Origin of the sequence: Bartonella sp. MM97QHHN (assembly GCF_042194285.1) — a bacterium.
Taxonomy (GTDB): Bacteria; Pseudomonadota; Alphaproteobacteria; order Rhizobiales; family Rhizobiaceae; genus Bartonella.
Genome location: NZ_JBHIMS010000074.1, coordinates 46,311 through 103,981 on the forward strand (window position 1 = coordinate 46,311; position 57,671 = coordinate 103,981).

The window sequence follows — 57,671 nt, forward strand, 5'->3', positions numbered from 1 at the left end:
AGCCTTATTAACAGCGTCAGTGGCTTTTTCCGCTGCATCAGATGCTGCTTTATCGGCTGCTTCAGGTGCTTTCTTCATAGCATCGACAGCCTTATTAACAGCGTCAGTGGCTTTTTTCGCCGCGCTAGATGCTGCTTTATCAGCTGCTTCAGGTGCTTCTTTCACTGCATCGACAGCCTTATTAACAGCGTCAGTGGCTTTTTCCACCGCACTAGATGCTGCTTTATCAGCTGCTTCAGGTGCCTCCTTCACAGCATCGACAGCCTTATTAACAGCGTCAGTGGCTTTTTCCGCTGCATCAGATGCTGCTTTATCGGCTGCTTCAGGTGCTTTCTTCATAGCATCGACAGCCTTATTAACAGCGTCAGTGGCTTTTTCCGCTGCATCAGATGCTGCTTTATCGGCTGCATCAGGTACTTTCTTCACGTCATCAGTTGCCTTATCAACTGCATCAACTTTATCCGTATCATGTGCAGGATATTCGGAAGCCTTTCGTGCCGCACTTTGAACAAGTGAAGTAGAACAAGCTATGAAAACCCCCATATAAAAGAGTGTTTTCCAATTGATTTTACGATACATTCTTTTTTCCCCTTAAGAGCTTATTGAATAGTTGAAACAAACAATCTTCTTTTTAATGACTATTCATGTCACTCAACGTTGTCACAGCACGTCGATTTTGATTCCAACAGGAAATATCATCACATACTGCTACAGGTCTTTCTTTTCCGTAAGAAATTGTTTGAATCCGTTGTGCGGACACACCAAGAGACACCAAATAGTTTCGCACAGCAACAGCACGGCGCTGTCCAAGTGCCAAGTTATATTCACGTGTTCCCCTCTCATCAGCATGACCTTCGATCATAATAGAATAATAAGGATAATGAAGCAACCATTCTGCTTGGCGCATTAAAATACGTTCAGCATCAGCATCAAGTGAAGAAGAATCGAGACTAAAAAACACGCGATCACCCACATTAACCGTAAATTCTTGTCCTGAGCCTGGTGACACCTGATTCAAACCAGCATCATTCATATAAGCGCCATTCATACCGTTAAGTGCACCAACATTTTTTTTGCCACACCCACCCAGGCATAGTGAGAAAAGAAAGAGGATAGCTAAGGAATGAGAGATGGTTTTTTTGGTAGAGCGCATAATCTGTTTCTCCTTGAATTTCGTAAAGAAGGGTCAATTCTTAAAAATATTTTTAAGAATAACCGTTAATTCCTAATGAAGACAAAATTTTTTCTGTTTTTTTCGTCCTTATTTTTACTTTTAAGTCTCTGCCAATTTTTCTTCTCTTCAGCCATTCCTCTAACATTTCCATAAGAAATGTTTCCCTTATGCGTCATGGCTTTTTATGCATCATCTTGATTTTGACTATTTTTTTTCAGCGCGTTCAGCTTTGCAAAAACTTTATCAGCGTCAAAAGTCTTATGCAGATTGTCTTCACTCTCATTTTCCTCTAGAGCAGCGTTTTCCGTCACAGAAGCGGGAAGCAACGACCTATCTTCTTCTGCTGCAACAGGACGATTTTTCGCCGCACGCTGGAGCTCAAAATCTAAATCGATTTGCGAACACAAACCAAGTCCTACAGGATCAAGAGGAACCAAATTTGCACTATTCCAATGGGTTCTAAGGCGGATTTGTTCAATTGTCGCTTTTGTTGTCCCAATCAACCGTGCAATTTGTGCATCTTTCAACTCGGGATGGTTTGTAACCAACCATAGGATACCATTGGGACGATCTTGGCGTCGAGAAAGAGGGATATAGCGCGCCCCTTTACGTTTTTTTTCAGGAATATGCACCCTAGATTGAGAAATTTTCAATCGTGCGTTTTGATCAGCCTCCACCCGTGCAATTTCACTGCGCGTCAATTGCCCAGAACTAATCGGATCTAAACCTTTAATACCATAAGCCGCATCACCATCGGCAATAGCTTTTACTTCCAAGACATGCAATTTACAAAATTCTGCAATCTGATCAAAAGAAAGAGCTGTATTATCAACCAACCAAACAGCTGTTGCTTTGGGCATCAAAAGTTGCGTTGCCATTTTTATAAATCCTCTTCTGCGCCTCTTCTATGAGGCAGGTTACCGCCCACTCAAGAGCACTGGAACTTTTTTATATGTTTAGGTCTCTCCAACCACTCCTAAAACAAAGCGCGGCATGGAATAAACCATTTTGCTATGAGATTACATTCTGTTATAGCGTTATTTTTGCTTAACGACAAGAGATCTCTCTTGTAATGATCCTCAACTAAGGTGTCTTTACCTTTAAGATGAATTTTCTTATAAAGGGTTTATTCGATTATTTCACCTCATGCTGTGGCACATTTATTCTGGTGGGATGCATGCTTTATCGCCTTAAATTCTAAAGAGTATCCAACTGGCAAAAAAGCCCTCAAATAGGAAGGAAAACTATGGCAGGCCATTCACAATTTAAAAATATTATGCACCGTAAAGGGCGTCAAGATGCAATGCGCTCGAAAATATTTTCTAAGCTTGCGCGCGAAATTACCGTAGCAGCAAAACAAGGTGCTCCTGATCCAGCCATGAATCCACGTTTAAGGCTGGCTGTTCAAAATGCCAAAGCACAATCGATGCCGAAAGATAATATTGAACGCGCGATTAAAAAAGCGTCAGGCGCCGATGTAGAAAATTATGATGAAGTACGCTATGAGGGCTATGGACCAGGCGGCGTTGCCGTCATTGTTGAAGCGTTAACTGATAACCGCAACCGCACCGCTTCAAATGTGCGCGCCGCCTTCACAAAATCAGGAGGAGCCTTAGGGGAAACAGGATCGGTCAGTTTCATGTTTAATCGGATTGGTGAAATAATCTATAAGCCAGAAGCAGGAACAGCCGATAACATCATGGATGCAGCAATTGAAGCCGGTGCCGAAGATGTGCAATCAGAAGAAACCGGACATCATATTACCTGCGCATTTGAAGATATTGGTGAAGTTTCCAAAACACTTGAAGCAAAACTTGGTGAAGCAGAATCGATTAAAACGATTTGGAAAGCCACCACCCTTGCACCAATAGATGAAGAAAAAGCTTTGTCCGTTTTACGACTAATTTCAACATTAGAAGAAGATGATGATGTGCAAAATGTTTATGCAAATTTTGATGTCAGTGATGAGATTTTGGCAAAATTGTCTGTATAATTCCCATCATTTGCATAAGCCCTCTCTTCATTCATGAGGGCTTCAAAAGCATCTGTCACCCCTCCTCTTTATCCGCACATATAAAAGCCCCGCATCAATAGCGGGGTAAGCCATTGATGCAACAAAAAACCACAATCAATCGCAGAAAACATAATCCCAAAAAGAAAGCATACAAAACTCTGTAGCCTTACGCCTTTCTTACATGCCCCAAAGATTATCCCTATATTCCTCTCTATTTGATCTTTTTGTTCTTTAAGATTAACCTCCTCTCCCCACCCTCAAGTAATGAAATGATCTAGCCTCTAAACAATTGGGGTTTTCTTGACGTATTCCTATGACGAATCACTCATGAAATTCACTTGAAACTTAAGGCTCAACAAACATGCATTCCCCTAAATATTCGCTACGCACTTAAAAAACACTTAGAATATATCAAGGAGGTTTATACGCCCTATATCCCCACACCTCAAAGGGCAGTGTTTTTACAACATCACAGAATAAAAATAAGCAAATGGAAAGCCAGAGCTGATTTTTTAGCAAAGTATTGTACAAAAAGCCGGTACATCTCTCTAATCCGTTGCAGATAAATTTTTGACTTTATGGCATTAACTTTATGGCATCGTATATTTCTAAAATAACGTCATTTATCTTAAAAATCTGTCCTTTTGCTCTTACCGATCAATCAATATTCAGACCTAAAACAACCGCGTACTTGAATAAAACACATCAGAGAGCAACAGCCCCCCTGACAAGAGTCCGGACTCTTCACAAACAAAATCGAAGAGGAAGTTTAAAAAAATATAGCGACACTTTGAATAAAAAGTTGAACTCTAGAGACCTCAGAATTTTCGACTCTATTTTTCAAGGTCTTGTTTTGAATTTTTTTAAGCATTTTCCCCCAAGGAAATTCCATTATCGATCAACAACCATAGATGATAGATGAAATCTACATAACTCCCCATGCCCATTATAATCAATTCCTTCTTTTAAATAATTTAAAAACTATTGAGATTGTGTAAACTTGAGACTGTATTCCTTCTATATTCTGTTTTTAAGCATTTTGTTTTACTGTACATTGAGCAAAGGCGACCATGCTGGATCTGAAGCATCATTGGGGGTAGGGAGTTGTCGTTCATTGCGTCCCGTAATATCAATCGTATAAATTTTTGGTCCCATACCGGGATTTTTGCGAAAGAACATCAGTACACGACCATTGGGGGCCCACGTTGGTCCTTCATTGTGAAACCCTGTGGTTAAAATTCGTTCTCCTTGTCCATCAGGGCGCATAACACCGATAGAAAATTGTCCGCTTAATTGTTTTGTAAAGGCGATATAGTCACCCCGTGGAGACCAAATAGGTGTTGAATAACTCCCATCGTTTGAAGAAATACGTTGAATATCACTCCCATCCGCATTCATTTTATAGATTTGCGGCTTTCCACTACGATCTGAAGAAAAGACAATTTGTTTTCCATCCGGTGAATAAGAAGCAGAAGTATCAATAGCAGAAGTTGTTGTAAGTCGCGTCATCGTACGGGTTCGTAAATCCATAGTGTAAAGATTGGCACTCCCATCATTTTGTAACAAACTCATGATAACTTTTTGTCCATCAGAAGAAAAACGTGGAGCAATTGTCATGTTATTAAACGTTCCGATCAACTCTCTTTGCCCCATTTCAATTTGTTGGAGATAAACATGAGGTACTTGATTGTCCTCATAAGCCATATAGGTCATTTCTTGTCTTTTTGGGGAAAAACGCGGTGTAAGCACCAATTCACTTCCATCAGACATATAAATCAAATTTGCGCCATCTTGATCCATCATTGCTAAGCGTTTAATGCGTGCATTTTGGGGGCCTGTTTCATCGATAAAAACAATTCGTGTATCAAAATAACCACTTTCTCCTGTCATTTCACTATAGATCTCATCTGCGATCATATGTGCCACACGCCGCCAACGTTCTGTCGCGGTATAAAAACGCCGTCCTTTCAATTGTCTTTGTCCAAACACATCCCATAAACGAAAATCGACCCTCAAACGTCCATCGATTTCTCTCATGACTTGCCCAGTAACTAAACCTTGCGCTTTTATTTTCTGCCAAGAAGTAAAATGCGGTTGTTTATTAGGATTAGAAATGTTTTCAAAAAAATTTGCTTTATCAAGCGGTAAAAAAAGCCCCGACCGTTCAAGATCGGCTGTCACCACAGCAGATATTTTTAACCCAATCGAATCATTGGAAATAAAGTCTGTAATTGCAATGGGAATGGGATTAAAATCAGCGCTCGAAATAGTTCCTTTCAATTGCGCATAACCCGATGAAATATTTGAAAGCCACAACCCACAAGTGACAATAAACCAAGCAAAAACTTTATGTCTCGTTATAGTCATCATGGAATGTGTCCTTTCGTTAAGCGCTTTTTTCTCGTTTATCATCTTATTTCTTGGAGGGGATCAACATTAAAGTCAAAACCTTGCCCCCATAGATCATATTGATCACGTGGGAGATCTGCATAAGGTTGGCATGAAAAGACAGCAGCATACACCTGCCTTATCATAATAGCTTGTTGACTCTCAAGGCCGCTTACGGGATCAATGATAGGGTCGCCCACAACCATCCCTTCACGGTCTAAGTAAAATCGCAACCGCACGACCGGACGATTTTTTAAATCGCCGCCAAGCGCCACAAGTTTAAGCTTCTGTTGAATACATCCCCCCGCAATATTGACCAATGTTTGTGCCATTTTTGTGGTATCATTAATATTTTTTCTTGCACCCAAAGCTTCTGGTATATGAGAACGTTTTGCTCCCCCTCCTTGCGACCGCGCACGATTGAGCAAATTATTTTCCTCCAGAGCTAAAATATCTTCAATGGTCTGTTTCTCTTGGTTTTTCTTATTAAGCTTTGGCGTCTTTTGATTCAATGCAGCCTCATTCTTCTTTGGAAATTCTCCGTCAAACTTTGGTTTAAACTGTGGAAGAAGAGATTTTTCTGGAAGTACAATTTTGGGCGCTTGATGAACAATCTGCTCTGCTGATACTTTTGGGACCGTTGGAGCCAATTCTTTTGGCGATATCATTTCTTCATTTTTGTGCGCAGGCTTGAGCGCAACCTTAGAGGCATCCTCCGGTGCCTCTAAAGGCATCTCAGGCGCAACCTTGGGTGCATCCTCCGGTGCCTCCAAAGGCATCTCAGGCGCAACCTTGGGTGCATCCTCCGGTGGTGCCTCCAAAGGCATCTCAGGTGCAACCTTGGGCGCATCCTCTGGTGCCTCCAAAGGCGTCTCAGGCGCAACCTTGGGTGCATCCTCCGGTGCCTCCAAAGGCATCTCAGGCGCAACCTTGGGTGCATCCTCTGTTTTTGCTTCTAATAATTCTGGTTTTGTAAGTTCGGGTGCAAATGTTTCTGATGTGTTCTCGCTTGATGGTGGCGATGCTGTTTCAACGGGACGCAGCTTTTCCTTTGGTTGAAACGGTGCCAGACTATCTATTTGTCCCTCTCCAATATGGCGTGCATCTTCTTTCTCTTGTGGTTGCATAGTTGGTTTTATGGCAGGGATTGCACGGATAGGAGCCTTCACGGCTCCTTGTTGAGAAGAAAACTCGTCCACTAAAGGAGCAAGAGTGATGGGAATTGCTTCCAATGGTTGTGGTAAAGAGACAGAGCTTGTAAACTGAATAGCTCCCCAACTGAGAAAAATGACATGGACCACAAGGGATAAAGCCAAGCCTCGTTTCATACTATGATAAGAGTCTTTGTTCATTCTTTATGCCTTACTTATGCCTTACATTTTTTCATTTTTAATCACTCTATGCTCTTTTAAAAACATCTTAAAAACAACCGGTTATGCACAATTTTATTACTTATTATTTATTGTGCTAAACTTGCTAACGCAACTTGAGAAAACCCCGCTTTTTGAATATCCGCCAGCAGTTTTAATACTTGTTGATATTCAACAGTTTTGGCAACCCGCACAAAAACCCGTTGATCTTTTTGTGTAGCATCTGCTTCCAGAAGAGTTTTCAGGTGTGCAATCAGTGCCTGTGACGTTTCATAATAATCTTGATTAATGGCAAAGCGCCCTTGCGCGTCAAGTGAAACCGTAAGGGGTGTTTTTTGAGCTCGTATGGGACCCGCTTGACTACGAGGCAAATCTAGAGGAACACCGTTCACTAAAAGGGGAGCAGAGACCATAAAAATAATCAACAAGACCAGCATGACATCCACAAAAGGAGTGACATTGATCTCACTCATCAGTTGGCTTCGTGAATGATGCCGCCTACGTGTATTTTTGCGAGAAGAAGAAGCAACAGAAACGCCCATGGGATAAGATCCTTTTTATAAAGAGGAAGGTGCTGTGCGTGTTTCATCAATACGCCGCGATACAATTGTTGAAAATTCATCGGCAAAATTTTCTATTTGTGCAATGATGCGCGCACTTTCATGAGTCAACTTGTTATAAGCAATAACAGCTGGAATTGCTGCAAACAAACCAATAGCGGTTGCCAAAAGCGCTTCTGCAATCCCTGGCGCAACAATGGCAAGTGATGTATTTTGAGAAGCTGAAATAGAAAGAAAAGACTCCATAATACCAATAACTGTTCCAAAAAGTCCGATAAAAGGTCCCGCAGATCCCAGTGTCGCAAGAAAACTTAATTTTGATTCTATTTTTTCACTTTCACGTCCCAGCGTCAAATCCATAGCCTTATCAATTCTGCTCTGCAAACTTTTCGATGTATGGGTCCCTTTTTCAAGAGATTTTTTCCATTCAACCATTGCTGCTATAAAAACTGCGGATATACTATTGGTACGTTGACTTTTGCATGATGCATAAAGATCTTCTAGCGCTTTGCCAGACCAAAATGTGCGTTCAAACTGCTTTATTTCACGCCGTATTCTCCGATACGTAAAAATTTTATCAAAAATAATTGCCCAACTCCAGATAGAAGCGAGCAGCAACCCAATCATAACACCTTTCACGATCCAACTCGCTTGCATAAACAAATGCAACATTCCAATTGTTTCTGGATTCGTTAGTTCTACATGCGGCATAATTTTTGTCCCTCTAAATGAAAGATGCATTTTTTTTAATTTTATAAAACAGATTATTTTATAGTTTCTAAATTTAAGTAAAGACTCTAGTTTCACATAAATCCATGCGCTAAAACAAGACTTGTTTCTTAAATTTCCTTAAAAAGTGATGACGAGAGACATCCCTCAATGCACGCCCCCCTCATTTCACAACAGCATTTATGAAAAATATAACGATAAGGACTTATCCATAAATACTATAAAAATAAAAGATATAAAAATGCATAATATTAAATCTATTATGCACCACCATCTTTACGTTTATAAAAAGAACGCTAAATCATCATACGCGTTTCTAGCTTAAAATGCTGCAATAAGTCTTAGCACTTGAAAAGATTCGTAAGAGGTATTTTATTCCTTTCTTAAGTGTTTTTGTATCCACTCACCAACTCCGCTTGTGACATGTAAGAAAATGTTTTTGATTAATTCGCGGCAATAGAGCTTGAAAAGAAAAAGTTTTACAAGTTTCAGAATTATCTGAAAGTGACAACGCAATGAATTATCATTGTAAATAAATATGTTATCATCATAAAAGATGACGCTTTGCCTCAGGCTATTATTTCTCTCATTTTCCATCGAATTGAATACGGGGTACACCATCGGGCACAAAAAACGACAATAAACCACCATAAAATGCCTCACAACAATGTGCCTCACCCATACACCCCTATTATAAGTCCTATATAATCTAGTGTAAGTCTCATGTAATCTCATTGTGTTGTGAATTTACCCCTTTCAATCCCTATCATCTCTCTGGCATCATGGTGTAACGTACAAGCTTCTGTGATATGAAAAAAGCCTTTTCACATCTTTACTTTATGAAAACCGGCTTCTTCGCTCTCTTTGCTCACTTGCGATATTTGATCGTTATTGCATTGAGAATGATCCATAAGGAACATTTTTACAATTTTTTTCAATAATTTATATTGCTCTCTTATGATGTGTAAGCAAATGATTTTAATTGTTTCAACATGAACAGATTTGAAATGAAAGTATTTTATTCTATTCCTCTATTAGGGTTTGTGCCCGTAAGAAGTGATAATTTATCTTTCTAAGTCAATATATTATATAGAATAATATGCTTTTGAAACTTTAAATGCAAGAATGCATTTCTGCTTTGCATACATTGATCTCTCACTCATTCACTACGTTTAGAAGCGCACATAAATCGCGCATTATAGCACATAAAGTCATGCATGATGGATAGAAATGGATGAAACACGCGCTTTTGTGATGCCAAATGATAATCCAGTAAAAAAACAAATCAAATTGCTTAAAAACACCCTTTAGGTGTTTTGAGACAATTTTCGACCTAATAGCTTATTATCACTTTATTGCAATATTGTGCTGGGTATGTGCATTTTTATAAAAATAAATCTTAATCCATTTTTATTTTTTTATATTTTGTACTTTTTCGCTGCTTTCTGATACCAAAAAACCTTTCTTCAAAAGAAAGAAAAATATCTTGAGTTTATAGCAGAAAATGGATGAGGCGACATTGATTTTGAATCATAACATGGATAAGGCGTGTTTAATTTTGTGAGATATCATCTTCAATTTATTGTAGTTATTGTAGCAGAGGTGCTTTCTTTTGCTGTATCGTGTAACCTTATTGGAAAACATTTAGGCTATGATAAATGTATAATCTTAGATTGTAGATTACTTTATATCTGCTGATCTTTCCTGAAACTGCTAATTCAATGAATAACACTTTTAACCAAGCATTTTTGCAAAAAGTTCTTTGGGTAAACGTCGCGGTTTTGCCTCCTCATTAATCAGAGCAATTTCAACTTTGGCTGTTACCAACGTGGTCATCTCATGCAAAATAGATTGCTCCATAAAAAAGCGGGCCCCTTGGATATGAGTAACACGTGTTTTAACGACTAAAAGATGATCAATTTTAGCTGGTCTTGAAAAATTAATTTCCATATGACGAACAACAAAAAACAGTTTTTCCCCCTCACCCCCTGCTGCTAACATCTTATTATTAAAACCGGTATCCCGTAAAAACTCTGAACGTCCTCGTTCAAAAAACTCAAGATAACGCGCATGATAAACTACACCGGAAAAATCTGTATCCGCAACATAAACGCGGACCTGAAAATTATGAAAAGCGTTTGTATGATTGCTCTTAAAAGGTGTTATTTCTGTCATCGACTTCATATCCCATAAAATCATCTAATATAGCAAATTATCTATCAATCAAAAGATTGAACACATTTTTGTGTTGAAGTTGTGAAAAGCAAAAAATTTTTAATAGTGCCAAACCTTTTTAGCCAGAATATGCTAAAAGAAGGCACGTCTCTTGTATTTTATGACCTTGCTATAAAATATTCACATAGTTTCTTTTAATAAAGAGAATGTCTTAATCATCTTCCCCATCCCATAAAGATGTCTGAAATGATGAATTCTCTTGAGCCTCAGAAAGTTGAGAACGCCTTTGTATAGACGTTGTAGAGGCTGGAGCAGAAAGCCCTAAATGGCTCCAAGCCTTTTCAGTTAGAATGCGTCCACGAGCGGTTCTATGAATAAACCCTTGTTGGAGCAAATACGGTTCAACAATATCTTCAATGGCATCGCGTGGTTCTGATAAAGCAGCAGCAATTGTTTCAATCCCCACCGGTCCCCCTAAAAAAGTTTCCGCAATCAGGAGCAAGTAGCGACGATCAAGCGGATCAAGACCAAGATGATCAACCTCAAGGCGCGAAAGCGCTTCATCGGCGATTTTTTGGTCAATTTGTTTTGCTTGTTTAACCAAAGCAAAATCACAAACACGCCGTAAAAGCCGTCCGGCAATACGAGGGGTCCCCCGTGCTCGGCGTGCAATTTCATGAGCACCATCATCACTGATCTTGACGGCAAAAAGTCGTGCATTACGCTGCACAATATATTCCAATTCTTCTATAGTATAAAAATTGAGACGAATTGGGATGCCAAAACGGTCTCTCAGCGGCGTGGTCAAAAGCCCCAAACGTGTGGTTGCCGCTACCAAAGTAAATTTAGCCAGATCAATTTTCACCGAGCGTGCGGCCGGCCCCTCCCCAATGATCAAATCAAGTTGATAATCTTCCATGGCTGGATAAAGAATTTCCTCAATCGCCGGATTTAAGCGATGAATTTCATCAATAAACAAGACATCACGTTCTTCAAGATTGGTCAAGAGAGCGGCTAAATCCCCTGCTTTAGCGATGACCGGCCCTGAAGTAGAGCGAAAATTAACGCCTAATTCTTTTGCCATAATCTGTGAAAGCGTTGTTTTTCCTAACCCCGGTGGTCCTACAAACAAAACGTGATCCAGCGCTTCTTGCCGTGTTTTTGCTGCTTCAATAAATATTTTTAAATTAGCCCGTGCCGCTTCTTGACCAATAAAGTCATCGAGAACTTGTGGCCTCAAGGAACGATCTGGATCGTTAGGAAGGGGGGCGGAACCCAGAAGGCGTTTATCTTCATCTTTATGCATTGTTACCTTGATTTTAAGTAGGAGAAGAAAGCAATTTGAGACTATGGCGGATCAGCAGGGCAGAAGAAACAGTTTCCCCCTCAAGAGCATTCATCGCAAGAGCAAGAGCACGGGATGCATGTTCTCGTTCAAACCCTAGCTTCATCAACGCGGAAAGCGCATCATGCGCAGGTTGATTGATCATATCACGCTGAGGCACCGAAACAGTCTTGACCACTTGTTCAAAGGGGAGTGTTTTACTTTTCAGTTCACCCACAATTCTTTCACTGACTTTTTTACCAACGCCTGGCGCTCGACTAATCATCGCAACATCATTTAAAGCAATAGCCTGTGCAAGTTCATCTGGCGATAAAGTACCCAAGATTGCCAAAGCAACCTTTGCCCCTACTCCAGGAACATTTTGTAGAAGACAAAACCACTCCTGTTCAGCTCTTGTAGCAAAACCAAAAAGGCGGATTGCATCTTCCCGAACATGCGTTTCAATAAAAAGGCTTAACGCCTCCCCAACCGAGGGTAAAGAAGGACGCAGACGATTTGACACAAAAACAACATACCCCACACCGTGAACATCAAGAAGGATATGATCATCAAAGATATGTTCAAGGGTGCCCTTTAATTTGCCAATCATGCTTTCACCCCAATCATATCGCCATCCTTGCCTGATAAGATCGGTCAACACTCTTACGATGCATACTATGACAAAGAGCAAGAGCAAGAGCATCAGCTGCATCACTGCTATCAAATTCAGCCCGTGGGAGGAGAACTTTGACCATCATATGGATTTGTTCTTTAGCCCCATGTCCAACACCAATAACCGATTTTTTCACTTTGTTGGGCGCATATTCAAAAACAGGAAGAGTTGCTTGCGCAGGAACCAGCAATGCAATTGCACGCGCTTGCCCAAGTTTTAAAGTTGCTGTAGCATCTTTGTTGACAAACACATGTTCTACAGCAGCTTCATGGGGCATAAATTGATGCACAACCTCTGAAAGACCTTTGTGGATCTGACATAGCCTGGAAGCCAGCTCACACTGTACATCAGAAGAAACCGTCCCTGCTGCAATAAACTGAAGACGATTACCCACAACATCGATAACGCCCCACCCTGTACGCCGTAATCCGGGATCAATGCCTATAATACGAATCGTCTCTGCCATAAACTACAGTCTATACACTTTTCCCCCCTGTGAATAAAGACAAGACCACAAAGAAAACAACAACCCAAGACAAAACCAGTAAAAAGATAATCATCCCCCCAAATTTATACAATTATAACACACAACGAACAGCATCTTTATGGAACACACTTTATGAAGCATAACTGAAATCAATCAAAACCATTCACACATTACAAGCAAACACCCTCTAAAGCATAAAAATTCCCTTTCTATATCATACTAATGCCATAACGGTTAAACATCGCAAGCGAGCAAATAGAGAGTGCTGGATTGTACATTCATTAAGTGTAAAGAGGCTATGCAATGGATGGTACACACTTTGCGAAAACTTTTTACATTATAGCATGACGCTATCATTATAAATCAACGCATTGATTTATAATGATAATTAATTATTTTGTATGTTGCATAAGAATCCCGAATATCCTAAGATTTTCTCATTACAAATCTGTTTATCTTGAAGCAATCAAAACCATTCTCTTACATATGAAACGTGGGATTGCCGTATAGAGTGAAACTGTACAAGAAAGGACTAAAAATGCCTCTAATGAATTGACTCAAGTGCCAAAGGCTGTTGCAACATTGGGGACTGGCAAAGATGATGATAGTGCCGGCTTTCTCCTTTGCAAGCGTAAAAATGAGAGAGGCTCAACGGATGTGAATAAGAACTGAGAGGTGTTTTTGAATATACTCATCACACCACAATGACATTACGTAAAGAGGAACATTGCATAGAGAGGGACATTGCATGGGGGCACAAGGAACCCATGGGACATTCATTATATGGCACTTTGATTTTGGATATTTTATTTTACGCGAGGGAAATAACTTCCATTCAAAACAAAAGAAGCCCCAAAACTGCAACAATGTGTATTATCCTCATTAACACACACTTTACAGCAACTTTATAGGCATAAATTATAGAGCATAAATAAATTAATGTACAAGCCCCTGCTCTATCTAGCGTCTAATCATTATCAGAGCCAAAACAAAATCACACGATAGATCAACAGAAAGTGTTCTAGCTGCAATCAACCAAAGTCGATTTCCCACAAAGACCAACCATACCCTATTCCATGCCATAATTCAAAATCAATACCTATCCCTCTCTCAGCTATAAACTCAAGATATTTCCTACGCTCAAATAGAAATTAGGCAGAAAAAAGCACTCTAGATTGGTTTTAGTTGTGAAATTTTGGTTGTAAAAAATGGATATACTGCTCTAAATATCGCAAGAAAGAAGCAAGGCGCTATTTTTCTCAGAACGCCCCCAAAAGCTGTTTTCAGTAATTCGATTTATTTTCCCACTGGATTATCATCGCTTAAACTACAGCCTCCCCTTATTGACCAAAGCGCTTAAACTACAGCAGCATCTCTAAATGAAACAAAATGCACGCTTCTAAACGTAATGAATGAGAACAAATTGACGGAAAATTTCTGGCAATTCATGCCAATGAGGGGGGTCAAGTTCCAATGTCGGTGTATGAAGTGACACTTTTACAATTGCTTTTTTTATTTGTTCTGATGATATTTCCCCTTCGCGCAAAACAAGGGGAGTACCTCTAAGAACGCCCAAAGGCTGTTTTGAGCAATTCGATTTGTTTTCCTACAGGGTTATCATCTTCTAAGGCACAAGAGGCTGCAGTTTCCCACCCAGCACGCATATACTGTATCCGCGCTTCTAAACGCAATGAATGAGAAACAAATTGGCGAAAAATTTCTGGCAATTCATGCCAATGAGGGGTTTCAAGTTCCAATGTCGGTGTATGAAGTGACACTTTTACAATTGCTTTTTTTATTTGTTCTGATGACATTTCCCCTTCACGCTCTGCGCGAAGAAGAAGGAGTTGAGAAGCGATTTGCATAAGTCGTGTACTTAAATACATAGCCTCTTTCGCATAGACTGCAGAAACCTCTGCCGAAAGAGAGCGTGCCACTAATTTCCCTTCTGAGTCAATATACGCTGCGGTTTTTTCAATCAGCGCCATTGTTTCTTCGTAGAGACGATTAAAAGCATTTTCAAAAGCATTATGCTCAATCATGATAATAGGTTCATCATATGGACGTTTATGTACACTCACGCTTTTATACTCCAAGTATCAGCAAAAAATCATACCCCTCAACGAACAGAGTATTAAAAAGTTTCTTTTGTTGCTGTATAGAACGCTTTTTTTTAAAACTGCTACCTCTTTTAATTTTTTTGCGCAACGCACTTTTTATACTAAGGTTAACGTGCCCAACAAACACTATAGGAATGTTTTTTATAAACGGATCATTTTCCTTGAAAAGGACCACTGCCAAGATTGCCGTTTTTCACAATAATAAGCAACTCCAAATTGCAAAGCAATACCCGTTATTATTAAGAAGGTATCGGAAAAAACCGTTTCTGTCATCACTGTTTTTATAATTTGTCCAAACATCGCAAAAATGGTTCCCGTTACAAAGACCGGTAAACTATGTTTTCCTAAAATTGCTAAAGGATGTTTCTGAGAAACATAAAACCATTTATTGATGCGTGGCAAAGAAAGAATGAGAAAGGCTAATGCAAGAACATGGAGTAAACGTGGCAAGCTTAAAAAGGTTTTATTAAAGTTCACCAACGGGGAAGACCAGCCAAGCCACCCCAAAATGCCCCACCAGTTTAAGCGAACCCATAACAGCGCCAACAAGAGATACGCTGCCGCACAAACAATCCAAAAAGACTGAAAAGCGATTTTTTTTCCTTGTTTAAGCGCTAAAGTACTGGTCAATCCTATGACGAATAAGAATTGCCAAGACAAAGGGTTTAAAAACCACTTTCCCTCTAAAGGATAAGAAGGAGGAGCAATTTTATAAAATCCGCAGATAAGATACAGTGTAAAGGAGCCCAAAAGCAGCCATTTTGTCTGCTTACAACTCAAATAAAGGATAAAAGGCGCAAAAAACATCAAAACGATATAAAGAGGAAGAATATTATTATATCCCAATTGATGCCCAAAGCTTAAGGTACTCAAAAATGCGATACCAGGCTCTTTAAAAAAGAGTCCTACATTGTTCATTGATAAAAGTTTTTCTGTTCGCCATAATAAAAAGGCAGCAAAAAAAAGGCTTAACGTGACAAAAGTCGTAAAAAGGTATGCACCATAGAGCTGCAGAGCTCTGTACCAAAGTTTTCGGATAATAAAAGCAAAGGATTTTTGCTGTAACCGCGCATGAAAGCTTAACCCAAGAGCAATCCCTGAAAGCAAAACAAATACTTCTGCACAATCAGAAAAACCGAAATTTCTATGAGTAAAAGACTCATAGAGAGTTCCGGGAATATGGTTGATGAAAATCGTCAATAAGGCTAAAGAACGAAAAACATCAATACGTGTATCACGATGAGAAGGTTGAGTATTATGCTCAAGAATACCTTGGTATTTCATCAGTGGACTCCCACACGTTGCAACCCCCTTGAAGTCCCATAAAATGGTGCTTACCCTTATTGCCAACAAGCATGAACAGGATGAAATTTTAATTTTTAAGTATCAAGTTTCATTTTAAGCGTTTATTTTTTAAAAGGCAAAAGTTTTTTAAAGGCAAAAGAACGAAAAGCATCCATACGTGTATCACAGCAAAAAGGCGACATATTATGCTTAAAAACACTTTCATTTCTCATAAGCAGGCTCCCACACACCCACAAATCCTTTAAATTACGTGAAAATGGTAGTCACTTTCATCGCAAATAAGCATAATAGAATGAAACTTTAATTTTTAAGCGTTATTTTTTCTAAGAAACAGGGATTTGACATGACAGAACAAAAAAATAAACCAATTGATCCACCTCTTTTCCCTCAGTTAATTTTAACACTCGATGTTCGGCGCAACACCCCACACGCATTATTGCAGCAAATTTTGCAAACAAAGTCTTTTGCATGCGTCATCCTCTATGATTCTGAAAAGTTGAAAGATGATAGCTCTTTTTTACAACAACAAGCGCAAACTTACGCAGAAGATATTCAACATCATGACGCAGCCCTTCTCATCGCTGATGACAGCCGCATTGCTGGGCGCATAAAGGCTGATGGATTGCACATAGAAGATGATCTTAACGCTCTTGAAAGCTTCAAAAATCAGCAAAAGGAACAAAAAATCATAGGCTTTGGCAATCTACGCAATCGCCATAGTGCTATGCTTGCAGCGGAAACAGGTGTTGATTACCTGTTCTTTGGAAAACTCGGTGCTGATAAAAAACCCCAAGCGCACCCCCGCAATCTCCAGTTAGCAACATGGTGGGCAGAGATTATGCAAACCCCCGCCATTATCCAAGCAGGAAGCGATTTTTCAACCTTTGATGAAGTCTTAAAGACTGGATGTGAATTCATTGCTGTAGAAGAAGTCATTTTGGGAAACGACAACCCCTTAATACTGCTTAAAACAATGCAAGAAAAATGTGAAAACACCCCCTTGTAATACAGGAGGAGAATTTATAAATAAAGCGTTAATAAAAATCCAAATACTCACCACTATATTACTTATATAGAACACACAATAACAGATAAAGAGGATACCTCGAAACTCAATAAAATTGCTTAATAATTCAATCAAATTGATGAAAAATCTATCGTCTTGTTTTCATATAATATATAGAAAAAAGGATCATAAAAACTTTCTCGTTCGATGTCTTATAAAGACAAAGCATTATGATTGGGGAAAATGGTCATTTTCAATATTGGTACTGAATACCAATAGCTGACGATACAAATATGCAGGGGACATAAAAATGCAATATAGCGGAACACTTGAAGATCTTACAAACATAATTTGCAAAGCTGGATATCAAATCATAGAAAGTAAATTACTAAAACATGATTCCCCTGAAATATATCAGATCAAAACCTCCGAAGGAGGCATTATTAATTGGTATAAAAGCACAAGAAAACTTCAAGTTCAAGGCAAAGAAAACATAAAACAAAAGTTAATAGAAGATTTAGCAAAGCATCTAGAAGAAACATCAACGATTCCTTCCTCAAAAACTGCCTCCAATACCTCAAATAAAAAAATCTTTATCGTTCATGGTCATGATTGTTATGCCTTAAAGGAGCTTGAAAATGCTCTTCTCAAGCTTGATCTCGAACCATACATTTTACAAAATACGAGTGGTAATGGTTTAACCATCATTCAAACTTTGAAAAAAGAAATTTGTAACGGTTCTATAAAATTTGGTATTGTACTCCTCACGCATGATGACATGGGTTATGCTATATCTCAAGATGAAGAAAAAATTCAACCCCGTGCACGACAAAAGGTTGAAGAAAAAATTCAACCCCGTGCACGACAAAACGTTATTTTCGAAATGGGCATGTTAGCTGCCGCGCTTCCTCTTGAGAGGATTGCTATTCTACAAAAAGAAGGCATTGAAATGCCTTCAGATGTTGGTGGAGTTTACTACCTTTCTTTTAAAGAGCAGGTAAAAGAAACATTTCCCAAACTTATTAAGCGCTTACAAGAAGCTGATTTCTCTTTTAATATAAATGAAATTACTCATGCATTAAATTAAATTTGAATAATGCTTCCCTTTAACTTTTAAAGCGCACGCCCAAAACCAAAAGACACCCCACCACATTCCACAGACACACACATCCTATAGGCTCAAAGAAACGATCCACCCCCCACCCTTCTTCAAACAGCAAGCGATTGTGCAAATTTTAGTGAAGAGACCGCGTGTGTATTCATTACCGTGAAAGAAATCATTTTAGTCCCTTTAATAAACACGGGGATGTTGTCATGATTTTGGTAATCGTTCCAGAAAGGTTTAAGAGGCAGATAGCCTCTGATTAGATTAAAGAAAAATAGGAAATTCACGTCGGGCATGTACTACAGCTACAATTTCGATTTGATGTGCAGCTACTTGATACAATATAAGGTAATTTGGATGCGCTACAATTTCTCGTAATCCTAATACCTTCTCACTCTGTCTGTATAAATATAGATGTTCAGCCAATGGCAGTACGGATGCTTCCAAAAACCTTTTCATTCGGCAGCGCAGCAGATGGATTTTTGCGAGCAATGTAAGTAAAATCTGACGCAAATCGTCGCGCGCCGAAGACAACCAAACAACCGGAAGCATCACTTTTTCTGTTCAGCTTCAAGCTGACTGATTATAACTTCCATTTCAGCCATAACCTCATCATGCGGAATAGGAGGATATGGATTTGCAAGACTTCTCGCTACCTTATCGCACAGCCATGCAGTGTAGCTGCTTTCCTGTTCAATGGTTTCGAACTCTGAAATTAGCAGAGAAAGGGTGATCTTTATAACATATGTCCTTTTTATTCCTGAATATTGAAGATAATTACTCTTGGCTATGTTGTTAATATTAGCGAATTGAAAATGTTTTAACTTTTAAGCGTCCAAAGTTCTTTTGATCTTGAAACTTAAGGCTTTTTAACCCTCTCAAAAAACACGGGGCTGTTGTCATGATTTTGGTAATCATTCCAGAGAGGTTTAAGAGGCAGATAGCCTCTCATTAAAAAACAAATTTTGTAAGTAAAAAACTATTTTTATTGTAAATTTCCTGAAATTACTTTATGAATTAAAAGATGTTTTGGTCGCATACGCAACGACCAAGAGGGTCTTGAAAGCCCGAAAATCTAAACATGAATTTACCCCACTTTGTGGGTATCCCGGAATTCCGGGAGTTTTTGCTATGTCCAGGTGCTTTAAGCACTAAAAGCAAAAAAAGCTGATTAGATTTCAGTACTTTCAAGCTCCCGGAATACTCATGCGAGGGCGCTCGCGACCGGCGGGGGGCTTTAAAATGCAAACCAAAGATCTTGATAACGACATTTTCATTGGCAAAAAAATTCGTTTGAGACGAAAAATGTTGAAGATATCTCAAAAAACATTAGGTCAGCACTTAGGCGTCAGCTTCCAACAAATTCAAAAATATGAAAACGGCTTAAATCGTGTCAGCGCAGGGCGTTTAATGGAAATTTCTGATATTTTGAATGTTCCCATTGCCTTTTTTTATGCCGATATCATTACAAAACAACAGCCCGCATACCACCATGATGAAATCGCATCAAGCACAGAGGAATATCTGCTGCTCAAAAGATTTAGAACTCTCACAACGGTAAAAAAGAAAGCCTTTTTACAACTGATCTCTGAAGAGAATGCAAGCTAATATAACGCGATAGCGTGTGCTATTCAAAGTCCCCTTTGTAACACTTTATTGCTTGAATGCAAAACATACCACCCCTCCATTTTAAAAAACGACACGTTAAGAGACACTATTTTAATTTTTATTGTAAATTTTTTGAAATTACTTTATGAATTAAAAGATGTTTTGGTCGCATACGCAACGACCAATAGGGATTAAAAGCCTGAAAAACTCAAACATGAATTTACCCACTCCTGTGGGTATCCCGGAATTCCGGGAGATTTTGCTATGTCCAAGTGCTTCTCAGCACTAAAAGCAAAATGCTGATTTGAGTTCAGTGCTTTTAACTCCCGGAATACTCATGCGAGGGCGCTCGCAACCGGCGGGGAAAAATGCAATCTCAAAATCTTAATATTGATCTTTTTATTGGCAAAAAAATTCGTTTGAGACGAAAAATGCTAAAAATGTCTCAAAAAACATTGGGTCAACATTTAGGTGTTACTTTCCAACAAATCCAGAAATATGAAAACGGCTTAAATCGTGTCAGCGCAGGGCGATTAAAAGAAATTTCTGATATCTTGAATGTTCCACTTTCCTTTTTTTATGCCGATATCTTAACAAAACAACAGCCCGCATACCTTCATGATGAAATCGCATCAAGCACAGAGGAATACCTGCTGCTCAAAAGATTTAGAACTCTCACAACGGTAAAAAAGAAAGCCTTTTTACAGCTGATCTCTGATGAGAATGCAAGCTAACATAACGCGATAGCATGCGCTATTCATAAGCATTCATACGTATTTTAAAAAGCAACCTCCATTGTAAGCATTTTTTCATTTTAAGAGGAGAAGCCCTTGATATAATAGAAGATAAGCATCTTTATATACGATAACCCTTCATCATTATTATTTTTAACAGAACTATTTTAAACAGTCTGTCTCTCGTCGACATTTATGCTACTTTTTTAACTTACCCAACCCTACCTTGAACCAAGACGAAAAACTGAGAGATAAAAAGTAATATAGAAATGAAATTCTTATACGGCTTGTAATGATGAAAAAAAAATGTGAAAATTCTGATCGGTAATGAGGAGAAAACACCATGATCAAGAGAAGCGTGAAGCTGCTTATCTTAGGCGTGATTGGGCTTGCAAGTTCTGCTGTAAGTTCAGCGGGAAACACTGAAGAAATCTCAAATTCTGAAAGCTCTTTCAATACGATTCAAGAAGCTTCAAACACTCAAGAACCTTTTCAGCCCTTAAAAGCTGGAGACTATGACCAAGCCTATGACTATTACATCCAAGGTTATTATTTAAAAGCTTTTCGTGAAGCACTCCGACGTGCTGAAAAAAATGATCCTTTTGCACAAACTCTTCTTGCCCGAATTTATATGGAAGGATGTGCTGTTCCTATTGACGGTGCGCGTGCTGCTTTATGGTTTGAACGCGCCGCAAAACAGGGGGAACCCCAAGCACAACTACGCTATGGACTTATGTTGTTTGATGGTCACTTTATAAAACAAAATCAAGAACTTGGTGCGCAATTCATTCAAAAAGCTGTCAAAGCAGGCGTCAAGGAAGCCTATTTTTATTATGGACAACTGCTTCTTTATAAAGCCTCACAGGAAAAACAAGCTCTCCCTGGTGTTTCTTCCCAAAGTCGTGAAAATGAAGCAATAGAGCAAGCCTTAAAATGGTACTTAAAAGGTGCTGCTCTTGGGGATGCTGAAGCGGCTTTTTCTGCTGCAAAAATTCTTTCCTTAGGCACATTAAAACGACCAAAAGATGATCACAATGCCCGCAAGCTCATGGAAGTAGCAGCTCAAAACAACCACTTAAAAGCTCAACTTCATTTAGCACAATGGCTTGTACAAGGGCGTGGAGGAGAAACAGATTTTCAGCGTGCTTTTCATTTACTTCACAGAAATGCCGTCAACATGATTGCACCAGCACAGATTTCCCTTGCAAGGCTTTATCGAGATGGCACAGGAACAAAAGGCGATATAATAATGGCAGCGGCATGGTATATGCTTGCAAAGGAGGCAAAAATGCAAGCTCCTGATCTTGAAATAATGCTCCAAGGCATGGACAAGACACAACTAGAAAAAGCGCACAAAGAAGCAATAAAGCTCCTTCCTGTTTTTTAAAATACTCCTCTCTGCTTCAAAAAGATAAAATTTATAGAAATTCCGGGAGATTTTGCTCTGTCCAGGTGCTTTAAGCACTAAAAGCAAAAAGGCTGATTCGGACTCAGTGTTTTTAACTCCCGGAATACCAACGCGAGGGCGCTCGCAACCGGCGGGGGCTTTAAAATGCGAGCCAAAAATCTTGATAACGACATTTTCATTGGCAAAAAAATTCGTTTGAGACGAAAAATGCTAAAAATGTCTCAAAAAACATTAGGTCAACATTTAGGTGTTACTTTCCAACAAATCCAGAAATATGAAACCGGCTTAAATCGTGTCAGCGCAGGGCGTTTAAAAGAAATTGCCGATATCTTAAATGTTCCACTTGTCTTTTTCTATGCGGACACCTCAGCAAAACAACAGCCCCCATACCCTCATGATGAAATCGCATCAAGTACAGAAGAATACCTGCTGCTCAAAAGATTTAGAGTTCTAACCTCGATAAAACAGAAAGCCTTTTTACAGCTGATCTCTGATGAGAATGCAAGCTAACATCACGCGATAGCGTACGCTATTCAAAGCCCCCCTTGTGAACACTTTATTGCTTAAATGCAAAACATGCCACCCCTCCATTTTAAGAAACGACACGTTAAGAGACGCTATTTTAATTTTTATTGTAAATTTCCTGAAATTACTTTATGAATTAAAAGATGTTTTGGTCGCATACGCAACGACCAAAAGGGGCCTTGAAAACCCTAAGTTCTAGCGTAAAGATGAACCCACTTTGTGGGTATCCCGGAATTCCGGGAGATTTTGCTATGTCCAGGTGCTTTCAGCACTAAAAGCAAAAAGGCTGACTAGAACTCAGTATTTTCAAGCTCCCGGAATACTCATGCGAGGGCGCTCGCAACCGGCGGCGGCTTTAAAATGCGAGCCAAAAATCTTGATAATGACATTTTCATTGGCAAAAAGATTCGTTTGAGACGAAAAATGCTAAAAATGTCTCAAAAAACATTAGGTCAACATTTAGGTGTTACTTTCCAACAAATCCAGAAATATGAAAACGGCTTAAATCGTGTCAGCGCAGGGCGTTTAAAAGAAATTGCCGATATCTTAAATGTTCCACTTGTCTTTTTCTATGCGGATATCTTAACAAAACAACAGCCCCCGTACTCTCATGATGAAATCGCATCAAGTACAGAGGAATACCTACTGCTCAAAAGATTTAGAGTTCTAACCTCGATAAAACAAAGAGCCATTTTACAATTACTCTCTAATCAAAATGAAAGCTTTTAACATCATAATATAGGGCGCTACACTCTCTATTCTTGACTTGCCTCCCACCCCTCAAAGGACAGAAGCCCCTTCCCTATCCAGTTGGGAAACAATCCGTCTTCTCAGAACAGAACTCTTTTAGCTTCCCATTTTATGTGGTTCATTTCACAAGATTATCCGGACAAGCTCTCCCTCAAATATTCACCACACACTCTCATAAAAACATCACATGTACAAAATTTGATGCCTTACAAACACCACACCTCAAACGATAGTATTTAAAAAAACAGAATAAACATTCATACGTATTTAAAAAAAGATAGCCCTTAAAAAGCAATGCTTGAAAATTTTTTTGGTCGATCTGGAACAGCACCTAACGCATCATTTTATAATAGTGATCGAGGATATGATCTTAACATGCAAACGCAAAAAATTGCTTTTTTATCATAATCACTAAAAGCAGCTGTTTATTAAAATATACGCCACCAGAAGCACTTCAAGCAGCCTTTACAGCTGAAACCATTATTCATTGATTAATTAACCGATTGATTAGATACCGATATGTTGTTAATGTGCTATAAGTAAAGTTGCTCTTATTTCTGGAAGAGGAGCTTCGCAAATAAAGAGCAACAATAAGTAAGGGGAATTAAAGATGTTAAAATATTTATTGCTGTCACCGGTTGTGTTGGTGGCTGGTTGCGCATCTGTAGGCAATTATTCATCAAATTATGTTGATCAAAGTCTTACAAAGCGTCAGGCACAATTAGTCGCTAACAAATTTATTAGCGGTAACAAAGGGTTTTTACCACCCGCTACAACCACACTTCTTATAAAGAAAAATAATACAGCAGACAACTTTACTCCTTTATTTATCAATCTGTTGCGACGGAATGGATATAATGTGATCTATACAGATCAACCTCAAAAGCAACAAAACATGGGTGTGAATTTGAGTTATAGAATAAGATTAAATAGTAGCACTATAGTGTCTCTTTTTCAGTATAGTGTGAACGGAGAGCCGCGTTCTTATATAAATACTCAGCCCAGATGAACCCGCTATTTAATGTAAACATTCTCTATATTTTACACGTAAAGACTTAAAAGCTCTTGCGAAAGGCAAAGAGATTTGCACCTCAATAAAAAACCTCATTTTTAGCCAGAGTGGATAAATTTTATTATAGATTGTGACAATACAAAATAGTGTAAATTATAGCTTTGAGATTTAAGAAAAGAAGAATACTAAAAATAATGAAAATGCCCCATACCCTAGCAAATTATTACGCGAAGATATAAATGCAAAACTTGGCTTATCTGTGATTGAAGCGGCTGAATAGCTTTCTATATCCTGTGTAGCATTTTCTAGGGTATTGGTAAAAATCCTTATAACGACATTTTCAATGGCAAATTCATTGGCAAAAAAATTCGTTTGAGACGAAAAATGCTTAAAATGTCTTACAAAACATTAGGTCAACATTTAAGTGCCACTTTCCAACAAATCCAGAAATATGAAAACGGATTAAATCGTGTCAGCGCAGGGCGTTTAAAATAAATTTCTGATATCCTAAATGCTCCACTTGTCTTTTTCTATGCTGATATCTTAACAAAACAACAGCCCCCGTACTCTCATGATGAAATCGCATCAAGTACAGAAAAATACCTGCTGCTCAAAAGATTTAGAGTTCTAACCTCGATAAAAAAGCCTTTTTACAGCTGATCTCTGATAAGAATACAAACGAACACCCTGTGACAACACACACCACGCTCTCTCCCATGAGACACTCATAATAAACTCCGTATTCACATATTCATCACATATTCTTAATTAAAAACACCTCATGGTTTTAGGGAACTTATATCATTGCCATCAATTATACCATTGCCATCAATGATGATATTTTACGACACAACGGGATAAATTTCCCCAAAAATTCTAAAAAATTTTTGTGCAAATTTTTAAAAAGCTTGCGTCTGAGCGCTTTTTATGGTCTTGCAAAGAGCTGAAAAGCAAAAATACATAAAGGTCCTTTTTTACTTAAGCTTTTCTCTTTGCAAAAAGCAGGAGAAAGCCCATAAAGAGCACACAGGACCATGAGAGAGCCGCAAGGTTAATCAAAGGGATTTTAGCCCGAAAATAACAAAAGAGCTTGACCGTTAAAGGCAGCAAAGAAAAGCGCCATAAAGACAACAAGAGAGTTCTTTTTGCAAGAATAGAATTGGATAGAAACGATGAAAATTAATGGCAATGAAATTCGCCCTGGTAATGTGATCGAACATCAAGGAAGCTTATGGGTTGCTGTTAAATGCAACGCTGTAAAACCAGGAAAAGGTGGTGCATTTAACCAAGTTGAAATGAAAAATTTGATTGATGGTACAAAACTTAATGAGCGATTTCGCGCTGCTGAGACCGTTGAACGCGTGCGCCTTGAACAAAAAGATTTCACATTTCTTTATCAACAAGGGGATGCTTTGGTCTTTATGGATTCAGAATCTTATGAACAACTAGAACTTCAAAAGGATTTTGTTGGTGAACGTGCTGCTTTTCTCCAAGATGGGATGACTGTCACAGTTGAACTTTATCAAGAAAAGCCTATTGGCATCTCACTTCCTGATCAAGTTGCTGTCACGATTGCGGAAGCCGATCCTGCCATCAAAGGACAAACGGTTACCTCCTCTTATAAACCCGCCATTCTTGAAAACGGGATTCGTATTCTTGTTCCCCCCTTTATGAATGCTGGTGAACGTATCATTGTAGACACCAATGAGTTGATTTATTTGCGTCGCGCAAATGAAAAAGATAAATAAAGGAATAAAAAATGGCCCATTCTGCAGTCATGAATGTCATGGTGCAAGCTGCAATGAAAGCAGGACGCTCGTTGGTACGTGATTACGGTGAAGTGCAAAATTTGCAAGTGTCTTTGAAAGGACCAGCAGATTATGTCAGCCAAGCAGATCGCAAAGCGGAAAAAATTATTTTCAATGAATTAAGCAAAGCGCGCCCCAAATTTGGTTTTCTGATGGAAGAGTCAGAAGAAATCATTGGAGAAGATTCACAACACCGTTTTATTGTTGACCCTTTAGATGGCACCACAAATTTTCTCCATGGCATTCCTTTTTTTGCTGTTTCCATTGCCTTAGAAAGCCAAGGAAAAATCGTTGGTGGTGTCATTTACAATCCCGTGAGTGATGAACTCTTCACCGCAGAACGCGGGTGTGGTGCTTTTTTTAATGACCGCCGCTGTCGCGTTTCTGCTCGACGCAGACTAGAAGATTGTGTCATTGCCACAGGAATGCCTCATTTTGGTCGCCCAAATCATGGAACCTACCTTATTGAATTACGTAATGTGATGGCAGAGGTTGCCGGACTTCGCCGTTTTGGTGCTGCTGCTCTTGATTTAGCTTATGTGGCTGCTGGAAGAACCGATGGCTTTTGGGAAGATAACCTGCAAATTTGGGATATGGCTGCTGGAATACTGATGGTTCGTGAAGCCGGTGGTTTTGTCACCGATAAAGAAGGCGGCAACAATATATTTCGCAAAAAAAATATCATTGCCGGCAATGAACACATTCGCCTAAAATTAGAAAGAGTTCTCAAAAAAGGCATTTAGACCTCATAGTAAGCTCTCAAAAGGACATCTTTTTAAAAGACAATACGAGTCCCTCTGAATACTCCTCATCACGCAACCTATCTCATCAAATTACACAATATGATGAAAAAATTCAGAAAATTGTGATGAGAGAGCTTATAAAACTTCGCTTATCTTAGCGCTGCCACTCTTGATTTAGCTTATCCGTTAGTCGAGCCGAGAGCTTTTGGAAAAACAATCTAAAAATTTGCAACAGAACACCCCGTATACAAAGGTTCACAAAACCATCACCAACGATCAAGCCCCCAAAAAAACCTAAAAATACAATTACAGTCTAGCCAATATTATTGACACTGTTGTTTCCTCAATTCCTCTGCAAACAAACCAGAAAACAAAAAGAACCATAAAAACAAAACGCTCTCAAAAACAACAAATACACCTGCTGCAAAAACCTCCCCTACTCTTCTTAAGAAATCACCCTTACACAACGCAAAAAGATTGGCTCCCAAAGCCTGCCCTCTCCTCTCCCATAAGAACTGTCACTATGCCTCTCAAGAGTTTTTACCACTGCATAGCAACAGAAATTTCAGCAAATCCACTGCACTCCACCCTCCCCCTTCATTTAATCGTTATCCAAAATGCCGATGAAATTCGCACGAAATTTGTAGTAACAAAAATCCTTTTTCTCAAAAATCGCCGCCTGCATTTCCCTCTTTAACTGTTCTTGATTATCTTTAACTACCTCTTCTAGGGCATTTACCTTCTCCTCATCAAAGATAATCTTTAATTTTTTTGTGAATCTCCTATTCCAACGAGCTGCTCCCCAAAAATCAACCGGTTATCACATTTCTCATTTGATGATTTCAACCATCTTCTAGCACCTGATGCGTAAGCCTTTTTAAACGTTAGAGTCCCTTCAACAATGGAAGAATCTGGTCCCATACTTGCATCATTATCTTTACACGTATTGATTGTATCTTTAACTATGGTATAAGAGCACCCCTTATCAAAAGCCATATAGCCCTTTTTTACTGTTTTAATGAGCTTCTTATAGTAAATAAAAGTCTCTCTCACCTTTTTATAACCATCGGAAATATCACACAATAACAACAGCACATCCTTTTTACAACATAGTAACGGTGCACATTGATCAGACAAAAAATTCCTGTGCTCTAACATTTTCTCTATCTCTTTATGTCTGGAATTATAGATATGTTGTCCCACAAAGTATCTGCAAATTTTTGCTTTTCATTCTTCTTTTTAGATAGTTTTTCTTTTTGCTGTTTGCATTCAGCTATAATCACATCATCAAGAACGTACAACAACCAATGAAGCAATAACATTGTAGGTTTATAATATTCTTTATTTGTATGAGTATTAACAAATCCTTTCAGAGAAATTCCATTCTCTTCCATGAATTTTCCTGCTTTTACATAATATTGCTCAAAAAGTGTTGTATTCAAAAGATTATATATTTTTTCAATCTGCTCATCAGTCAGTTCTGTTTCGAGTGCCTCCTTATACAATAAAGACAATTCTCTCTCCCCTTGCGCACAAATATTCTTTACCAATGAAGGTCTGTTCCCATGAGCTTTCATGCCTGCTCTAGGATTTTTTATCTCTAGTATATCCCTTTCCCATTGCCTTACTCCCTCATCCCATTGCTCAACCCACTCCTTTGATATTTTTTGCGTTTTTTCAAAAAGCCTTTGTTCCCCTTCTGCAATAATCTTTTCATATATCTCGCACCCTCGAACTTTCTGTTCAAATTGTTCAGTTAATTGCTTGTTACGATAATTTACAAATGCCAGCATTACAGCCACCCCACAAAGCACTATTACCATTGCTACAATTAAAAAAGCCTCCTTTGAAAATCCCCAAAAAACCACAGCTGCTTCAAGGTGTATACAAGCATAAAGATGAATCCTACAATCTTCACCGCCCATTTAAAAATGAACTTGATGGTGACTATCATTCGGGAGTTATTAGTTTCTTCCTTTATCGGATTATCAATTACCTCTTTTATTTCTTCATCCATTATTTCCCTCTTTTTGTTTGTGTAACCTTCCCATCGACTTCTCGGTATTGTGTCATTATGTGTATATGCGATTCACGGGATACCACATATTATGTTTTAACAAAATTAGTATACAAAATATAGATAGTTGTATTGATAAATGCAAACGATTTGTATTTTATTATACTGCTATTGTGTTTTATACGCTTTAAAGAAAAGCCTTTTAAAACCTCACAATGCATGATCTATGAAATATGGGAAAAAATACTAAAAATCTTAACACAGCAAAACATAGCTGCGTGCCCTCTTAGCTCTGTTTTGTAAAATCGATAAAAAACATCTCTCAGCCCATTTATCGGCTCTTTTTCCATAAGCCGGCACCATCACACATTTTGCCACCCTCTAATATTGCTACAGCCCTTAAAACTTGAGAGGATTCATAAGAAGCATTGTTCTTTCTCAAGTGTTTTACACCATACAGACTTCCCCGCTTGATATATGTAAGAGACATGATTTTATTGGTTCATCATACATAGGTTTGAAATAAGAAAATTTATAATTTTAGAAGCTCTCATCCAACGTGCAAAACAATGAATTATCCTTATAAATCAACGTGACAGTGCTGTTATGAAGAGAACTCCTTGCTCATCTTAATAGTCCATAGCGATTTAACTGGATATCGTTTTATATTTTGTACACAGATGAAGTATTTTTATAAAAATGCTTCATCTTGCGCAGAAAAAAGAACAGCCCGTTAAAAAAGAAAAGCATCTCAATGCTTGCCTTTCTTTTTTCCATGAGAGTTTCAAATTAATAAGCCTGTCTGAAAAGAGTGCTGTTTACGCCCTTAAAGATACTGCTCTTGTATCAAGATTACTTACTCAGATGAGAATTGCAGTTTAGCCAAATGCGCATAAACATTATTTTTTATAATGAATTGTGTGTTCCTTCTTCCACAAAAGCGCCTTTATCCATCACGAGAATACGATCAGCTTTTAAAATTGTTGCCAAACGATGTGCAATGACCAGGATTTAGGATTTTGTATCAATCCTTCTAAGATATCTTGCACCAACTTTTCACTGTTTGCATCTAAAGCAAATGTTATTTCATCAAGTAGCAACATTTTGATTTATAATAATAATTCATTGTTTTATATGTTGAATGAGAATCCCGAATACCGTAGGATTCTCTCATTTCAAACCATGTTTCATGGTGAACCAATCAAAACCATGCCTTTTGCACTTTACAAGTGGGGAGAGCCCGCGTGCATAAAAAACTATTAAGAAAGAACTTAAAATGCCTATAATAAATTATCTCAAGTGCCAAGGGCTGTAGCAACATCCACGAGTTGGCAAATATAATGATGGTGCCGGCTTGCAACAAGAGGGCTGCATTTCTTAAAATCGCCAGTGCAATACCAATGCGTTGTTTTTGCCCCCCAGAAAGCATGGTACCACGTTCTTCTACTTGCGTATTCAAGCCATCTGGTAAAGCTTGAATAAATTCAAATGCATTGGCAGCTTTAGAAGCGGCCAAAATTTCCTCTCCATGGGTATGTTCAGTTCCAAAAAAAGAAGAAAAGTTTACAATTATTTTATTTCAAGTCTTTATACTCTAGGGAAGAAAGGATTTATGCATATATTCAAAATGATTTTTGAATTTAAAAACGCAACCACAATGATTTATAAGTGTTTAAGACCCATCTGTTTATGTCGGATGCGTTTTTGAATTAATATTTAAAGTGCACTCTTTGATAGGATAAAAAATCCATCCATTTGCAATCGATTTGTTTAAAACCTTTGTACCCCATAAAAAGGAGGCTTTTACATGCCAATATTACCAAAGCGATTTTTGAATTTAGAAAGACGACCACCGCGATCTACGAGTGTTTGGGAGCCACCTGTCCATGCCGGATGCGTTCTTGGATCAATATCTAGATTAAGAGTATCGCCTTCTTTTCCCCAAGTAGAGCGCGTCATATATTGGGTTCCATCCGTCATAACAACGGTAATTTTATGATAATTGGGGTGAATATTCGCTTTCATGCGTCAAACCTTTTGCGTTTATAGAATGAAATAGCACTTGCTTGTTTTTTTAAGTGCACTTCCTTTGTCTTTTTGATACATTGATTAAAGTATTTATTCCTATAACTGAGCACGCATCAAAAAACAAGTGTTCAAGATACATCATTGTATCAAGTGTTACAAATCCAATACAGTGAGCAAAATTTTATGACATTACGTTATCGTTCAGAAAAATCGACAAAGTCTTCCCCTAAGAAATCTTCATTCTCTTCGCTTGCAATTTTTTTTCCTTATCTTTTGCGCTATCGTTGGTTGTTTATCTTTGCTTTTCTAGCATTATCTGTTGCTGCTCTTGTCACATTAGCTTTGCCTGTGGCTATCCGCCAAATGTTTGATCATGGGTTTTCTACTTCAAGCCATGGACATATTAATTTTTACTTTGGAATTTTGTTTATCTTAGCCTTGTTTCTCGCATTTGCTTCAGCAGCCCGTTATTACTGTGTTATCACCTTAGGAGAACGGATTGTTGCCGATTTACGGCGTGATGTGTTTGTCCATATTATGAAACTTTCTCCTGCTTTTTTTGATCGATCACATTCAGGAGAGATTGTTTCAAGGCTTCTAACAGATACCACACAAATAAAATTAGCTGTGGGCTCTACCGCCTCTACCGCATTGCGTCAGCTGATTATCGTGATCGGAGCCGTCGTAATGATGGTGATCACCAATGCTAAATTGTCTTTGTTGGTTTTAGCTGCTATTCCTGTTGTGGCCATTCCCTTGGTAGTCTTTGGACGTAAAGTTCGCTCTCGTACCCGCGCGGCGCAAGATCGTCTCGCAGATGCCAATGCTGTTGCTACAGAGCAGGTAAGTGCTATTCGCACTGTGCAAGCTTTTACCGCTGAAAAACTCGTTACAATACGTTTTTCACAATTGATAGAACGTGCTTTTCAAACAGCACGTGCTTCTGTAATCTTGCGCTCCTTTTTTACGGGGTTTGCAATTTTTTTGGTTTTTAGCAGTGTGGTTGCTGTTTTATGGATTGGATCGCGTGATGTTTTGAATGGAACAATGACAGGGGGAACCTTAGGGCAATTTGTCCTTTATGCGGTTTTTGGAGCTTCTACTTTTGCGCAATTATCGGAACTGGGAGCAGAATTAATCCAAGCAGCAGGCGCTGCTGAACGGCTTGCCGAATTGTTACAAGAACAACCTACTATTGTAGCTCCTAAAAATGCTTTATCATTAGAGCAACCTGTTCGAGGTGAACTTGTTTTTGATCAGGTTGATTTTACCTATCCTTCTAGACCACAAGAGAAAGTTTTACGCTCACTTTCCTTTTCTGTAAAAGCAGGCGAAACGGTTGCTTTTGTTGGAGCTTCCGGAGCAGGAAAAAGCAGCATTTTTTCTTTGATCCTTCGTTTTTATGATCCAATAAGTGGAACAATTCGGTTGGATGGCATGGAAATTAATCGCCTTTCTTTACAAGATTTACGCAGTGCAATTTCCTATGTTCCACAAGATGTCGCCATTTTTGATGGAACATTGCGTGATAATATTATTTTTGGAACTGAAAATACCCATGAAGAGGAAATCCTTGTTGCCGCTAAAGCGGCTAATGCACTTGAATTTATTCAAGCTTTACCAGATGGCTTGAATACGCAAGTAGGAGAACGCGGTACCATGCTTTCTGGGGGACAAAAACAACGCATTGGTATTGCGCGGGCAATTTTAAGAAATGCACCCCTCTTGCTGCTTGATGAAGCAACATCGGCTTTGGATGCAAACAGTGAAAAGTTGGTGCAAGACGCTTTAGAAGGATTGATGCAAAATCGTACAACCTTGGTCATTGCACATCGTTTAGCAACAATTTTAAAAGCAGATCGTATTCTTGTGATGGATAAAGGCGCCCTTGTTGAAGAAGGAACGCATGCTGAACTTGTGGCAAAAAATGGCGTTTACGCTTACCTCGCAAAACTCCAATTTTCACCTGAGTAAGTGATCATGATACAAGAGCCGTATCTTTAAAGGCATAAACAGCACTTTTTTCAGACAGGCTTATCAATTTAAATCTCTCATGGAAAAAAGAAAGGCAAGCATTGAGATGTTTTTCTTTTTTCTGCGCAAGATAGAGCATTTTTATAAAGACACTTCTGTGTACAGAATGTAAAATGATACCAAGTTAATCTCTATGGACTATTAAGATGAGCAAGGAGTTCTCTTCATAACAGCGCCATAACGGTGATTTATAAGGATAATTCATTGTTTTTCATGAAAGATCATAAATACCATAGGATTTTCTCATGTCAAACCCTCATAGTAAGTCAAACAAAATCTCTTGCTTGCTCATCACAAGCAGAGTTGGCGTGTGAAGTGAAACGGTACAAGAAAGGAATAAAATACCTCTCTTGCCCCTTACGTTCTAAGGGCTGTCAAAACATTGGGGCGCTGACAAAAGAGTATACGCTGGCAAAAAGTATAATAGGTGCTCGCTTGCTTGAGACCCTTATGCGGCTCACACTTGATAGGGTTCTAGGGACACAAGCTCTATCCTAAAGACTGACCACACTCTTTAAAAAAACTGAATATTAAAAATTTGCCCTCTCTCACCGCTCTAAACAATAGTGTTTACCGAAAATCATGACAAATTGTAATTCACAAATACACTTCTCTATTGCAAGAGTATCCTTTTATTCTCTTTCAAAAACACGAACACTTTTTGAATATTGTTTACAGATCCGTCTTATTGAAAAAGAGCAAAGATTTTTTTAGCACTTTTGGGCTTCTTATAACTTTTGTGTGAGAGCACATGAGAAACAGCGTTTATAATAAACTGGCTTTTGGCAAAATCGTAAAATTTTATCAAATTTATTGTTTGTAAATATCACCACGACCACTGTTCTGCTCTTGCAGACACGCAACCTCAAAACGACGTTCTCTTTACTCACAAATCGTCTCTCCAGCTCTCTCTTTCAGTCATAGCCCATAAAAATAAGGATAGAGTACTTCGATTAAACACCATCTTCTCACCCCCTCCAAGAGCCCCATATATTTTACAGCTCTCAATTTTATAGCACCCCCTGTCGTGCTTTAAGAAGGCATTTTAACGATGATAAGAACATGTACAAAGAGGATATATCTTTAGGGTCTTTATGTTTTAAAGCTTGCACTAAATCATAATTTTTTTGTATAGCGAGCTAAGCGTATGCAGAACTGACACCCTAACCATTTCAAACCATTCAGCTGTTTCAGGAACAGATAAGCCAAGTTTTACGATTATATCTTCAACCACGAATTCACCGAAGTACGGAGGATTTTCATCATTTTTTAGCGCTCCCTCTTCAGTGATCCTCTAGATAATTAACTCATTCAGCATCTATACCAGAAAAGCGAAATATTAAATGCTAATTTTCCTTTACATTCATTAGCCAAGCCCCCTCAAAATAACCTTTTAGTGAATAGAGCTAAAAGGATAAGTCTTCAAAACCATTTGGTGATATAGCTATATCAAGAGCACCTAAAATACGACTTAGTTGCTCAATATAGGCGATTTTCCCCTTTTTATCGTATCAGTCTTGTAGAAGACTTTAAGTCTTTTATGCTTAAATCAAAAAATTATAATTGGATTATATTGCATAAAGATGCTTTTTCTCATTTTTCCATTTAACACACGATAAGTTACCATTTAGGCACGATGAGAAGCTTTCCCCTTATATCATACATGTTAAAAACAAAATAAGCCGTTTGGGTATCTTAAGGTCAAGGATGCAGTTAGGCGCAACTTGTAAAGGGTTGCCTTGAGGCTTAAGGACCCAAGGCTTGTTAGTCCCTTCATTAAAAGCGGGTCTGATGTCATTATTTTGGAGAGCGATTATTAAGAATTTGAGAGGCAGACAGCCTCTCATTTTGATTTGTATGCAAACAAAGTGCACTCTATTTATTCAGGAAGAATAAGAATATACCCAGGAGGTGCTAAACGGAATAAGAGAGCGTCGTAACCCCACGCAGCAGACAGGAAGCAAATAGAAGAAACGCCTTCAAGAATTGTTAAGAATAATGCGTACGATATAGCGGCTTCATCTGCTGCTTCGCGGCGTTCTATAAGATATCCGAAAAAAAATAAAAAGCACCCTATTCCACTCACCGACCCAAAGACTTTTAATGCGGTATGAACCGGCCCACGTATGTTGAGCAAGATAATAAAAATTATGAAAGTAAATACTGTAAAGATCCCTTCGAATACCCCACGCACCATATTGCACAATTTTCGCATCATAATTGCAGAAAAGCTCTGTTCTGCGTATCGATTTTTTCTTTTGATGCTTGTATTCTTAGAAGATATACTGTTATTCTTAGAAGATATACCGTCCACAACTCCCCCCGTTTTAAGCCAAGATGCTATGAAGTTAGTTACTTTCAATTATATCATCAAAAAATACAAGAAAAATTTATCCATTTTAACGAAAAAATAGGTGTTTTATTGAGGTGCAAATCTATTTTCTTTCGCAAGAGTTATTCAATTCGTTCGCCAATAGAAAACTACCCCCATTGAAGAGGAAGCTATCCTGACGCAGAAAAGCTTCATAATCTGTATTCCAATCCGCTCAGAAATCGCAACTTTCTAATCTACCCGCTTAATCCACCTTTGAAACTGCAATAAAATAAATTCTGCTGATGACAAGTAATGATAACATGAAAAAGAGAAAATATCACAATATCAAACTCTTCAATACAGTATGAGCTTTATGATTTTCACTCAAGAAGTAAATGCCCACCCATGAACGACACCATACTAAAGTGCTGTGCATTCACAAATTTCCTAGCATTATCTCCCCTTCTCGAAATTGCACCTCTCCCGCAATCTTATCTCTCGATAGCACCCATTAAAGACTTTTAAAAGGTCCAAGGAAAAAACTCTCTGAGAAAGCTTTCAAGCCTAAAATGTCCCCGCCATTCTTATCATGATGAGGGCGCAAAAAATCACGCAGAAACATGAAAAATCTCTCCGCATTTAAAAACAGAGCTTGTCCTTCAAGCGCACGCTTTTTCTTGTTCTTTTGTCCATTGTCCCAAAGCCGCAAGATGGTTCATCCGAGCGCGATGACGAAATGCCTTCTGTGCAACAGCAATATTTTCATCTTTTCCTGCCCATGCTTTTAAGGCAGCTGCTTGCAATGCTCGTCCATAGGAAAAGGTCAATTTCCAAGGCAATACGCCCAAAGAATTCATGGCAGATAAATGCGCCGTTGCTTCCTGATCAGACTGCCCTCCAGAAAGAAAAGCAATTCCGGGAACAGCGGCAGGAACAGTCTGTTTAAGCACTTGGATGGTCTTTTCAGCAACTTCTTCAACAGAAGCCTTGCGAGCATCCTTTCCATCAATCACCATATTGGGCTTTAAAATCATCCCCTCCAAAAGAACACGAGCTTCAAACAATTCTTTAAAGACAGCCTGCAAAACAGTGCGTGTCACCTCAAAGCAGCGTGTAATTGAATGCCCACACGATGGTCCATCCATCAACACTTCCGGCTCAACAATGGGCACAATATTGAACTCCTGACATAAGGCAGCATAGCGTGCAAGAGCTTGTGCATTTTGTCTTATGGCGCCTCTTGTTGGCAAAGTGTGTTCATCAATAGCAATTACCGCACGCCATTTAGCAAAACGTGCTCCCAAAGCATAATAGTCTTTTAGCCGCTCACGAAGACTATCCAACCCTTCGGTAATTGTCTCTTGGGGAAAAGCAGCCAAGGGTTTCGCACCGGTATCAACTTTAATCCCTGGCAAAGCGCCTGAATCCCGAATAAGATCCGTCAACATTTTCCCAGTAGATGCTTTTTGCCGAATGGTTTCATCAAATAAAATAACCCCAGAGATGGCGTTTTCCATCGCTTCTTTTGTACTAAAAAGCATTTCACGATAAGCACGGCGCTTATCTTCATTGGATTCAACACCAATGCTTTCAAAACGCTTTCCAATGGTCGCCGTACTTTCATCTGCCGCCAAAATACCTTTACCCGCATGCACCAAAGCAAGTGCAATATCTTCAAGCCGTTCATTCATAAAAAATTCCTCTTTATTTTGTCTTAATTTCTAAAAATGCGCAACACTATCAAAACACTCTACACGACCGTATAGTTTTTCTTTAACCTTCCCCTTCAAAGAAGCCCTTTAAGCCTGCATAAGGGCAAGAATACCAGGAAGGGTCTTTCCTTCCATCCATTCCAAAAAAGCTCCTCCAGCAGTCGAAAGATAAGTAAAATCATTGGCAACACCGGCATGATTAAGGGCAAAAACCGTATCGCCCCCTCCCGCAATTGAAACCAACTTTCCCGTCAAACTACGTTCTGCTGCATGGCGTGCAACGGCAATGGTTCCCTTATCAAAGGGAGACATCTCAAAAACACCAAGGGGTCCATTCCACACAAGAGTAGCAGCTTCATCTATCGCAGCATTGATATGCGCAATAGAGCGCGTCCCAATATCCAATATCATGCCATCTTGTGGAATATCTTCAATGTCATAAAGACGATGCGGTGCATCTTTTTCAAAGCGAAATCCAACGACAGCATCCTGAGGAAGCAGAAGGGTACAGTGACACTCTTGCGCTTTTTTAATGATTTTTTTTATCGTTTCCATCAATGCATGTTCACACAGTGACTTACCAACAGACACACCTTGCGCTGCTAAAAAACTGTTAGCCATGCCCCCACCAATCACGAGATGATCAACCTTTTCCACCAAATGATTGAGCACAAAAAGCTTGCTGGAAACTTTCGCTCCTCCCACAATGGCAACCACAGGGTGTGTTGGATTGCCAAGTCCTTTTTCTAACGCCTGCATCTCACCTTGCAAAGAGCGCCCTGCATAAGAAGGCAACAAATGCGTTATTCCCTCCACCGAAGCATGGGCACGATGAGAAACTGAAAAAGCATCATTAACATAGAGATCTCCATTATGAGCCAAAGCTTCTGCAAAAGAACAATCATTCTTTTCTTCACCAGCATAAAAACGAACATTTTCAAGCAGTAAAACACCACCATTTTGTAATGACTCAACTGCAACCTGCACCGTCGAACCGATACAGTCAGGAGCAAAAGCAACCGGCTGATTAATGATCTTTTCCAGCACTTGCACAACAGGACGGAGTGAAAACTCTGGCTCTACCTTTCCTTTGGGGCGACCACAATGAGAAAGCAGAATAAGTTTAGCACCACACTTTTGCAGCTCAACGAGTGTCTCTTTATGCCGCTCTAAGCGTGTCGTATCACAGACCTTACCCTGCGCCATTGGCACATTAAAATCCACCCGCACAAGAACACGTTTTCCAGTGACATCAACATCATCAAGTGTACGAAACCCCATCACTGCTTCCTCTTCACTTTCCATTGTTTCAAATAAAAACGCATCCAACAACCCTGCCCACTTTTCTTTCCACTTATCCCCTCTTTGCTTTTACAAGAGACCCACGACAGCCCATCTCTCACCCTCTGTTTGAAAAGCCAAAGCTTTCATCATCAAATGTACAAAAGCCACTCATTGCTCTTAATCTTCATATCCCATTGTGGCAAACAAATGCATTGGCTCAACTTGATCTCTATTAAAGCTTCCTTTTACTTCTAAGCAAAAGAATTTACATCTCCTGTTTCCTAACGTTTTCTCAAAAGGTGTCTCGTTCATATCTTACTTTTTCAAAGTTTACTCTTTCATGCAGGTTTTAAAAGCACGTATTGACCCAGTATTAAAACAAAACACATCATCAATATTTCAATAGCCTCTTCTCTCTAGCGCATGAGAACAACAGCCTCTATCTGTTTTTCTCAAAATTGCACAAAAATGAGACTTTTCCCTATAAAAAGGAGGACCCTGAGGTCCTCTTATATTGTCTTAGCAAAAGCCACTGCCGTATCACTCATACGGTTGGAAAAGCCCCATTCATTATCATACCAAACCAAAACGCGACAGAGCTTACCATCAATCACTTTTGTTTGATCATTGTGGAAAATAGCTGAATGAGGATTATGATTAAAATCACAACTCACAAGTTTCTCTTCTGTATAATCCAAAATGCCCTTCAAAGGACCTTGTGCAGCAATAGCAATAGCTGTATTAATTTCTTCGATTGTTGTGGAACGCTTAGCGATAAATGTCAAATCAACCACAGAAACATTAGGGGTCGGAACACGAATCGATACACCATCAAGCAATCCCTTTAATTCTGGCAAGACCAATCCCACAGCTTTTGCCGCTCCTGTTGAGGTAGGAATCATAGAAAGAGCTGCCGCACGTGCACGATAAAGGTCCCGATGCATTGTATCCAACACAGGTTGATCACCCGTATAAGAATGGATTGTTGTCATGAAGCCCTTTTCAATGCCCACCGTGTTATGTAAAACTTGTGCAACAGGCGCCAAACAATTGGTTGTACAAGAAGCATTTGAAACAACGCGATGCTCGCTGCTTAAAGATTGATGATTAACCCCATAGACGACCGTAAGATCTGCTCCTTCAGAAGGCGCAGAAATAAGAACACGCTTTGCCCCCGCATCTAAATGAGCACTTGCTTTATCACGCGCAGTAAAAATACCCGTACATTCCAAAGCAATATCGATATCCAAATCTTTCCAAGGCAATTGAGCAGGATCACGCTCTGCGCATACCTTTATTAAACCACCTCCCACATCAATAGCATCCCCTATCACCTTAACGATATCAGGAAAACGCCCATGAACTGAATCATAGCGTAATAAATGGGCATTTGTTTCCACCGATCCCAAATCATTAATTGCAACCACTTCAATATCTTGTCGTCCACTTTCCACAAGTGCACGTAAAATATTGCGACCAATACGACCAAACCCATTAATTGCAACACGAACTGTCATTTCACATGTTTCCTCATAAATTTTTTAAGCACAACATTTAAAACACAATAAATGGGTATTTCACCAATCCCAAATCATTAATTCCCACATTGTCAATATCTTGATCACTCACTCACTTATCCACAATAATGCACAAAATATGATGCCCTAAAACCACCCCATTCATGACAACACAAGCTGTCACTTTGTCTTTTCTTCTTTGATCTTTTCCAGCTCTTTTTCAACGGTGGCAACGACATTTTCCCAAGTAATACTAAAATGCGCATAAAGGGCATCAATTGTTCCACTTGCCCCAAAGCCCTCCATACCAATAAACACACCATCACAGCCAATAAAACGGTCCCATCCTTGGGCGACGGCAGCTTCAATGGCAACTTTAATCGGTGCATCTCCAATGAGAGCACGCTGATAGGAGAGAGATTGTTGAGAAAAAAGTTCAAAACAAGGCACAGAAACCACACGCGTTGGGATGCCTTTTTCTTCTAACACCGCATGTGCCTCCACTGCAATTTGCAATTCTGAACCAGAAGAAAACAGCGTCACTTGTGCATCATCGCTAGCTGTTAGGAATTCATAAGCACCAAGCATACAGAGATTTTCTTCTTCATACTCCTGACGCAAAAGCGGTAGATTTTGTCGACTCAAAGCCAAGGTAGAAGGTGTCCCGCGTGCTTTCAAAGCCAATTGCCAACACTCGACTGTCTCCATAGCATCGGCAGGACGGAACACAAAATGATTAGGCATTGCACGCAGGCAAGCCAAATGCTCCACGGGTTGATGGGTCGGACCATCCTCACCAAGACCAATAGAATCATGAGTCATGACATAAATCACCCGCAACCCCATGAGAGAAGACAAACGCATAGCAGGACGCATATAGTCAGAAAAGCATAAAAAGGTTCCCCCATAAGGAATAAAGCCGCCATAAAGGGCAAGACCATTCATCACAGCTCCCATTACATGTTCGCGAATTCCATAATGCAGATAGCGCCCTGAAAAATCTTCAGCAGAGATACTTTTCATCTGGCTGCTTTTTGTATTATTAGATCCGGTTAAATCAGCCGAACCACCAATAGTCTCAACAACGACTTCATTGATCACTTCAAGAGCCATTTCCGAAGCTTTACGCGTAGCAACAACGGGGCGCTCTTCAACCAATTTCTGTTTATAAGTATCAATAGCACCATCAAATCCGCCCACGAGATCGCCCCGCATCAATCTTTCGAACTCCACACGCTCTGAAACAGGAAGATCAGCAAATTTTTCTTCCCATTTTTGGCGTTTTTTAGCAGCATTGAGACTAGCCAAGCGCCAATTATCAAGAATATCGGCTGGAATAACGAAAGGCTCAGCATCCCACCCTAACGCGATACGGGTTTCAGTGATTTCTCGTGCGCCCAAAGGAGCTCCATGAACTTTATTGGTACCCGCTTTATTGGGTGCTCCAAAACCAATTGTTGTTTTACAAGCAATCAAAGTTGGTTTATCGGAGTTTTGTGCCGCCTCAATAGCCCGCGCAATTGCTGCTTGATCATGCCCATTGACTTTATGTGTCTCCCAACCAGATGCCTTAAAACGCGCAATCTGATCTGTACTGTCAGCAAGGGAAATCTCTCCATCGATAGAAATATTATTATCGTCCCACAATACAATAAGCTTATTGAGTTTCAAATGACCAGCAAGGGAAAGTGCTTCTTGAGATATCCCTTCCATAAGGCATCCATCACCCACCAACGCATAAGTGTAATGGTTGATAAGATCACCAAAACGGGCATTTTGCAAACGCTCTCCAAGAGCCATCCCCACGGCATTAGCCAACCCTTGTCCAAGAGGACCAGTCGTTGTTTCGATTCCTGCCACATGCCCATATTCTGGATGCCCGGCAAGCTTTGCTCCTAATTGGCGAAAATTTTTGAGATCTTCAATGCCAATATCTTCATAACCAGAAAGATACAAGAGAGCATAAAGCAACATAGACCCATGTCCTGCTGATAACACAAAACGATCACGGTTAGGCCAGCGAGGTTTTTTGGGGTCGTGAGCAAGAAATTTTGTGTAAAGAACCGTAGCAATATCGGCTGCTCCCATTGGCAAGCCCGGATGACCAGAATTTGCTTTTTCAATCGCATCAATAGCAAGAAAACGGATAGCATTGGCCATCTGATTCTGTTGGTGGGTGTTTGTCATGAATAATCGACCATTTCGTTAAATACGTTATTCTGTTGCTTTTTCCGTATTCTCTTAAAATTCTCAAGAAATACTATTTTCTAACCATTAGCGTGAGACTTTTTGCCACCACTTCAATAATATTAATAACATTCCCCTCACGCGTTCTGTATATCCATGTCATTTATGCCAATACGCGCAAAAAATCCAGCTTTTAATTTATATCTATCCCCTGCTTTGCTTGCTAAAATATCCTACATACTTAAAAATAAAATGCACACAACACAAGAGTGAAAGTGATTCGTTTTTGCATAACACATTGATAAAGGATACAATTACCCAAAGGATAAAGGCAATGAACCAAGAGACTACAGTTCTACAAGATGCTTTAGAGCACCTAGAAAAGGCACTTAGAACTTTAGAGATTACCATAATAAACCGCAATGCCGTTATTAATAAAAATAACGAATGGGAAGAAGAAATCCAACGAATGAATGCTGACCGCAGCCATCTTGCCCAAGCGCTTGACAAAGCTGAAGCCCAAATTGAACGCTTAGAGTCCGTAAACAAAGAAGTTTCCAAACGTCTTATTAAAGCAATGGAAACAATTCGTGTTGTCATTGATAGATAAAGGTTTGAATGTATGGAAACTGTTTCCGTTACCATTGATGGTAAAATTTATCGCATGGCTTGTGACAAAGGACAAGAACGTCGTCTTATTGCGCTTGCTGCTCAATTGGATCAATATATCACACATTTAAAGAACAATTTTGGTGAAATTGGCGACCATCGTTTATCGGTTATGGCTGGCATAATGATTATCGATGAAATGGAAGAAATAAAACGAGAAAATAAAAAATTACAAGAAGACTACAATACTCTTTTACGACTCCACAACGAAAGAGACCGCACCATGGGGAAAATTATGCGTGACACCACACAACGCATTGAAAATCTCACCAACCAATTGCTCAAAGATGATCAAAACTGCACAAACATTCAAGAACAAGAACAGGAAGATTTCTAAAAAGTACATCAGCGCGTAATAAACCAGAGGTTTGACTTGTCCGCCACATCTCACAGGATAAAAATTCTTAAACCCACACCAGTGTGTAAACAGTCTGGTTTTTTATAGGAAGGATTCCAGCTACTCACGACTTATGGGATTAACTTAAACCTCAACGAGAAAGCCCTACCCTGAATATTTCACCTCCGCACAAACACTTCCTATATCAAGGAAGCTGCCTTATATCACCACATTTCAAATGAGATGTCTTTTAACCGCGCAATAAGATAACAAAACCAACATCATTGTAAAAAAATCACATAAATGACAACAGCAACAAACAAATAAAGCACCCTTCGAAAAAAAGAGCTATATTCATGTTCCCTATGAATGCATGCCAAAAAATTCTTTCCCCTAGATAATATCAAGCATATTCAATATATATTAAAAAATAACCTTATCTATTATACCGTAAAACACCGCCACTTGATAATACAAGCACCATGGAGTCTTTGCACCTGAAATGTCCATCCGATGAAACCCACCGAAAAGAACCGTATCATTTATAAACCAGCGTGAATTAAGTATTTTCATCCTTTAGAGCAGGAAAAAAGTCAAACTCGAAGAGTATGTTAATCTCATACAAGCTCAAACATTATAAACAACAATAATAGCTCTTGAAAACATTCTCTACCGACATCTTTATCCTTATAACAAACAAACAATTCATCCATACCTCTCTCCCCACCCCTCAAAATCTCCAAGCTTAATAAAAGAAAGAGCAAATCGGCATCATCATTATAGTCAGCCCTCAATATTGCGATAGCCCCCTTGGCTCGTAAAACGATTCATAAGAGGCATTTTTGTACACTTTTTACCCACATGCCCCACCCGCTTGTGACGTGCAAACAAAGAGTTATGATTAACAAAACATAAATAAATTGAAGAGAATTTTACGGAATTCGGGGTTCTAATTCAAGTTTAATAACGATAAATTATCATTATAAATCAATATTTTGCAAATGCTTCGACAAAGCATATTTTAAAAACACATTCACCCATCACTTTTTCTCATAACATACCAGTACGATTTTTTAGGCACATAATTTTAACTTTATTCAATTCTGTTGGCAAAAGTTTAAAATGAGAACAATTTCAAGGCTCTTATCCAAAAAGAAAAAGAATAAATTCTCATTATCAATAAACATCTCGCTCGTATAAACATCAATAAAGCAATCCCCAATATGCCTCAATGAAATAAAAGGAGGAGCTCCCATTAAATGCCTACCGTAAAAGCAGCTTCCTCAGAACTAAAACAAAATCAACAGACAACATCACCGCATCTGCTCCCATCCCCAAACTGGACGACCTAACGCAATACCTTTCTATCTTACGATAGGAGATAAAAGAATAATGGGTCTATGGAGGCATTCACAAGAGGCGCACACCCGTTGTTTTTAAAGCCTGTTCAAAGGCGCATGAAAAAACACCATGCGTAAACGGCTCAAATCCCTTTCGTTCCATCTTGGGAGACAGAGGCAATACGCAAGAGATTTGTCGCACCGGGCGTTCCAAGGGGAACCCCAGCTGTCACAAGGAAGCGATCTCCCCCTTTGCAAAAACCTTCCTGAAATGCAATGGCTGCTGCACGATCAACCATATCCTCTAAACTCCGTGCATCTTGCGTGACCACACAATGAAGCCCCCAAACTAAAGCCAAACGCCGTGCTGTTTCCACAATGGGCGATAAAGCAATAATGGGTCTATTAGGGCGTTCACGAGAGGCACGCACCCCGGTGGTTCCTGAAGCCGTATAAGCAATAATAGCGGATAGCGCAAGTGTTTCAGCAATCTGACGTGCAGCAAGAGAAATCGCATCCGTTCCTGTTGATTCTGGTGCTGGATGTTGTGCTCCAACCTGAGCGGCATAAGTATGATCTTGTTCGATTTGTCGCGCGATTCGGTCCATCATAAGCACAGCTTCTTCAGGATAGCGACCAGAAGCAGATTCAGCAGACAACATCACCGCATCTGTTCCTGCATAAACTGCTGTAGCAACATCCGACACTTCTGCGCGTGTCGGAACAGGAGATGTAATCATTGATTCAAGCATCTGTGTTGCCACCACAACAGGCTTTCCTGCTAAACGACAAGCTTTTATGAGCTCCATCTGAAGTGCAGGGACCTTTTCCAAAGGCATTTCCACTCCAAGATCACCCCGTGCAATCATAATACCATCGGATACCTCAATAATTTTCTCTATATGCTCCAAGGCTTGAGGCTTTTCGATTTTAGCCATCAAAGACACCTTGCTTTTCGTCAACTGACGCACCGCCATAATATCTTCTGGACGTTGAATAAAAGAAAGAGCAACCCAATCAACAGGCTGCTGTAAAAGAGCCTGAAGATCCTCCTTATCTTTTGACGTCATTGAATCAAAAGGCAAAATTGTATCGGGAAAACTGACACCCTTTCGATCAGAAATACGGGTTCCAGCAACCACGCGACACTGTACAGAATGACCATCACAAACTTGCGCACGCAGTTCCACCCTTCCATCATCAATCAACAACCGGTCCCCTGGTTTAATCGCCGAAAATACATCCTCATGAGGGAAAAAAACACGCTGTGCATCACCAAGAACATCGCGATTATCTAATGTAAAGTTTTGTCCAACACGCAAATCTTCTTGACCCTTAGCAAAACGCCCCACACGCAGTTTTGGCCCCTGAAGATCCACCAAAATACCAATGGGGCGTCGAACTGTTTTTTCAACTTCTCGTATAGACTTGACCAAATCACCCATCATATCACGATCAGTATGGCTCATATTAAGACGAAAAACGTCTGCTCCTGCCCTAAAAAGCTTCTCAATCATCAAACGAGAAAAAGAAGAAGGACCAAGAGTCGCAATAATTTTCACTTTACGTGCACGTTTCACGGTGGAGAATTTCCTGAAAGAGAAGGTATAACTGAATTGTTTAACAAAGACTCATCCGTCAACTGGATCATCCAACTGGTTTGATTTCCGGTATCGATTTCTTTAAATTCAGCCTTTTGATATCCTCGAGGGAAACAATCATGAACGCCTTGAATGGTAAATTGGCTATCTTGCACACACATGGTTACAGAGCCTGCCCAGTTCCCCTTTTTTTGTGCCCCTTCCGCATAAAAATAATAAAACCGTGAAGCAAGAGGCCCCTCAATTAAGGTTTTACACTCCGTCACGGGTACCGTCCACCAACCTTCGCTCACCCATCCTGAAAATGTACGATATCCAAGAGCAACCCCTACAGACTGTTGGGTTGTATTACAAACCCTAAAGTCAGCTTTTGCAAAAACAACAAGGGGAAACAAGAGCAAAATGCTCAAGAAAAAAACCTTAAATCCTTTCTGAAGCACCCAATATCGTTTTTTTAAAATCACAAAACTTCCTCTATAATGTCAAATTCTCAAAACAAATTACACACTTCTTTTTCAAAAGCTTTTCAAGTCTAAAACGTATATTTTTATATTTTTCTTTTTATAGCCCTTTTATCAATGCATATATCTTAAAAATTTTACAAAATATTTAAAGTCAATTTGTAAAAAAGCTGTGTAGCTTGATTTACTTTATTGTTTTCAAGCTTTTTTAACATAAATTCGTCGTCGAAAAACAACTTAAAATATATAACTTGGAGAAAAATACAATGAACGATACAGTAACCGATCAAACACACGCTATATCCGTAAACCAATTACGCTCTTTTATCGAACGTATTGAACGACTAGAAGAAGAGAAAAAAACCATTTCTGATGATATTAAAGACGTTTACACTGAACTTAAAGGCTCTGGTTTTGATAGTAAAGCTGTTCGAAGCATTATACGGCTGCGTAAAAAAGAAGAGCATGAAAGAATGGAAGAAGAAGCAATCATTGAACTTTATAAAAATGCGCTTGGTATGAATTAAAACCATTGATAACATTGGAAATTTTTTTAAGAAAAGAAAATACAAAAAAAATGGCAAAAAACAAATGAATGTATAAAAATTTCACCCAAACAATAAGCCGTTTGTGTAACTTGTAACGAGACTATCGATCACAGAATACACAATATTGCAACAGCCTTCACATTTAAAAGGATTTATACAGAGAATTTTTATTCTTGTTCTTCAATCATTTTTATCCACATAAACCCTCACTTGTATGCCAACCTATGCCAACCCAGTTTGTGATGTGCAAGAGAGGTGTTTTTATGATTAAACATCAATAAATTTGAAATGAGAAAGTCTTCCGATATTGAGGACTCTCTTCCTTCAAATTGAACAAAATGAATTATGATGATAAATCAATTCATTATCTACAAAAAGAAACATATGAAAGCGGTCAGCAGTTGAAATCCGCTAAATGAGAGTCTGAGCTGTTTACAAAAGAAGAGCTGGTTAAGGATCTTTATCTTTTAGGATAGGCAGAAATTCGGCATATTTACACATTTGATAAAAAGCCCCTTGATAGAACTTTTAATAAAACTTTATTCGAATCTATTAACCGACTCATACAGATCATTGATTCGAGAGGTTAGAATGTGATCTCTCCATTTTCCAGAAATCATCAAATAGTCTTTGGCATAGCCTTCTTTTTCAAAATGAAGGCGTTTTAATAAACGTTCGCTTTTTATGTTCTCAGGTCTATAATTTGCCATCACTCTATGCAGATGATAAACATGAAAGATATGCCGTATTAGAGCCGATAAACTCTCAAACATAAGACCTTTACCTTGTTGTTTTTCATCAAGAGAAAAACCAAGATGACAAGCTTGAAAAACACCCCGAACCACATTTGTAAAATTCACAACACCAATGACTGTGTTTTCATTTTTTAATCGTACGGCATATCGGTATGCTTGTCCTTGTGCACTTTCATAAGCAAATGCATTAGCTCGTGTTTCCCAAGCTGTTAGGCTGTGATAACCATCAGATCTAACAGGTTCAAAAGGACGCAGATGATTCGCATTACGGAGGGAATAAGAAGACAGTTCAGCTGCATCTTCTAAACCGATCAATGTAGAAATTGTTCGCTTTGTTTTAATTGCTATCATTTTCTCCTCCTAGAAATGTTACAATAACACGTTGATTTATCCTAACAAATCATCATTTTTAAACTTAAATCATAACGTCGAATACAGTAAGCTTTCCTCATCACAACACTTCTCACGTTAGAATCAATGAAGATCATTTGCTTTTCCGTCATAAGCAAGGTTGGTGTATTTAGGATATAAGGTAAAGATAAGGGAATGTTTCTTATGAATGCTCTCAAGTTCCAAGGGGGCTGTAGCAACATTGGGGACTGGCAAAGTATGCAATGGAACTGGCGTACTTCCATATACGAAATTTTGAAAAAACTCACGGCAAAGGTAGTTTTGTTTCTTTGCCTTGTAAACGAAGAGCATGCTTGTTTTGCGCTATCATATCACTGCTCCCCCGTATAGAAATCCCAATGACCATCACCTTGAAATGCTATATGTTACAGTGCAATCTAAAAAGTCTCTGCCATAACTCGTCAACAGCACTGTTCCCGCTAAATCAGCCACAAACTCTTGTAACAAATCAAAGAAAAGCGATGATGCAATACAAATCTTTTAAAGTTTTTTAGATATTATCGTGAACACGCTTCCATTTCTTCGCGTAAAATTTCAAGTTCTAGCCATTCTTCTTGCTTTTGTGTGCAAGTATTTCTCTTTTTTTCCAACGCTGTTGATAAACGCTCAAAACGTTCTTTATCGCGGCAATAAAGGGTTGGATCAGAGAGCTCTTGCTCAATTTTTTTGATTTCGTCCTGTAAAACAGCAATTTCTTCAGGCAATTTTTCCAATGCATAAACCTGCTTATAAGACAATTTACTTCGTGTTTTTTTCTCTCGCCCTATCAAGCTATGATCTATTGATGTATCCTGTTTTGAAAGCTCTCCCGCATGAGATTTTGAAGGTGCTTTACGCTGCGATAATTCTGTTCTTTTGCGTTGTAAGCGAAGAGCATGCTGGTTTTGCGCCATCATATCACTATAACCGCCCGCATACAAAACCCACTGACCATCACCTTGAGGTGCCAACATATGCGTTACAGTACGATCTAAAAAGTCTCTGTCATGGCTAACCAACAATACTGTTCCCGCAAAATCAGCAATAAATTCTTGCAACAAATCCAAAGTTTCCATATCCAAATCATTGGTCGGTTCATCAAGAATCAAAAAGTTTGCAGGACGTGAAAGAAGTCGTGCAAGCATGAGGCGTGCTCTTTCTCCCCCCGAAAATTCTTTAAGGGGAGTGCGTGCTTGTTCCGGTAAAAATAAAAAGTCTTTCATATAAGAAACGACATGCCGCTCTTGTCCATTGATCACAAGAGTGTCACCTCTTCCTCCCGTTAAATAATGCGCTAAAGTTTCTTCTTCATTTAAAATACGTTGCTGATCAAGCAATGCCATAGAGAGGTTATAGCCATGCCTCACCGTTCCACTATCCACGGCTTCTTGCCCAATTAATGCAGAAATGAGCGTTGTCTTTCCGATTCCATTGGGTCCTACCAAACCGATCCGATCACCACGCTGAATGCGCAAAGAGAAATCTTTCACGATAATGCGATCACCATAGGATTTTGAAATTTTCTTTGCTTCAAGCACCAATTGCCCAGACTCATGACTTTTCGCTGCTGTCAAAAGTGCATTTCCAGGCTGCCCTTTATAGGTTTGATGACGCTGTCTTAAGTTGTTTAATTCGCCTAAACGCCGTACGTTACGCTTACGCCGTGCACTTACGCCATAACGTAACCATTGCTCTTCACGAGCAATTTGGCGCCCCAATTTATGCTGCTCAATGGCTTCTTCTTGCAACGCCTTATCACGCCAACTTTCAAATTCTGAAAAACGCTTTTCCAGTCTTTTGGTTGTGCCACGATCAAGCCATACCGTTGACCGCGTAACATTTTCTAAAAATCGCCGATCATGGGAAATCACCACAATCGCTGAACGCAAAGAAGATAAAACAGCTTCCAGCCATTCAATGGTTGGTAAATCAAGATGATTGGTTGGTTCATCTAAGAACAAAATATCGGGTTTTGCAGCAATGGCCTGTAACAATGAAACACGCCGCTTTTCGCCTCCCGAAAGCGTTTCCAATTTTTCCGCCCCCGAAAACCCTAAATTTGTGCGAAGCGTATTGATCCACTGGACATCAGATATATCGTCCAGCCCCGCTTCCATATAAGCGTTAATATCTTCAAATCCTGAACAATCCGGATTTTGTGAAACATAACGGAGCGTCACTCGCGGGTGGCGAAAAATTTCGCCACCATGAGGCTCTAATATTCCCACGGCAATTTTTAACAGAGTTGATTTTCCACAACCATTACGGCCGACCAGCGCAATACGCGCCCCTTGCTCAACCGATAAAGAAGCTTGATTGAGCAAAGGCGTTTTTCCAAAATTTAAGAAAATGCGGTCAAGCCGCAGAAGCGGCACCGCCATTAACGAACGCGGTGCGGACAAGGTGCTTTATACATCACCCCTCTTGCATCACGGTAAGCACACAATTGCCGTACAGGAACTCTCTGTCCACAAGGTGCTTGGTAAACATGCCCTCTACGACCGCGATACGTGCACAATTGTGATGCCTGTCTTTGTTGTTTTCTTTGATTTGCAGCTGCACCTGTTACTGTTCCAGCCAAAGCACCAAATGCTGCACCGGTAAGTGCTGCTCCAGGCGTACTTCCAGCAATAGCAGTTCCAGCCAAAGCACCGATTGCTGCTCCTCCTACGCCGTAACGTGCAACGCGTTCATCGTTTGTGGTACAAGCAACTGAACTGAAACCAATGGCTGAAACAACTGCCACTTTAAAAATTGATTTTAACATATCAAAACCTTTCCTTCTCAAGATCAATACATAATATATTGTTTATGTCGGCACTTATAATCACTAGTCCTCCCCCTGCCTTATTCAAAATATATTGGAAGAGCTTTATGGAATAGGCACAGACGCTAACAATATAGCTTTTCCAGAACCTAAATGGCAAGAAAAGGTTCCACAAATACGGTTAGAAAGTGTTAAAGAAGAGCCAAATGACACATTTTTGTCACAAACTGGCCATTTTACCCCTTTAAGAGTTAAACCTTTTAAATCAGAAAAACCGATAATACTAAACAAACATCCCTTAGGCAAATCATACGAACAAGGTTTTGACAAAACCGGCCAACCTTCTTCCAAACCGCTTGTCAACAACACTGAAATACCCCTTTCAGCCATCATCAACGCTTGCGTCATATGAGAAAGGCTATGATCACTTCGCTCCCCTCCCAAAGCACCGCACAAAATAAGCTTTTTAGCGCCATTTTGCAACGCTCTTTCACATGCCAGAGCACTATCTGTCATATCTTTATCAGAGGGAAAAACTTCACGCGGAACATGACTATATTGACGTATTAAGTTCTCATCTGATGAATCAAAGTCCCCTAACCACAACTCAGGCGTCACATTAAGCGCTGCCGCATGACGCATACCACCATCAGCAGCAATTACCCGACTGTTTTGAATTTGATTAAGCAAACGATCAGTGATATGAACATCCCCATTTAATAATATCGTAAATGTTGTCATGCCATACTTTGCCTTTCACAAAATTTTCTTTACAGTGCATCTTTTTATAAGTGAGAGTCATTTTTTATAAACAAAAAGCGTGATATAGCCAAACGAATCCTTATCCCTAATGCCTTTCTTAAAGAAACATACGATATAAAGATACAAATGCAATTTGCCAAATTACTCCGCAGAAATAATGTGCACCATGGTCCAACGCACCCCATTTTTCACCGCAATTTTCTTTTTCGCTCTTGCCTGTATAAAGCAACTTTCATAAGTTTAACGTTTCTCCTTTCAGCTTGTCATACACCCTTTTCTCAAAATGATAGGCTTTCTTCCACTTCTTCTAAAACGATCAAACGTACCAACAACCACAATATCTATGTCACATTAAGCGCTCTGCAACACCCACGTATTTTGCAAATGTATGGTGGCGCTTATCATGATGCAAAACTTGAACACCTTTTAGCAAAGATTGTCCGTAAACTGGCAGTTGCATCCTATAGTTCTCATCAAAGCTATTCTGTAACAATTTTAAACTCAGAAACTATCAACGCTTTTGCGCTCCCCAACGGCTCGATCTACATCACTCGTGGTATGCTGGCATTAGCCAATGATTCTTCAGAAGTTGCAGCCATTTTAGCCCATGAGATAGCGCATATCAGAGCCAATCATGGCATTTTACGCCTGCAAAAAGAAGCCCAATTAAAGATGACCAATCACATGTCTTCACGTCTTCTTTCTTCTATTGGCAAAAAACTTCATAACCCTATGCAAAACAAGCAACAACTCGCGCAATTTTCCCGCAATCAAGAGCTGGAAGCTGACTCCCTTGCGCTCGAAATGCTCCAACAATCAGGATATGATCCTTTTGCTTCACCGCGCTTTCTTCAAACAATGGAAGCCTATAGTGCTTTTCGTAATATCTCTGGCTCCCAAAATGCCTCTCTAGATTTTCTAGCCTCTCACCCAACTACCCCTCAACGCATTCGGCTTGCGATAAAAAAAGCGGGTAAAATCAGTAAAGGGAATAGTAAAATATCTGATCACGATTCTTTTCTCAAAAGCATTGATGGCATAATTTTTGGAGGAGGCTTTTATACAGGTTTTGTACGAGGCAACCAATTTATTCACCCACAATTGCGCATAGCTTTTTCTGTTCCAAACAATTTTACAATAGAACATTCAGCACATACTGTTTGGGCCAGTGGACCAGATAAAATTGCGATTCGTTTTGACGCTATTCCACATCCTGCTGAAATATCTGCGAGTGATTATTTGAAAAGTGGCTGGATTATCGGTCTAGACCAATCATCTATCCGCCCCATCACAATTCAAGGGCTCCCCAATCAAGAATTTATGCGTCAAGAATCCCAAAGCCAAAATTTACTTGGAGCAAGGGCCCATGCTACCAATGATCAATGGCAATTTGATGTGGTTGTCATTCCATTCAACAACCACATCTTTCGTTTTTTGACGGCCGCTCCACATAATTCTCGAAATTTTGCAGAGGTTGCCCAAAAAACGCTACAAAGCTTTCATTCTCTTTCATCTTCACAGTTAAAAAAATTGCAGCCCTTAAAAATCCGTGTTGTCCGTGTTAAACAAGGAGAAACCGTTGCAAATCTTGCAGATAAAATGCAATACACACCATATAAAGAAAAACTCTTTCGCATCCTCAACGCCCTCTCACCAACGCAAACTTTACCGGCAGGTACAAAAGTGAAAATTATTACAGAATAAGCCTTTCTTCTCATCTGTTACAGTTTTGATTCTTTTCTGTCTGTATCACGCCCTCCCCCTTAAAGCATATTCGAAAATAAAGAGGAACACTTTAAAATCCAACTTCATCATACCTTTATAGGTCTCCGTTTGATATATATTTCCTCCAACTAACAGCCCCCTATCTTCCTCTGTAGTAGCGCTCCCAAGGAGGCATATTTCTAAACAAATCCGGACATCCCCTAAAACTGACTTTATCATATTCTCATATGCCCCCACTTAATATATTCTCTTTCCCCCCCAAAAAGCCTTTCACTGCTTATATATCGTAAGCATCTTCTGAATGAATCGTAAGGAGAGCAGAACGCAATTTTTGCAAAGCCCTAGCTTCAATTTGACGCACGCGCTCTTTCGAGATTCCTAACTTTTCACCCAAAACTTCGAGAGTCGCACCCTCTTCATTTAAGCGACGAAAGCGAATAATTTCCAACTCCCGTTCGTTGAGAATTTGCAACGCATCGTAAAGCCATTGTGTACGCCGTTGACCATCAATGACTTGCTCAATTAAAGCATCAGGAAGAGGACTATCATCCACCAAAACATCCATCTTAGCAATGGGATTATCACTGTTCTCAGAAACAGAAACACTCAAGGAATTATCAGAACTGGAAAAACGAAAATCCATCGTTTCAACATCGCGCACGGAAACACCGAGTTTTTCAGCGATTGTGCGAAAAATATCCTGTTTTGACAAAGCACTATCATCTTGTATCAGTTTTGCACGCAAACGCCGAAGATTAAAGAAAAGTGCTTTTTGCGAAGAACTCGTTCCCCCTCGAACGATTGACCAATTTCGCAAAATATAATCTTGAATAGAAGCGCGTATCCACCACGTTGCATATGTTGAAAAACGCACTTCCCGATCAGGTTCAAAACGTGCAGCTGCTTCCAATAGTCCCACATACCCTTCTTGTACCAAATCCCCCAATGGCATTTTGAAACGTTTAAAGCGATTAGCAATAGCAATCACTAAACGCATATGAGCCGCTGCAATTTGATGCATGGCGTCATCATCACGTTTGTCTTTCCACCGCAGAGCCAAATCATGCTCTTTTTGTCGTTCAAGATAAGGTGCTTGCATAGCAGAACGCATCATATTACGTCCTAAGCTTTTGTCTGCATCGCTATAATTTTTGCTGCTTTTATAAACAGCATTTGAAAGATTACCCATAATAACCCCTTGCGATTAAAATTATCAAAATTGATTTGGCAACGACATCATTGTTCTTCGCTTAAAAAGAACGCAAAAGTTGTTAACTTCTGTGACCACTACTTTAACGTGTAATTTTATAATCGCAATTGTTTTTTTTACTGTCATGGTAAAACTTCTTGTCATAAGACACAATTTCACCTGCAAAATGCCTTTACAATATGCCTTTTAGCCTATGAAATATTTGAAAAAACTTTCTCTTCACTTTTCATGACAAAACAGCAAAAAAATTAAAGTGATCATGCAAAAGAAATGCCGTTTTTTGATAATCGGTTCCGTTTCCTTTTAAATCGAAGAATTTATTTATGCTTTTAGCTTTACAATACAACTAATAAGTGTAATTTGCAAATATAAAGCATCCAAACTGAATGAAAACTGAATGAAAAAAGAATCATTCAAGTTTTAAAGGCGCAAAGAAACAGCAAAAAATGACAAGAGTGATTGAAGCAAACGCAACAAACGTGTTAAAGAAAGAGCACCATTATGAAATTGTCGCAAAAAGCTTTTGACCAGTATCACACTGAGAAAGAAAATGATCATGGATAGCAAGATTGTTCAACAGAATGAGATTCTTCAAGATGATATTCTCATTGAAAAACACGGAAGGGGTAAATTTGAAGGTTTTCGTTTTTATGCCAACAAAAACAGTACCGATCAAATAGCTGAGAAGCAAATTTCAACAGAGAATGAGAATTTGATTCTTGCTTTTTCCAAACGCGCGACACGTTTTTGTGCTTGTGCAAATGGAGATTTTACCCTCAGTTCTGATGGAATTGTGCGCTGGATTGGTCAACCCGTAGGACAACTTGTAGCAACAGAAGATTTTTTCAAACCAAAACTAATTGTTTTAGCAGATGAACAACTCACGGAAGAATCCCGCAATAACGTTGTGAAACGATTAGAACGCTTTGTCACCTTTCATTTTGAAACGACTTTAAAACCCCTGTTTGATTTGCGCAATGCTGATAATTTAACAGATTCAACAAACAGTCTTGCTTTACAACTTTTTAACTCTTTAGGGATTTTACCACGCCGCGAAGTCTTAGACATTGTCAAAAACCTTGCGCAAGAATCACGTGCCGTTCTTCGGCGTCTAGGCGTGCGTTTTGGCGCTTTTCATATCTATGTTGCCGGAATGCTTAAACCTGCTCCGGTTCAAGCCATTACTCTCCTGTGGAATCTTCAAAATGCGGGACAAGATCAAACTGGTTTGGGTGAAATTTTTTCAGCATTATCTGCTGGTCGAACCTCTTTGATGGTTGACTCTACCTATAACCGCCAATTTTATCAATTAGCCGGCTACCGAATCTTAGGACAACGTGCTGTACGGATTGATATTTTAGAACGTCTTGCCAATCTCATCCGTCCCGCACTTCATTGGAAACAAGGAAGTGATCCCAAACCAGATGGCGCCTATGATGGAAAAAGTTTTTTTGTTACACCAGCCATGATGTCCATTCTTGGGGCCAATGGAAATGATATGGAAGAAATCCTCAAAGGACTTGGTTATCAATCGTACAGCATAAGCAATACTGTTTTTGAACAAAATCTCCTTGCACACCAAGCCTCTTCCCCTGTCAATGAAACAATGCAAGATGTTCCCGCAGCAGAATGCGTTGGAAGTCAATGGCAAACAATAAGCGATTTAGAAACAACACGAGAAGAAAAAAATATCTCATACCCAAACATTTCATCCTCTGGTATTGAAAAACATCTCCATAAAACCAATCGTTTACCAGAAGCTGAACCTATTGGGAATTTTGCCAAATCCCCTCGCTCTACAGAAGAAGATAAAGTTATTTTATTATGGCATTATAAGCATCAATTTCCCCACCATGCACAAAAAAAACGTGATAAATTAGGAAATAAATGGCAAAATAAATCGAAGAACGCTGTAAAAAAAGCGGAATACAAAAATGAAAATTCCCCTCAAAAAGCACCATCACAAGCAAAACGCTCTCATAAGTTCCACAAATCCCAAGGAAAACATGCAAATCATAAGCCCTTTCAAAAAGAAAAGCGCCTTAATCCTGATTCACCTTTTGCGAAACTAGCTGTACTACGCGATCAACTCACCAATCATAAAAACACGCACACACTTTCCTCTAAAGAGAATTAAAGTAACAAATGGAGTTCGATCTTGACCCACGTAGTAACCGACAACTGCATTCACTGCAAATATACGGATTGCGTTGAAGTCTGCCCAGTTGATTGTTTTTATGAAGGGGAAAATATGCTTGTTATTCACCCCGATGAATGCATCGATTGTGGTGTTTGCGTGCCAGAATGCCCAGCAGAAGCGATTTTACCTGATACAGAACCAGGGTTAGAAAAGTGGTTAGAACTCAATCTTCATTATGCAAACAAATGGCCTAATCTAACCACCCGAAAAGATCCTCTTCCTCAAGCAAAAGAAATGGATGGCGTTCCAAATAAATTAGAAAAGTATTTTTCAGAAAATCCAGGAAGTGGCGAAGAGTAATGATAAAGTGTACACTCTCCTCCTTCAACGATTGAAAGACTTCTCTTGTAAAAATAAAAAATCCTTAAGCGAAATGATTGATTCTTTTAAATTTTGATGTTAATGTTATTTTAACATGATCATCTTTCTAAGTATTTTTCTTTGCTTGTTATAGTAAAGCGGTGTATTTTTTTTGATTTAAAAGTACTCGGCTTTTATGCTCACTTAATTGGTACAATATACTTGGTTAAAGAAAACTCAACCCTCAGGTTTATAACCTGTTTTCCGATACATTTGTTGATCATAAGGGAGTAAACTAAAATATGGCATCCCAACATGGAACGTCTTCCAAGACCAAAGAATTTGCAACCTCTGAATATATCGTCTACCCTACGCATGGAGTAGGACAAATTATAGCGATTGAAGATCAAGAAGTTGCAGGACATAAATTAAAACTTTTTATCATTCATTTCGCGAAAGATAAGATGGATGTCAAAGTCCCCATTGCAAAAGCCC

The 57,671-nt window shown here is 39.2% G+C and carries 49 protein-coding genes and 4 pseudogenes (1 of these 53 only partly in view); 20 read left to right on the forward strand and 33 right to left on the reverse strand.

Annotated features, from left to right (window positions below; genetic code table 11):
• From ACFIJW_RS04260 to ACFIJW_RS04270, 3 genes and pseudogenes are all read right to left on the reverse strand, one after another.
• A pseudogene (locus ACFIJW_RS04260) lies at positions 1 to 579 on the reverse strand (tol-pal system protein); the annotation flags it as partial.
• 52 nt (positions 580 to 631) lie between these two features.
• The gene (gene pal / locus ACFIJW_RS04265; RefSeq protein ID WP_375633417.1) at positions 632 to 1,153 is read right to left on the reverse strand and encodes a peptidoglycan-associated lipoprotein Pal; all 522 of its coding nucleotides are present in this window, start codon (positions 1,151 to 1,153) and stop codon (positions 632 to 634) included.
• Positions 1,154 to 1,356: 203 nt separating this feature from the next.
• Positions 1,357 to 2,052, reverse strand: a complete 696-nt coding sequence (locus ACFIJW_RS04270) for a DUF1013 domain-containing protein (RefSeq protein ID WP_375633418.1) — start codon at positions 2,050 to 2,052, stop codon at positions 1,357 to 1,359.
• 368 nt (positions 2,053 to 2,420) lie between these two features.
• Here ACFIJW_RS04270 and ACFIJW_RS04275 point away from each other — a divergent pair, with 368 nt between their 5' ends.
• Positions 2,421 to 3,167, forward strand: a complete 747-nt coding sequence (locus ACFIJW_RS04275) for a YebC/PmpR family DNA-binding transcriptional regulator (protein ID WP_254492472.1) — start codon at positions 2,421 to 2,423, stop codon at positions 3,165 to 3,167.
• A 1,065-nt stretch (positions 3,168 to 4,232) separates the two neighbouring features.
• Here ACFIJW_RS04275 and tolB read toward each other — a convergent pair.
• The 11 genes and pseudogenes from tolB to ACFIJW_RS04330 all read right to left on the reverse strand — a co-directional run bounded on the left by tolB (position 4,233) and on the right by ACFIJW_RS04330 (position 16,298).
• Positions 4,233 to 5,558, reverse strand: coding sequence for a Tol-Pal system beta propeller repeat protein TolB (gene tolB / locus ACFIJW_RS04280; protein ID WP_375633419.1), 1,326 nt, complete (start codon positions 5,556 to 5,558; stop codon positions 4,233 to 4,235).
• A 38-nt stretch (positions 5,559 to 5,596) separates the two neighbouring features.
• Entirely contained in the window at positions 5,597 to 6,928 is a 1,332-nt protein-coding gene (locus ACFIJW_RS04285) for a cell envelope biogenesis protein TolA (RefSeq protein WP_375633420.1), read from the reverse strand.
• Between the two features lie 107 nt (positions 6,929 to 7,035).
• On the reverse strand, positions 7,036 to 7,488 hold the full coding sequence (tolR, locus tag ACFIJW_RS04290; protein ID WP_375633421.1) for a protein TolR: 453 nt from the start codon (positions 7,486 to 7,488) through the stop codon (positions 7,036 to 7,038).
• Between the two features lie 15 nt (positions 7,489 to 7,503).
• Complete coding sequence (tolQ, locus tag ACFIJW_RS04295) at positions 7,504 to 8,217, reverse strand: protein TolQ (RefSeq protein ID WP_375617873.1); 714 nt, start codon at positions 8,215 to 8,217, stop codon at positions 7,504 to 7,506.
• Between the two features lie 1,752 nt (positions 8,218 to 9,969).
• The gene (gene ybgC, locus ACFIJW_RS04300; protein WP_375611759.1) at positions 9,970 to 10,410 is read right to left on the reverse strand and encodes a tol-pal system-associated acyl-CoA thioesterase; all 441 of its coding nucleotides are present in this window, start codon (positions 10,408 to 10,410) and stop codon (positions 9,970 to 9,972) included.
• Positions 10,411 to 10,621: 211 nt separating this feature from the next.
• Positions 10,622 to 11,716: a Holliday junction branch migration DNA helicase RuvB gene (ruvB, locus tag ACFIJW_RS04305; protein ID WP_375633422.1), complete on the reverse strand. Its 1,095-nt coding sequence runs from the start codon at positions 11,714 to 11,716 to the stop codon at positions 10,622 to 10,624.
• A gap of 13 nt (positions 11,717 to 11,729) precedes the next feature.
• Positions 11,730 to 12,344, reverse strand: coding sequence for a Holliday junction branch migration protein RuvA (ruvA, locus tag ACFIJW_RS04310; protein WP_375633423.1), 615 nt, complete (start codon positions 12,342 to 12,344; stop codon positions 11,730 to 11,732).
• A 13-nt stretch (positions 12,345 to 12,357) separates the two neighbouring features.
• Positions 12,358 to 12,873 carry a crossover junction endodeoxyribonuclease RuvC gene (gene ruvC, locus ACFIJW_RS04315; protein ID WP_375633424.1) on the reverse strand — a complete coding sequence of 172 codons (516 nt, stop codon included), beginning with the start codon at positions 12,871 to 12,873 and terminating at the stop codon, positions 12,358 to 12,360.
• Positions 12,874 to 14,190: 1,317 nt separating this feature from the next.
• A pseudogene (locus ACFIJW_RS04320) lies at positions 14,191 to 14,437 on the reverse strand (DUF1465 domain-containing protein); the annotation flags it as partial.
• A gap of 19 nt (positions 14,438 to 14,456) precedes the next feature.
• A complete protein-coding gene (locus ACFIJW_RS04325; RefSeq protein ID WP_375633425.1) occupies positions 14,457 to 14,975 on the reverse strand; it encodes a DUF1465 family protein in 519 nt (172 codons plus the stop codon).
• Between the two features lie 180 nt (positions 14,976 to 15,155).
• Entirely contained in the window at positions 15,156 to 16,298 is a 1,143-nt protein-coding gene (locus ACFIJW_RS04330) for an OpgC family protein (RefSeq protein ID WP_375633426.1), read from the reverse strand.
• Between the two features lie 364 nt (positions 16,299 to 16,662).
• Here ACFIJW_RS04330 and ACFIJW_RS04335 point away from each other — a divergent pair, with 364 nt between their 5' ends.
• Positions 16,663 to 17,325, forward strand: a complete 663-nt coding sequence (locus ACFIJW_RS04335; RefSeq protein WP_375633427.1) for a thiamine phosphate synthase — start codon at positions 16,663 to 16,665, stop codon at positions 17,323 to 17,325.
• Between the two features lie 310 nt (positions 17,326 to 17,635).
• The gene (locus ACFIJW_RS04340; RefSeq protein WP_375633428.1) at positions 17,636 to 18,412 is read left to right on the forward strand and encodes a TIR domain-containing protein; all 777 of its coding nucleotides are present in this window, start codon (positions 17,636 to 17,638) and stop codon (positions 18,410 to 18,412) included.
• 282 nt (positions 18,413 to 18,694) lie between these two features.
• Here the strand turns inward: ACFIJW_RS04340 and ACFIJW_RS04345 are convergent, their stop codons facing one another.
• Together ACFIJW_RS04345 and ACFIJW_RS04350 are read right to left on the reverse strand one after the other, a co-directional pair.
• Complete coding sequence (locus ACFIJW_RS04345; protein ID WP_375633488.1) at positions 18,695 to 18,982, reverse strand: type II toxin-antitoxin system RelE/ParE family toxin; 288 nt, start codon at positions 18,980 to 18,982, stop codon at positions 18,695 to 18,697.
• Positions 18,982 to 19,230 carry an antitoxin gene (locus ACFIJW_RS04350; protein WP_375633489.1) on the reverse strand — a complete coding sequence of 83 codons (249 nt, stop codon included), beginning with the start codon at positions 19,228 to 19,230 and terminating at the stop codon, positions 18,982 to 18,984. Before ACFIJW_RS04350 ends, ACFIJW_RS04345 begins: the two co-directional genes overlap by 1 nt.
• Before the next feature lie 406 nt (positions 19,231 to 19,636).
• On the opposite strand from ACFIJW_RS04350, the gene ACFIJW_RS04355 reads away from it, so the two are divergent.
• From ACFIJW_RS04355 to ACFIJW_RS04395, 9 genes and pseudogenes are all read left to right on the forward strand, one after another.
• The gene (locus ACFIJW_RS04355; protein ID WP_375633429.1) at positions 19,637 to 20,038 is read left to right on the forward strand and encodes a helix-turn-helix domain-containing protein; all 402 of its coding nucleotides are present in this window, start codon (positions 19,637 to 19,639) and stop codon (positions 20,036 to 20,038) included.
• A 368-nt stretch (positions 20,039 to 20,406) separates the two neighbouring features.
• Complete coding sequence (locus tag ACFIJW_RS04360; RefSeq protein ID WP_375633430.1) at positions 20,407 to 20,772, forward strand: helix-turn-helix domain-containing protein; 366 nt, start codon at positions 20,407 to 20,409, stop codon at positions 20,770 to 20,772.
• A gap of 343 nt (positions 20,773 to 21,115) precedes the next feature.
• Complete coding sequence (locus ACFIJW_RS04365) at positions 21,116 to 22,159, forward strand: tetratricopeptide repeat protein (RefSeq protein ID WP_375633431.1); 1,044 nt, start codon at positions 21,116 to 21,118, stop codon at positions 22,157 to 22,159.
• Positions 22,160 to 22,324: 165 nt separating this feature from the next.
• Positions 22,325 to 22,690, forward strand: coding sequence for a helix-turn-helix domain-containing protein (locus ACFIJW_RS04370; protein ID WP_375633432.1), 366 nt, complete (start codon positions 22,325 to 22,327; stop codon positions 22,688 to 22,690).
• Between the two features lie 375 nt (positions 22,691 to 23,065).
• Positions 23,066 to 23,434, forward strand: coding sequence for a helix-turn-helix domain-containing protein (locus ACFIJW_RS04375; RefSeq protein ID WP_375633433.1), 369 nt, complete (start codon positions 23,066 to 23,068; stop codon positions 23,432 to 23,434).
• A gap of 631 nt (positions 23,435 to 24,065) precedes the next feature.
• Positions 24,066 to 24,464: a hypothetical protein gene (locus tag ACFIJW_RS04380; RefSeq protein WP_375633434.1), complete on the forward strand. Its 399-nt coding sequence runs from the start codon at positions 24,066 to 24,068 to the stop codon at positions 24,462 to 24,464.
• Between the two features lie 315 nt (positions 24,465 to 24,779).
• Positions 24,780 to 25,198, forward strand: a pseudogene (locus tag ACFIJW_RS04385) (helix-turn-helix domain-containing protein).
• A 441-nt stretch (positions 25,199 to 25,639) separates the two neighbouring features.
• The gene (gene efp / locus ACFIJW_RS04390) at positions 25,640 to 26,215 is read left to right on the forward strand and encodes an elongation factor P (RefSeq protein WP_015856958.1); all 576 of its coding nucleotides are present in this window, start codon (positions 25,640 to 25,642) and stop codon (positions 26,213 to 26,215) included.
• An 11-nt stretch (positions 26,216 to 26,226) separates the two neighbouring features.
• The gene (locus ACFIJW_RS04395) at positions 26,227 to 27,018 is read left to right on the forward strand and encodes an inositol monophosphatase family protein (RefSeq protein ID WP_375633435.1); all 792 of its coding nucleotides are present in this window, start codon (positions 26,227 to 26,229) and stop codon (positions 27,016 to 27,018) included.
• A 762-nt stretch (positions 27,019 to 27,780) separates the two neighbouring features.
• On the opposite strand, the gene ACFIJW_RS04400 is transcribed toward ACFIJW_RS04395, so the two are convergent.
• From ACFIJW_RS04400 to rpmE, 5 genes and pseudogenes are all read right to left on the reverse strand, one after another.
• On the reverse strand, positions 27,781 to 28,155 hold the full coding sequence (locus ACFIJW_RS04400) for a hypothetical protein (protein ID WP_375633436.1): 375 nt from the start codon (positions 28,153 to 28,155) through the stop codon (positions 27,781 to 27,783).
• Positions 28,156 to 28,181: 26 nt separating this feature from the next.
• Positions 28,182 to 28,943: a hypothetical protein gene (locus ACFIJW_RS04405; RefSeq protein WP_375633437.1), complete on the reverse strand. Its 762-nt coding sequence runs from the start codon at positions 28,941 to 28,943 to the stop codon at positions 28,182 to 28,184.
• 948 nt (positions 28,944 to 29,891) lie between these two features.
• A pseudogene (locus tag ACFIJW_RS04410) lies at positions 29,892 to 30,138 on the reverse strand (ABC transporter); the annotation flags it as partial.
• A gap of 98 nt (positions 30,139 to 30,236) precedes the next feature.
• Positions 30,237 to 30,551, reverse strand: coding sequence for an ATP-binding cassette domain-containing protein (locus tag ACFIJW_RS04415; protein WP_375633438.1), 315 nt, complete (start codon positions 30,549 to 30,551; stop codon positions 30,237 to 30,239).
• Between the two features lie 287 nt (positions 30,552 to 30,838).
• Positions 30,839 to 31,060 (reverse strand): 50S ribosomal protein L31, encoded by a 222-nt coding sequence (rpmE, locus tag ACFIJW_RS04420; RefSeq protein WP_375633439.1) that lies wholly within the window; start codon positions 31,058 to 31,060, stop codon positions 30,839 to 30,841.
• Positions 31,061 to 31,246: 186 nt separating this feature from the next.
• Between rpmE and ACFIJW_RS04425 the strand changes: the two genes are divergently transcribed.
• Positions 31,247 to 33,037, forward strand: a complete 1,791-nt coding sequence (locus ACFIJW_RS04425) for an ABC transporter transmembrane domain-containing protein (RefSeq protein ID WP_375633440.1) — start codon at positions 31,247 to 31,249, stop codon at positions 33,035 to 33,037.
• A 1,939-nt stretch (positions 33,038 to 34,976) separates the two neighbouring features.
• On the opposite strand, the gene ACFIJW_RS04430 is transcribed toward ACFIJW_RS04425, so the two are convergent.
• The 5 genes from ACFIJW_RS04430 to tkt form a co-directional block, all read right to left on the reverse strand.
• Positions 34,977 to 35,411, reverse strand: coding sequence for a hypothetical protein (locus tag ACFIJW_RS04430; RefSeq protein ID WP_375633441.1), 435 nt, complete (start codon positions 35,409 to 35,411; stop codon positions 34,977 to 34,979).
• 659 nt (positions 35,412 to 36,070) lie between these two features.
• On the reverse strand, positions 36,071 to 37,102 hold the full coding sequence (locus ACFIJW_RS04435) for a class I fructose-bisphosphate aldolase (RefSeq protein ID WP_375633442.1): 1,032 nt from the start codon (positions 37,100 to 37,102) through the stop codon (positions 36,071 to 36,073).
• Positions 37,103 to 37,210: 108 nt separating this feature from the next.
• Positions 37,211 to 38,404 (reverse strand): phosphoglycerate kinase, encoded by a 1,194-nt coding sequence (locus ACFIJW_RS04440; RefSeq protein ID WP_375633490.1) that lies wholly within the window; start codon positions 38,402 to 38,404, stop codon positions 37,211 to 37,213.
• Positions 38,405 to 38,916: 512 nt separating this feature from the next.
• A complete protein-coding gene (gap, locus tag ACFIJW_RS04445; RefSeq protein ID WP_375633443.1) occupies positions 38,917 to 39,924 on the reverse strand; it encodes a type I glyceraldehyde-3-phosphate dehydrogenase in 1,008 nt (335 codons plus the stop codon).
• Positions 39,925 to 40,104: 180 nt separating this feature from the next.
• Positions 40,105 to 42,111, reverse strand: coding sequence for a transketolase (gene tkt / locus ACFIJW_RS04450; protein ID WP_375633444.1), 2,007 nt, complete (start codon positions 42,109 to 42,111; stop codon positions 40,105 to 40,107).
• A 334-nt stretch (positions 42,112 to 42,445) separates the two neighbouring features.
• Between tkt and ACFIJW_RS04455 the strand changes: the two genes are divergently transcribed.
• Both ACFIJW_RS04455 and ACFIJW_RS04460 read left to right on the forward strand, forming a co-directional pair.
• Positions 42,446 to 42,721: a DUF4164 domain-containing protein gene (locus tag ACFIJW_RS04455; protein WP_375617852.1), complete on the forward strand. Its 276-nt coding sequence runs from the start codon at positions 42,446 to 42,448 to the stop codon at positions 42,719 to 42,721.
• Positions 42,722 to 42,733: 12 nt separating this feature from the next.
• Complete coding sequence (locus ACFIJW_RS04460) at positions 42,734 to 43,117, forward strand: cell division protein ZapA (protein WP_375606565.1); 384 nt, start codon at positions 42,734 to 42,736, stop codon at positions 43,115 to 43,117.
• Between the two features lie 1,483 nt (positions 43,118 to 44,600).
• Here the strand turns inward: ACFIJW_RS04460 and pyk are convergent.
• Positions 44,601 to 46,037, reverse strand: coding sequence for a pyruvate kinase (pyk, locus tag ACFIJW_RS04465; protein ID WP_375633445.1), 1,437 nt, complete (start codon positions 46,035 to 46,037; stop codon positions 44,601 to 44,603).
• Positions 46,034 to 46,522, reverse strand: coding sequence for a DUF1036 domain-containing protein (locus ACFIJW_RS04470; protein ID WP_375633446.1), 489 nt, complete (start codon positions 46,520 to 46,522; stop codon positions 46,034 to 46,036). The genes pyk and ACFIJW_RS04470 overlap by 4 nt, the downstream gene beginning before the upstream one ends.
• Positions 46,523 to 46,785: 263 nt before the next feature.
• Here ACFIJW_RS04470 and ACFIJW_RS04475 point away from each other — a divergent pair, with 263 nt between their 5' ends.
• On the forward strand, positions 46,786 to 47,046 hold the full coding sequence (locus ACFIJW_RS04475) for a DUF2312 domain-containing protein (protein ID WP_005774567.1): 261 nt from the start codon (positions 46,786 to 46,788) through the stop codon (positions 47,044 to 47,046).
• A 560-nt stretch (positions 47,047 to 47,606) separates the two neighbouring features.
• Here the strand turns inward: ACFIJW_RS04475 and rimJ are convergent.
• The 4 genes from rimJ to ACFIJW_RS04495 form a co-directional block, all read right to left on the reverse strand.
• The gene (gene rimJ, locus ACFIJW_RS04480; RefSeq protein WP_375633447.1) at positions 47,607 to 48,173 is read right to left on the reverse strand and encodes a ribosomal protein S5-alanine N-acetyltransferase; all 567 of its coding nucleotides are present in this window, start codon (positions 48,171 to 48,173) and stop codon (positions 47,607 to 47,609) included.
• 557 nt (positions 48,174 to 48,730) lie between these two features.
• A complete protein-coding gene (locus ACFIJW_RS04485; protein ID WP_375633491.1) occupies positions 48,731 to 50,593 on the reverse strand; it encodes an ABC-F family ATP-binding cassette domain-containing protein in 1,863 nt (620 codons plus the stop codon).
• Positions 50,593 to 50,979, reverse strand: coding sequence for a hypothetical protein (locus ACFIJW_RS04490; RefSeq protein WP_375633448.1), 387 nt, complete (start codon positions 50,977 to 50,979; stop codon positions 50,593 to 50,595). The genes ACFIJW_RS04485 and ACFIJW_RS04490 overlap by 1 nt, the downstream gene beginning before the upstream one ends.
• Before the next feature lie 105 nt (positions 50,980 to 51,084).
• Positions 51,085 to 51,720: a thiamine diphosphokinase gene (locus ACFIJW_RS04495; protein WP_375617849.1), complete on the reverse strand. Its 636-nt coding sequence runs from the start codon at positions 51,718 to 51,720 to the stop codon at positions 51,085 to 51,087.
• Between the two features lie 147 nt (positions 51,721 to 51,867).
• On the opposite strand from ACFIJW_RS04495, the gene ACFIJW_RS04500 reads away from it, so the two are divergent.
• The gene (locus ACFIJW_RS04500; protein WP_375633449.1) at positions 51,868 to 53,445 is read left to right on the forward strand and encodes a M48 family metalloprotease; all 1,578 of its coding nucleotides are present in this window, start codon (positions 51,868 to 51,870) and stop codon (positions 53,443 to 53,445) included.
• A 298-nt stretch (positions 53,446 to 53,743) separates the two neighbouring features.
• Here the strand turns inward: ACFIJW_RS04500 and ACFIJW_RS04505 are convergent, their stop codons facing one another.
• A complete protein-coding gene (locus tag ACFIJW_RS04505) occupies positions 53,744 to 54,655 on the reverse strand; it encodes an RNA polymerase factor sigma-32 (protein ID WP_375613183.1) in 912 nt (303 codons plus the stop codon).
• A gap of 577 nt (positions 54,656 to 55,232) precedes the next feature.
• Here ACFIJW_RS04505 and ACFIJW_RS04510 point away from each other — a divergent pair.
• From ACFIJW_RS04510 to ACFIJW_RS04520, 3 genes are all read left to right on the forward strand, one after another.
• Positions 55,233 to 56,813: a hypothetical protein gene (locus ACFIJW_RS04510; RefSeq protein WP_375633450.1), complete on the forward strand. Its 1,581-nt coding sequence runs from the start codon at positions 55,233 to 55,235 to the stop codon at positions 56,811 to 56,813.
• A gap of 21 nt (positions 56,814 to 56,834) precedes the next feature.
• Positions 56,835 to 57,176: a ferredoxin FdxA gene (gene fdxA, locus ACFIJW_RS04515; RefSeq protein WP_375617846.1), complete on the forward strand. Its 342-nt coding sequence runs from the start codon at positions 56,835 to 56,837 to the stop codon at positions 57,174 to 57,176.
• Positions 57,177 to 57,478: 302 nt separating this feature from the next.
• Positions 57,479 to 57,671 carry the 5' portion of a CarD family transcriptional regulator gene (locus ACFIJW_RS04520; RefSeq protein WP_375633451.1) on the forward strand. Its footprint extends 392 nt past the window's final position, so 193 of the gene's 585 nt are visible here — the first part of the coding sequence; it begins with the start codon at positions 57,479 to 57,481; its stop codon lies beyond the right edge, outside the window.

What these genes read in the sequence shown, in the direction of transcription:
- pal (WP_375633417.1), bottom strand. Translation starts at nt 1,153, where the DNA reads ATGCGCTCTACCAAAAAAACCATCTCTCATTCCTTAGCTATCCTCTTT.
- ACFIJW_RS04270 (WP_375633418.1), bottom strand. Translation starts at nt 2,052, where the DNA reads ATGGCAACGCAACTTTTGATGCCCAAAGCAACAGCTGTTTGGTTGGTT.
- ACFIJW_RS04275 (WP_254492472.1), top strand. Translation starts at nt 2,421, where the DNA reads ATGGCAGGCCATTCACAATTTAAAAATATTATGCACCGTAAAGGGCGT.
- tolB (WP_375633419.1), bottom strand. Translation starts at nt 5,558, where the DNA reads ATGATGACTATAACGAGACATAAAGTTTTTGCTTGGTTTATTGTCACT.
- ACFIJW_RS04285 (WP_375633420.1), bottom strand. Translation starts at nt 6,928, where the DNA reads ATGAACAAAGACTCTTATCATAGTATGAAACGAGGCTTGGCTTTATCC.
- tolR (WP_375633421.1), bottom strand. Translation starts at nt 7,488, where the DNA reads ATGGGCGTTTCTGTTGCTTCTTCTTCTCGCAAAAATACACGTAGGCGG.
- tolQ (WP_375617873.1), bottom strand. Translation starts at nt 8,217, where the DNA reads ATGCCGCATGTAGAACTAACGAATCCAGAAACAATTGGAATGTTGCAT.
- ybgC (WP_375611759.1), bottom strand. Translation starts at nt 10,410, where the DNA reads ATGACAGAAATAACACCTTTTAAGAGCAATCATACAAACGCTTTTCAT.
- ruvB (WP_375633422.1), bottom strand. Translation starts at nt 11,716, where the DNA reads ATGCATAAAGATGAAGATAAACGCCTTCTGGGTTCCGCCCCCCTTCCT.
- ruvA (WP_375633423.1), bottom strand. Translation starts at nt 12,344, where the DNA reads ATGATTGGCAAATTAAAGGGCACCCTTGAACATATCTTTGATGATCAT.
- ruvC (WP_375633424.1), bottom strand. Translation starts at nt 12,873, where the DNA reads ATGGCAGAGACGATTCGTATTATAGGCATTGATCCCGGATTACGGCGT.
- ACFIJW_RS04330 (WP_375633426.1), bottom strand. Translation starts at nt 16,298, where the DNA reads ATGAAATACCAAGGTATTCTTGAGCATAATACTCAACCTTCTCATCGT.
- ACFIJW_RS04335 (WP_375633427.1), top strand. Translation starts at nt 16,663, where the DNA reads ATGACAGAACAAAAAAATAAACCAATTGATCCACCTCTTTTCCCTCAG.
- ACFIJW_RS04340 (WP_375633428.1), top strand. Translation starts at nt 17,636, where the DNA reads ATGCAATATAGCGGAACACTTGAAGATCTTACAAACATAATTTGCAAA.
- ACFIJW_RS04345 (WP_375633488.1), bottom strand. Translation starts at nt 18,982, where the DNA reads ATGCTTCCGGTTGTTTGGTTGTCTTCGGCGCGCGACGATTTGCGTCAG.
- ACFIJW_RS04355 (WP_375633429.1), top strand. Translation starts at nt 19,637, where the DNA reads ATGCGAGGGCGCTCGCGACCGGCGGGGGGCTTTAAAATGCAAACCAAA.
- ACFIJW_RS04360 (WP_375633430.1), top strand. Translation starts at nt 20,407, where the DNA reads ATGCAATCTCAAAATCTTAATATTGATCTTTTTATTGGCAAAAAAATT.
- ACFIJW_RS04365 (WP_375633431.1), top strand. Translation starts at nt 21,116, where the DNA reads ATGATCAAGAGAAGCGTGAAGCTGCTTATCTTAGGCGTGATTGGGCTT.
- ACFIJW_RS04370 (WP_375633432.1), top strand. Translation starts at nt 22,325, where the DNA reads ATGCGAGCCAAAAATCTTGATAACGACATTTTCATTGGCAAAAAAATT.
- ACFIJW_RS04375 (WP_375633433.1), top strand. Translation starts at nt 23,066, where the DNA reads ATGCGAGCCAAAAATCTTGATAATGACATTTTCATTGGCAAAAAGATT.
- ACFIJW_RS04380 (WP_375633434.1), top strand. Translation starts at nt 24,066, where the DNA reads ATGTTAAAATATTTATTGCTGTCACCGGTTGTGTTGGTGGCTGGTTGC.
- efp (WP_015856958.1), top strand. Translation starts at nt 25,640, where the DNA reads ATGAAAATTAATGGCAATGAAATTCGCCCTGGTAATGTGATCGAACAT.
- ACFIJW_RS04395 (WP_375633435.1), top strand. Translation starts at nt 26,227, where the DNA reads ATGGCCCATTCTGCAGTCATGAATGTCATGGTGCAAGCTGCAATGAAA.
- ACFIJW_RS04405 (WP_375633437.1), bottom strand. Translation starts at nt 28,943, where the DNA reads ATGGGCGGTGAAGATTGTAGGATTCATCTTTATGCTTGTATACACCTT.
- rpmE (WP_375633439.1), bottom strand. Translation starts at nt 31,060, where the DNA reads ATGAAAGCGAATATTCACCCCAATTATCATAAAATTACCGTTGTTATG.
- ACFIJW_RS04425 (WP_375633440.1), top strand. Translation starts at nt 31,247, where the DNA reads ATGACATTACGTTATCGTTCAGAAAAATCGACAAAGTCTTCCCCTAAG.
- ACFIJW_RS04435 (WP_375633442.1), bottom strand. Translation starts at nt 37,102, where the DNA reads ATGAATGAACGGCTTGAAGATATTGCACTTGCTTTGGTGCATGCGGGT.
- ACFIJW_RS04440 (WP_375633490.1), bottom strand. Translation starts at nt 38,404, where the DNA reads ATGGGGTTTCGTACACTTGATGATGTTGATGTCACTGGAAAACGTGTT.
- gap (WP_375633443.1), bottom strand. Translation starts at nt 39,924, where the DNA reads ATGACAGTTCGTGTTGCAATTAATGGGTTTGGTCGTATTGGTCGCAAT.
- tkt (WP_375633444.1), bottom strand. Translation starts at nt 42,111, where the DNA reads ATGACAAACACCCACCAACAGAATCAGATGGCCAATGCTATCCGTTTT.
- ACFIJW_RS04455 (WP_375617852.1), top strand. Translation starts at nt 42,446, where the DNA reads ATGAACCAAGAGACTACAGTTCTACAAGATGCTTTAGAGCACCTAGAA.
- ACFIJW_RS04460 (WP_375606565.1), top strand. Translation starts at nt 42,734, where the DNA reads ATGGAAACTGTTTCCGTTACCATTGATGGTAAAATTTATCGCATGGCT.
- ACFIJW_RS04475 (WP_005774567.1), top strand. Translation starts at nt 46,786, where the DNA reads ATGAACGATACAGTAACCGATCAAACACACGCTATATCCGTAAACCAA.
- rimJ (WP_375633447.1), bottom strand. Translation starts at nt 48,173, where the DNA reads ATGATAGCAATTAAAACAAAGCGAACAATTTCTACATTGATCGGTTTA.
- ACFIJW_RS04485 (WP_375633491.1), bottom strand. Translation starts at nt 50,593, where the DNA reads ATGGCGGTGCCGCTTCTGCGGCTTGACCGCATTTTCTTAAATTTTGGA.
- ACFIJW_RS04490 (WP_375633448.1), bottom strand. Translation starts at nt 50,979, where the DNA reads ATGTTAAAATCAATTTTTAAAGTGGCAGTTGTTTCAGCCATTGGTTTC.
- ACFIJW_RS04495 (WP_375617849.1), bottom strand. Translation starts at nt 51,720, where the DNA reads ATGACAACATTTACGATATTATTAAATGGGGATGTTCATATCACTGAT.
- ACFIJW_RS04500 (WP_375633449.1), top strand. Translation starts at nt 51,868, where the DNA reads ATGCAATTTGCCAAATTACTCCGCAGAAATAATGTGCACCATGGTCCA.
- ACFIJW_RS04505 (WP_375613183.1), bottom strand. Translation starts at nt 54,655, where the DNA reads ATGGGTAATCTTTCAAATGCTGTTTATAAAAGCAGCAAAAATTATAGC.
- ACFIJW_RS04510 (WP_375633450.1), top strand. Translation starts at nt 55,233, where the DNA reads ATGGATAGCAAGATTGTTCAACAGAATGAGATTCTTCAAGATGATATT.